We start from the raw sequence: 57671 nt of genomic DNA on the forward strand, positions 1-57671 counted from the left end.
CGGGACCTGCTCGATCCAGTCCAGCTGGTCCGAACGCAGCGCCGAGTAGGCAGACTCCGCGGTCGTGTAGTTCTTGAAGTCGATGCCACCGTTCTTGGCCTTGTTCGGGCCCTGGTAACCGTCGAACTTGCGAACCTTGATGAGCTTGTTGTGGTCCCACGACTCGAACTTGTACGGGCCGTTGCCGACCGGCTTCTGGCCCGCGGCCTTCGGGTCCTTGAAGAAGGACTCCGGCAGCGGTGCGAAGACGTCGTAGCCGAGCTTGTACGCGAAGTACGAGACCGGACCGGTCAGGCTGATCGTGAAGGTGTTCTCGTCGACGACCTTCAGACCCTCCATCTCGGTCTTCTTCGGGTCGCCCTTCTCCGGGTGGACATCGGCGTAGCCCTTGATGTCCGCGAACCAGCTGGAGTTGGTCTGGTTGTTCTTCGTGTTGGCGGACCAGTTCCACGAGTCCACGTAGGACTTCGCAGTGACCGGGGTGCCGTCGTGGAACTTCCAGCCGGCCTTCAGCTTGACGGTCCACACCGACGAGTCGGCGTTGGGAGTGACCGACTCGGCGTTGACGTTCTTCAGCTTGCCCGAGCCGGGCTCGTAGTCGACGAGGCCGGAGAAGATCGTGCGCAGGACGCGGCTGCCCTGGCTCTCCTTGGCGTTCGCCGGCTGCAGCGGGTTCTGCGGCTCGCTCAGCTGAGCGACCAGGATGCCGTTCGGGTCGGCCTTCCCGGCGTCCATGCCGCCGCCGCTCTTGTTGTCGTTGCCACCACAGGCAGTCGCAGCCAGGGCCACGACTATCGCTCCCGCGACCCACTTGGCGCTCTTGGCACCACGCATGGGGTTCCTCCTCATGAGTCCACTTGATCACTGCAAGAGGGGGCACAGGTGCACTCGCCGACACCCCTGACGGCGAGAAGATTCTGGTGCCCCAGTGTGCTCGTGAGTCGGCGCTCCCCACAGCGCGTGACCCATTGACCCGAGCTCAATGGAGCCAACTATTAAGTACGCCCGATCCGTAAACCACACTTAAAGGGTCTCGTTTTGACAACATCACTTACCCCTCTGTGCCCGAAATCCGGACAAACCGAGCACAGACAGACACCCCCGAAACGGACTGTTAACGCAACTTCCGGAGAGTGTTGATCGATATCCGGACACTTGACCCGCGAAAATGCCTTGACCGCCCCGCCCGAACACCCTCCGGTTCGCGCCCCGGACACACCAATGGCCCGGCATCCGAAACCACGGATACCGGGCCATTCGACGGCGCGACAGGGACCGCCCTCAGGGCCGCCCCACAGGGACGCAGGGCGGTGTCAATCTGCCCACCGCCAAAGCGACTAGCGCTTCGCGCGGGACGCGCTGCGTCCGCGCTCCTTCGCGTCCAGGACCACCTTGCGGATGCGCACCGTCTCCGGGGTCACCTCGATGCACTCGTCCTCGCGGCAGAACTCCAGGGACTGCTCCAGGGAGAGCTTGCGGGCCGGGACCACGTTCTCCGTGGTGTCCGCGGAAGCCGCACGCATGTTGGTGAGCTTCTTCTCCTTGGTGATGTTCACGTCCATGTCGTCGGCGCGCGAGTTCTCGCCGATGATCATGCCCTCGTACACCTCGGTGCCGGCCTCGGTGAAGATGACACCGCGCTCCTGCAGGTTGACCATCGCGAACGGCGTGACCGAGCCCGCGCGGTCCGCGACCAGGGAGCCGTTGTGGCGGGTGCGCAGGTCGCCGAACCACGGCTCGTGGCCCTCGAAGATCGAGTGCGCGATGCCGGTGCCGCGGGTCTGGGTCAGGAACTCCGTACGGAAGCCGATGAGGCCGCGGGACGGCACGATCCACTCCATGCGGACCCAGCCCGAACCGTGGTTCGTCATCGTCTCCATGCGGCCCTTGCGGGTCGCCATGAGCTGCGTGATGGCACCGAGGTGCTCCTCGGGGCAGTCCACGGTCATGCGCTCGATGGGCTCGTGCGTCTTGCCGTCGATCTGCTTGGTGACCACCTCGGGCTTGCCGACGGTCAGCTCGAAGCCCTCACGGCGCATCTGCTCGACCAGGATGGCCAGCGCCAGCTCACCGCGGCCCTGCACCTCCCAGGCGTCGGGGCGCTCGGTCTCCAGGACGCGCAGCGAGACGTTACCGACCAGCTCGCGGTCGAGGCGGTCCTTGATCTGGCGCGCGGTGACCTTGTGGCCCTTGCCGCCCTTGCCGACCAGCGGCGAGGTGTTGGCACCGATGGTCATCGAGATCGCGGGCTCGTCGACCGTGATCAGCGGCAGCGCGATCGGGTTCTCCGGGTCGGCCAGGGTCTCGCCGATCATGATGTCCGGGATACCGGCGATGGCGCAGATGTCACCGGGGCCTGCCTTCTCGGCGGGCTTGCGGGTGAGCGCCTCGGTCATCATCAGCTCGGTGATGCGGACGTTGGACATCGTGCCGTCACGCTTGATCCAGGCCACGGTCTGGCCCTTGCGCAGCTCGCCCTGCTCCACGCGGCACAGCGCGATACGGCCGAGGAAGTTGTCGGCGTCGAGGTTGGTGACGTGCGCCTGAAGGGGGGCGGCCTCGTCGTACTCGGGAGCCGGGACGTGCTGGAGGATCGTGGAGAAGAACGGCTCCAGGTTCTCGCTGTCGGCCGGGACGGTGCCGTCCTCCGGCTTGGTCAGCGAGGCGACGCCGTCACGCGCACAGGCGTAGACGATCGGGAACTCGATCTGGTCCTCGTCCGCGTCCAGGTCCAGGAACAGGTCGTACGTCTCGTCGACGACCTCGGCGATCCGGGAGTCGGGACGGTCCGTCTTGTTGATGCACAGGATGACCGGCATCTTCGCGGACAGCGCCTTGCGGAGCACGAAGCGGGTCTGCGGCAGCGGGCCCTCGGACGCGTCGACGAGCAGGACGACCGCGTCGACCATCGACAGGCCGCGCTCGACCTCACCACCGAAGTCGGCGTGGCCGGGGGTGTCGATGATGTTGATGGTGATGACGTCGCCGCCATCCTTCGGGTGGTACTTCACCGCCGTGTTCTTGGCCAGGATCGTGATGCCCTTCTCACGCTCCAGGTCGTTGCTGTCCATCATGCGGTCGTCGAGCGACTCAGCGGCGTGGGCGGCGAACGCACCGGCCTGCTTGAGCATGGCGTCGACCAGGGTGGTCTTGCCGTGGTCGACGTGAGCGACGATGGCGACGTTACGGATGTCGTGGCGCGTGGGCATGGGTGGCTTAACGCTTCTCTCGATCGTGGGATGCGGCGTCTCGTTCCTCGTACGCCCACCGGGCGGACGCGCCACGGCTTACCCCATGGTACGGGGCTGGCGCGGGACGGGCTTCCCGGGCACCGATCGGGAGGGGTTGCTACAGGGGTGGGGTGCTGCGCTCCGGGTCAACGGGTTCCCGGACGACCTTGCCCGCCGGAGACCCGGCGGGCAAGGAAATTGAGCCGAAAATGAGCTGATTCTCAGATCCCGAGATGGCCCCTGACCTGCGGCGGAACCCTTATTTCCCGTTACTTGCGGGCATCCTTGGCGGAATCGGGCTTCTTGAATCCGATGTCCTGGTAGCGGGGCGCGGAGAAGCCGAAGGCACCGACATTGGCCAGTTGGGGCCTGGCGGCGACCAGCTCGGGACGCTGGTAGAGCGGAATGGACCCGGCGGCCGCCCAGATCCGGGCATCGGCCTGCTTCACCAGGTCGTGGGCGCTCTCCTCGTCGAGCTCGGCGGCGGCCCGGTCGAAGAGCTGGTCGATGTGGTCGGTACCGACCCGGGTGTAGTTCTGCTCGACGAGCAGCGAACCGTCCGCCGCGGGCTCGGGCTTGGCGAAGATCGGCCGGCCGTCGGTCGCCGGGTACGCGGTGCCGGGCCAGGAGTAGAGCGCCAGGTCGTAGTCGCCCGAGGCGATGTGGTCCTTGAAGTAGCTCTCGTCCTCGACCTTGGTGATCTCGGTACGTACGCCGATGGTCTGGAGCATCCGCGAGATCTTCTCGCCGACGGTGCGCAGGGCGGCCGAGCCGGGGTCGGCGGGGAGCACGAAGCGCAGGGTCAGCGGCTTGCCCTCCTTGCCGACCACCCGGGGTGCGCGTGCCGCCGCGCCCGCGCCGGCTGCGGTGGCCGCACGGGAGGCCGGTGCGGCGGTGCCGCGCGGGGCGTAGGCGCCGGCCATGCCCCCGTCCTTCTTCTCCTTCGCCTCGGTCTTGGCGTCGGCCTTGCTGTCGGAGTCGTTGTGCAGGGCGCCGAGGCCGATGGCGGGGGCGAGGACGTAGATCCCGGACTCGGTGCGGAACGCGTTGTTGCCGCTGTCCCCCGGCTTGTCCTCCCCGGCCTTGCCCGCCTTGCCCGCCTCGCTCGCCTTGCCCGCCTTGCCCGCGGCGTGACTCCCCTCGCCCGGCTTCTCGGCGGCGGGCTTGTCGTCGTCCGACTTCTTGGCGGCGGGCTTGTCGTCTTCCGACTTCTTGGCGGCCGGCTTGTCGTCTTCCGACTTCTCGGTGGCCGGCTTGTCGTCGCCGACGATGTACATGCCGTCGTCCGACGGCCCCTCGTCCGCGGCCTCCTGCTCCTTCTTCTTCTTCGCCTGCTCGCGCTTCTTCTTCTCCGCCGCGGACTCGCTGCCCGCCGTGCGGCTGCCCGCGCCGCCGGGGGTGAAGCCCGCGTCGGCCAGCAGGGCCTGTGCGGCCTGGGTGTCCTGGCTGCCGAGGGCGTCACTGCCGTCGGCGTACGCCTGCTGCCCGGCGAGGGCGAGGTGGCTGCCGAGCGGCGCGGCCGGCAGGCCGAGCGGGGCGAGGACGGTCTCGGCGAGTTCCTGCCGGTTCAGCGCGCGGGCCACCGCGCGGCGCACCCGCTCGTCGGAGAGCGGCCCCGAGGCGCCGTTGAGGGCGAGTTGGGTGTACGCGGGCTCCAGCGACTTGCGGACGGTGAAGCGGCGCAGGGCGCGCTGTTCGGTGGCGTACTTCGTGGCCGCCTCCTTCGCCTTCCTGCGGGTCTCCTGCTCGGCCTCCGCCTCCTCCTCGTCGGCGGCGGCGCCGTGCGCCCTCGCCCAGGAGCGGAGCGCCTCGGCGGGGGTGACGGTGGAGCCGGGGCCGTGGGCGACGGGTGGCTTGCCCGCGTCCTTGACGGCGTGGGAGATGCGCTCGGCCGTGGTCCTGTCGACCTCCGCGACGTCGACCTTGCCCTCGGCCAGCGCGGAGGCGCGCTCACCGCGCGGCACCGCCCGCAGCACCAGCTTGTCCAGCTTGGCGGGCATCCCCCACCAGCGGGGATTGCGCTCCAGCACGACCGAGCCCGCCGCCCGGTCCACCTTCACCGGGCGGAAGGGCCCGGCCGTGGACTTCAGCTTCGTACGGGCGCCGTCGTTGAAGGCGTCGGGCGTGCCCATCACCTCCTTGGGGTACAGGGGGGTGAACAGCGAGCGCCAGTCGGCGTAGGGCTTGGCGTAAGTGACCTTCACCTCAAGGTCGTTCGCACCCCTCTCGATCTTCTCGATGCGCTCGTAACCGGCGTTGCGGGCGGTCCAGTACGCGGATTCCTTGCCGCGCAGCGCCCGCCACTGGGCGACGAAGTCGGCGGCCCCGATCTGCCTGCCGTCACCCCATACCGCCTGCTGGTTGATCTTGTAGAGGACGACCTGCTTGGGCTCGCGCTCAACGACTGTGGCGTCCTCCAGGAAGTCCGGGTTGCGCTGCGGCTTTCCTGCCGCGTCGAGTACGAAGAGGGCGGGCAGCACGGCGCCCGCGACGCGCGCCGTGGTGGCGTCGGCGTCGGCCTGGAAGGCGTTGAAGGTGGCCGGTACCGAGTCGACGGCCCAGTTCAGCGTGCCGCCGTCCGCGACCCGCTCACGGCTCGCGGGGGCGAGGTCGGCGGCTGCCGCGGGCGCGCCCGCACTCTCGGCGTCCGCGTTCCCGCCACAGGCCGCCAGCGCGGGGAGCGCGAGCACGCCGGAGGTGAGGAGGGCGAGGCCGCGGAGCGGGCGGGCAGGCCGGGGAAACCTCCGGTGGGGGCCGACGTCGGACATGGCTGTACCTCCAGGCTGACCCGGCCCTCCTACCGGAACGGGCCGTTGCATTCACATTTGGGGGCTTATTGCGGTGATCACACTTGTTCCTGCCGACCCACTGAAAGGGACCTCGTACGGGAGGTGGCGCCGACACGTCGGGCATCCGGGGAAGCCCACCCGTGCGGCCCAATCCGTCCCCGTGCGGGGCGCGCGGGGCGCGCGCACTTCGCGTAACACCGCACGCACCCTTCACAACGGGGGATGTGACGCGCGACACTCCAAGGCGCAGACGCGTCCCCTACCGCACCGCGGAAGCGAGGGCAATTCATGTCCCTGCACGAAGAACTGGCAGAACTTCAGGACTGTCTGGACCGGCTGGACCGCGCGGTGCTGCGGTTGTCGGGGCGGCTGGACGAGAGTCACGGGCTGGACGCCCGCCGGGTCCGCACCGACGCGGCGCACCTGCGCGAGAGCGTGGCGATGCTCGGCGCCGCGGCGTCCGGGGCGGTGCACACACCGCCGAGGCCGGAGCTGATCACGATTCCGGACGCGCCGTACGACAGCGCCCTGTGGACGGACTCCGACGACGAGGGCCTGGGCGCCCGCGACCGCCGAGCGCCCTGATCCCCCCCTCGGCCGCTCGGGCAGCGGGGGCGTCCCCGGGGCGGCCCGGGTGGGCAGGGGGACCCGAGGCTGCACGGGCGGGCAGGGGGACGGCCCCCACGCTGAGCGTCCCCGCCCGCCGACCACGACCGCCGACCACGACCACGCCCCGTCCACGGCCGCCGACCACGCCCACGCCCGCCGCCCGCCGCCCGCCGCCCACCGCCCACGACCGCCGTCCACGCCCGACGACCGACGCTCGCCGCTCGCCGCTCGCCGCTCGCCGCCCACCGTCCACGCCCCCCGTCCACGCCCGCCACCCACCGCCCACCGCCCACCGCCCACACCCCCATCCAAGCCCTCCGACCTCCGCCGCAGACCGAGCCCCGCCCTCTCCCCCCGGAGCCCCCGTTGGCCACAGGCACCGACCCCGCCGCCCGCGACACGAGCGCCGCACGTGAGGAGCCGCGCCCGTCCGGCGCGCCTCGCACCGGCGTTCACTCCCCCACCCGGGCCCGGATCCCCGCCCGCCATCTGCGCACCGACCGCTGGTGGCTCGCGCCCGCCCTCACCGCCGCCGGGCTGTTCGCCTTCGTCGTGTACTCGACCTGGCGCGCCTTCTCCAACGGCGACTACTACTCCGCCCCTTACGTCTCGCCGTTCTACTCGCCCTGCCTCGCGGAGAACTGCATCCCCATGAAGGGCGGCCCCAACTGGGAGATCTTCGGCAGCTGGTGGGGCCTCTCCCCCGCCCTGCTGATCCTGATCTTCCCGCTGGGCTTCCGGCTGACCTGTTACTACTACCGCAAGGCCTACTACCGCGGCTTCTGGGCCTCGCCCCCGGCCTGCGCGGTCGCCGAGCCGCACAAGAAGTACTCCGGCGAGACCCGGTTCCCGCTGGTCCTGCAGAACATCCACCGGTACTTCTTCTACGCGGCCGTGCCCGTCGCCGGCATCCTCACGTACGACACCGTGCTGTCCTTCCGCGACGAGCACTACGAGTGGGGCCACATGGGCCTCGGCACGCTCGTCTTCCTCGTCAACATCACGCTGATCTGGGCGTACACCTTCTCCTGCCACTCCTGCCGGCACATCGTGGGCGGCCGGCTGAAGCACTTCTCCAAGCACCCCGTGCGCTACCGGCTGTGGGGCTGGGTCGGCAAGTTGAACGACCGTCACATGCTGCTCGCCTGGGCCTCGTTGATCAGCGTCGCGGTCGCCGACTTCTACGTGTACCTCGTCGCGTCCGGCGCCTTCGACGACCCGCGCTTCTTCTAACAATCGGAGCCCATCGACAATGACTCAGCTGGAGCGGCAGGAATGGGACGTCGTCGTGGTCGGCGCGGGCGGCGCCGGGCTGCGGGCCGCGATCGAGGCGCGTGAGCAGGGCGCCCGTACCGCGGTGATCTGCAAGTCCCTGTTCGGCAAGGCGCACACGGTGATGGCCGAGGGAGGCATCGCCGCGTCCATGGGCAACGTGAACTCCGGGGACAGCTGGCAGGTGCACTTCCGCGACACCATGCGCGGCGGGAAGTTCCTCAACCAGTGGCGGATGGCGGAGCTGCACGCCCGCGAGGCCCCGGACCGGGTGTGGGAGCTGGAGACCTGGGGTGCGCTCTTCGACCGCACCGCCGACGGCCGGATATCCCAGCGCAACTTCGGCGGCCACGAGTACCCCAGGCTGGCCCACGTCGGCGACCGGACCGGGCTCGAACTGATCCGCACCCTCCAGCAGAAGATCGTGGCGCTCCAGCAGGAGGACTTCCGGCAGACCGGCGATTACGAGTCCCGGCTCAAGGTCTTCCAGGAGTGCACGGTCACCCGGGTGCTGACCGAGGACCCGGACGGCTCAGGGGCGGGGCCGGGGAGGGTGGCCGGCACCTTCTGCTACGAGCGCGAGTCCGGCCGCTTCTTCGTACTGGAGGCGCCGAGCGTGATCCTGGCCACCGGCGGCATCGGCAAGTCCTTCAAGGTGACGTCGAACTCGTGGGAGTACACCGGGGACGGCCACGCGCTGGCCCTGCTGGCAGGGGCGCCGCTGCTGAACATGGAGTTCGTGCAGTTCCACCCGACGGGGATGGTCTGGCCGCCGTCCGTGAAGGGGATCCTCGTCACCGAGTCGGTGCGCGGGGACGGCGGTGTGCTGCGCAACTCCGACGGCAAGCGGTTCATGTTCGAGTACGTCCCGGACGTCTTCAAGGAGAAGTACGCGGAGTCCGAGGCGGAGGGCGACCGCTGGTACGAGGACCCGGACAACAACCGGCGCCCGCCCGAACTGCTCCCCCGCGACGAGGTGGCCCGCGCCATCAACTCCGAGGTGAAGGCGGGCCGGGGCACCCCGCACGGCGGCGTCTACCTGGATGTGTCGACGCGGATGCCCGCCGAGACGATCCGGCGCCGACTGCCTTCCATGTACCACCAGTTCAAGGAGCTGGCGGACGTGGACATCACCGCCGAGGCGATGGAGGTCGGACCCACCTGCCACTACGTGATGGGCGGCGTCGCCGTCGACTCCGACACCGCGGCCACCCGCGGGGTGCCGGGCCTGTACGCGGCGGGGGAGGTCGCGGGCGGGATGCACGGCTCGAACCGGCTCGGCGGCAACTCCCTGTCCGACCTGCTGGTCTTCGGCCGCCGGGCCGGCCTGCACGCGGCCCAGCACGCCTTCGAGCACACGGCGGGCGGTCGCCCACGGGTGGACGAGGCGCAGGTGGACGCGGCGGCGGCCGAGGCGCTGCGGCCGTTCTCGGCGGAGGGGCCCGAACCGGGGGCCGCCCCGCACGACCCGGCGGCGCTCGGCCGCCCGCCGGAGAATCCGTACACCCTCCACCAGGAGCTGCAGCAGACCATGAACGACCTGGTCGGCATCATCCGGCGGGAGGCCGAGATGACCCAGGCCCTCGACAAGCTCGCCGAACTGCGGGTGCGGGCGCGGCGCGCCGGGGTGGAGGGGCACCGCCAGTTCAACCCGGGCTGGCACCTGGCCCTTGACCTGCGCAACATGCTGCTGGTCAGCGAGTGCATCGCGCGCGCCGCCCTGGAGCGCACCGAGAGCCGCGGCGGCCACACCCGGGAGGACTTCCCGGCCATGGAGCGCTCCTGGCGGCCGGTGAACCTGCTGTGCCGCCCCGCCGACCCGACGGGCGGGCTGGCGGCGACCGACCCGGTACGCGGCCAGATCGAGCTCGCCCGGACGACGACCGAGCCCATCCGCCCGGACCTGCTCGCCCTCTTCGAGAAGGAGGAGCTGGTCAAGTACCTCGCCGAAGAGGAGCTGTTCGAGTGACGAACACTGCGTCCGAAGAACCGGTGTCTGCCAAGTACGTGGCCAACTTCAAGGTGTGGCGGGGCAGTTCGGAGGGCGGCGGCCTGGAGGACTTCAAGGTCGCCGTGAACGAGGGCGAGGTCGTCCTCGACATCATCCACCGCCTGCAGGCCACCCAGGCCCCCGACCTCGCGGTCCGCTGGAACTGCAAGGCGGGCAAGTGCGGCTCGTGCAGTGCGGAGATCAACGGGCGGCCCCGGCTGCTGTGCATGACCCGGATGTCGACCTTCACGCCGTCCGACACGATCACCGTGACACCGCTGCGCGCCTTTCCGGTGGTACGGGACCTGGTGACGGACGTGTCGTTCAACTACACGAAGGCGCGGGAGGTGCCGGCGTTCGTGCCGCCCGAGGGGGTGGCCCCGGGCGAGTACCGGATGCAGCAGATCGATGTGGAGCGTTCGCAGGAGTTCCGCAAGTGCATCGAGTGCTTCCTGTGCCAGGACACCTGTCACGTGGTGCGCGACCACGAGGAGAACAAGGCCTCCTTCGCCGGACCGCGCTTCCTGATGCGGGTCGCGGAGCTGGACATGCACCCGCTGGACGCGGCCGCCGAGTCCGGTCTCGACCGCAAGCGCACCGCCCAGGAGGAGCACGGACTCGGCTACTGCAACATCACCAAGTGCTGCACCGAGGTGTGCCCCGAGCACATCCGGATCACCGACAACGCGCTGATCCCGTTGAAGGAACGGGCGGTCGACCGCAAGTACGACCCGCTGGTCTGGCTCGGCAACAAGATCCGCAGGCGGACGGAATAGCTCCGGCGGGACGTGCGCTGCACCGGGCATGTGGAACAGCGACTCGTTCGATCTCGACGCCTATCTGACCAAGATCTCCTACGAGGGGGACCGCGCGCCGACCCTGGAGACGCTCCGCGCCCTGCACCGCGGCCATGTGCTGCACCTGCGCTGGAGCACGGTCGACGCGATGCTCCACCACGACGTGCCGCTGGATCTGGAGACCCTCGGGGCCAAGCTGGTGACCGGCGGCCGGGCGGGCTACTGCTTCGAGCACGCCACGTTGTTCGCGGCGGCGCTCGAAGCTCTCGGCTACGACTTCTTCGCCGTGCAGGGCCGGGTGGTCATGGGCGAGACCGACCGGATCCTGCCGACCTCGCACGCCATGCTGGTGGTGGAACTCGACGGCCGGCGCCAGCTGTGCGACGTGGGCTTCGGAGCGAGCCAGCTGGAGCCGATCGAGATGATCAGGGGCGAGGCGGGCAACGAGGTGAGGCAGGACTCGTGGCGGTACTGGCTCCGCGAGGGGGAGGTCTCACCGGGGGCGCACGGCTGGGCACTCCACCAGCCGGCGGCGGGTACGGGGACGGCTACGGCGCGTACGGCTACAGGTACGGGTACGGGTACCGCTGCGGACGGGTCCGGCTGGATGGTGCGGCACACGTTCACGGAGACGCCGCAGTACCCGATCGACTTCCGGGTCTCGAACTACTTCGTCGCCTCGAACCCGCACTCGCCCTTCAGCCGGCGGCTGTATGTGCAGCGCGTGCTGCCGGACCGTCTGCACGTCCTGGACGAACTCACCCTGACGACCAGCTCCCCGGACCCCGACGTCCCCACCGGGACCCGGGTCCTGGAACCTGCGGAGGTCCCGAGAGTCCTGGCCGAACTCTTCGACATCCGGCAGTCGGCGGAGGAGGCGACCCTCCTGACCCAGACGCTGGCCGCGCGCTAGCGAATCCTGCTGGTCCTCTCCACGTCAGCTCCCGGAGCATAGGGGCCACCCTCTACTCCAGCCCCCGTGGCAGCGGCGCGGCCCCCTACGCCAGCCCCCGTGGGCAGCGGGGCCGCCACCTCTTCCCTCCCTACCCCCACCCCCAGCCTCCTTGGGCAGCGGGGCCGCCACCTCTTCCCTCCCTACCCCCACCCCCAGCCTCCTTGGGCAGCGGGGCCGCCACCTCTTCCCTCCCTACCCCCCCCCGCCTCCTTGGGCAGCGGGGCCGCCCCCCGGGGGCGGGACGGGTGGGCAAGGGGGCGGCCCCTCGCGCGGAGCGCCCCCTTCGCGTGCCCCCTTGCCGGTGCGTTTCCTTCGCGCGGGCGCCTCCTGGCTGATCGCGCAGTTCCCCGCGCCCCTGGGAGGTGCCCCCTGCGTGTGCGTGGGGAGTGTGCGGGCGCGTCGTGGCTGATCGCGCAGTTCCCCGCGCCCCTAGGGGGTGCTCCCTGCGGGTGCGGGCGGATTGCGCGGGCGCGTCGTGGCTGATCGCGCAGTTCCCCGCGCCCCTAGGAGGTGCCCCCGGGGCGTGGGTGGGAACGATGCAGGCGCGTCGTGGCCAGGCGCACGGTTCCCCGCGGACGCGTCCGGTCGCGGGTGGACCGAGAGGGACATAGCCTCCGAAATGTGACGTCTCTTGAGAGCCGTGGCCGGACGGCCGCCCGATCGGCCGCGTTGGTGGCCCTGGCCTTCTGCGGCCTCGCCGGTGGCCCCACGTACGCCGCCGGCCACGCCCCGCCTCCCGCCGAGAACCCCGTGCCGCTCTCCACCGACGGCCAGATCACCGACAAGGCCGGGGCCCTCGGCAACCGCCGCGGAGACGTCGCCGACGCCCTCGACCGGCTGTACACCGACCAGCGCGTCCAGCTGTTCGTCGTGTACGTCCGCGACTTCTCCGGCCGGTCCGCACAGAGCTGGGCCGACGCCACCGCCACGCGGGGCGGGCTCGGCCGGGACGACGTCCTCCTCGCGGTCGCCACCCACGACCGCCAGTTCGCGTACTCCGTGGACAACGACTCCCGCCTCACCGACGCCCAGCTCGCCGAGGTCTCCAGCACCGCCGTCAAGCCGGCCCTGCGCGAGAACGACTGGGCCGGCGCAGCGATCGGCGCCGCGAACGGGTACGACGCCGTGCTCGACGGAAAGCCCGTCCCCACCCCCACCCTGACCCCCGGCACCCGGGACCCCGGCTCCGAGTCCAGCAGTCCGGTCGACGTCGTCCTGCCCGTGGTCGCCGTCGGCGGCGCCGGGGCGCTCGCGGCGTACGCGTACACCAGGAGGAAGCGCAAGGCCGGCGGCGCTCGCGGCGGCGGCCCGGCGCGCCAGCCGTCCGCCCCCGCCCCCCTCACCCCGCTCCCCGAGCTCGACGGCCAGGCCAAGCAGGCGCTCGTACGGACCGACGACGCCATCCGTACGAGCGAGGAGGAACTCGGCTTCGCCACCGCCCAGTTCGGCGACGAGGCCGCACGGCCGTTCGCCGACGCGCTCTCGTACGCGAAGGGCGAGCTGACGGCGGCGTTCCGGGTGCGCCAGCAGCTCGACGACGCCATCCCCGAGGACGACCCGACCAAGCGCCGGATGCTCGACGAGATCCTGGCCCGCTGCACCGAGGCCAACCGGCGGCTCGACGCCGAGTCCGACTCCTTCGACCGGCTGCGCGAGCTGGAGCGCAACGCGCCCGCCGCCCTCGAAGCGGCCGAAACCGCCTTCCGCGACCTCACCGGGCGTACGAGTACCGCGGAGGCGACCCTGACCGCGCTGGCCGCCCGTTACTCGGACTCCGCGACCGCCCCCGTCGCCGGCCACGTCGAACAGGCCAAGGACCGGCTGGTGTTCGCCACCACCAGCCTGAACGAGGCCCGCCAGACACTGGCGGCGGGCGACAACAGCAAGGCCGCCGTCTTCGTACGTGCCGCCGAGGGCGCCGTCGACCAGGCGGCGACCCTGGTGGACTCGGTGGAGCGGCGGGCCAACGAACTCGCCCAGGCGGCCGGCCAGTTGGACGGCGCCCTCACCGAGACCGACACCGACCTCGCTGACGCCCGCGGCCTTCTCGACGGTACGACGCCCGGTACGAGCACCGCCGACCTCCAGGGCCGCATCGCCCGCGCGGAGACCGTCCTGCGTGACGTACGGGAGGAGATGCGGGCGGGGCGGTACGACCCGATCGACGCGCTGCGCCGCACCGAGGAGGCCGACGCCGCACTCGACGACGCCCTGACCGGGGCCCGCGAGCGCGAGACCACCGGGCGCCGGGCCCGGGACCTCCTCGGCCAGGCCACCCTGACGGCACGCGCCGCGATCGGCGCCGCCGCCGACTACATCACCACCCACCGGGGCGCCGTCGGCAGCCAGGCCCGCACCCGCCTCGCCGAGGCGCAGCGCCACCTGGAGCAGTCGGGCGCTCTCGACACGTCGGGCGACGCCCCCGGAGCGCTCGCCGAGGCCCAGCAGGCGGACTCACTGGCCCGGCAGGCCCAGAGCCTGGCCGAGCAGGACGTGCGCGGCTACGGCGGTCCGTACGCCGGAGGGGGTTCCGGCGGCGGAGGCGGCCTGGGCGGCGCCGTCCTCGGCGGCATCATCCTCGGCGGCATCCTCAACGGCGGTCGCGGCGGAGGCTTCGGCGGCGGAGGTTTCGGCGGGGGCGGCCTCGGCGGCGGAGGTTTCGGCGGAGGCGGCGGTCCCGGCAGCTTCGGCGGCGGCGGCACCAGGGGCCGCAGGGGCGGCGGAGGCCGCTTCTAGCCACGTTCGACCATGACGGAATTCCTCGATCGAGGACATCTCGCCGCACACCCCACCCGCACACCCCACCCAAGGAGTCACGCATGTCCAAGCAGTCGATCCTCGGCCGGGTCACCCAGCTCGCCAAGGCCAACATCAACGCCCTCCTCGACCAGGCCGAGGACCCGCAGAAGATGCTCGACCAGCTGATCCGCGACTACACCTCCAACATCGCGGAGGCGGAGGAGGCCGTCGCGACCACCATCGGCAATCTGCGGCTCCTGGAGCAGGACCACCGCGAGGACGTGGAGGCAGCCCAGGAGTGGGGCGGCAAGGCACTCGCCGCCAGCAAGAAGGCCGACGAGCTGCGGACGGGCGGCTCGGCGGCGGACGCGGACAAGTTCGACGGCCTCGCCAAGGTCGCCCTGCAGCGCCAGCTCCAGTCGGAGAAGGAGGCGAAGACGGCCGAACCGACGATCGCCGCACAGACCGAGGTGGTCACGGGCCTCACGGACGGGCTCGCCAAGATGAAGGCCAAGCTGGGCGAACTCACCGCCAAGCGCGACGAGCTGGTGGCCCGCGCGAAGTCGGCGCAGGCGCAGAACACGATGATGGACGCGGTGAAGAACATCAACGTCCTGGACCCGACGAGCGAGCTCGGCCGGTTCGAGGACAAGGTGCGGCGCGAGGAGGCGCGGGCGATGGGCAAGCAGGAGCTGGCCGCGTCCTCGCTGGACGCCCAGTTCGAGGAGCTGGACGGCCTGGGCGACGACGCGGAGGTCGAGGCCAGACTGGCCGCCCTCAAGAACCGCTGAGCCCCCGGGGCGGGGCGGCGGCCCACTCACCGCACACCGCGGACGACCGGCAGACCCGCCCCGGGCGAACTCCGCACCGGGCAGACTCCGCACCGTGCCCGGCCACCGCGCCGCCCCGGAATCCCACACCGTTAACGGCCGCCGACCCCGCTACCCGGAAGTCCGCACCGTGCCCCGCTGCCGACCCCGCCACCCGGGACCCCCCACCGTGCCCGGCTGCCGGCTCCGCCGCCTGGAACCCCGTACCGTGCCCCGACCCCCGGCACCCCTCAGTACATGCTCAGCAGCTGGTCCACGCTCAGTTCGGCCGCGGTCTGCGACTCCCCGTCCGGCAGCGCGAGTTCGAACCACACCGTCTTGCCGCGCGGGGTGCGCCGCGCCCCCCACGCCGCGCTCAGCAGCCCGACCAGCTGGAGTCCGCGGCCACCCTCGTCGGTGTCCCTGGCCCGTCGCCGCCTGGGCTGCACGAGACCCGCGTCCCAGACCTCGCACACCAGCGTGCGGTCGAGCAGCAGCCGCAGCCGCACCTCGCCCTCGCCGTAGCGCAGTGCGTTCGTCACCAGTTCGCTGACCAGCAGTTCGGTGGTGTCGACGAGGTCTTCGAGGTCCCAGGACTGGAGCTGCGCGCGCGCCAGTTCCCGGGCCCGGCCCACCGAGCGTGGCTCGCGCGGCAGCCGCCAGTCGCCGACCGACGAAGCCGGGAGGCCCTGGATGCGGGCCATCAGCAGGGCGATGTCGTCCTCGCCGTGCCGGGTGTCGAGGGTGTTCAGGACGTGGTCGCAGACGTCTTCGAGGGGGCGGGCCGCCGCGCTCATGGCGGTGCGGAAGTCGCGCAGGCCCTCGTCCAGCGGGTGGTCACGGGACTCGACCAGGCCGTCCGTGTAGAGGGCGAGCAGCGACCCCTCGGCCAGCTCGACCTCGACCTCCTCGAAGGGTTCGCCGCCGACACCGAGCGGCATTCCCGGCGGTACGTCGAGGAGCAGCGGCTCCTCCCCCGGTTCGACCACCACGGGCGGCAGATGGCCCGCGTTGGCGAACGTACATCGGCGGGTGACCGGGTCGTATACCGCGTACACACAGGTCGCGAGGTACACCTCGGAGAGGTCGGCCTCACGGGACTTGTGGGTGGCCCTGGACGCCTGCTGGGCGCCGCTGGGGGTGCCGAGTCCGCGGGCGATCTCGTCCAGCGCCGAGAGGACCTCGGCCGGTTCGAGGTCGAGCAGGGCCAAGGTCCGCACCGCGGTGCGCAGTTCACCCATGGCGACGGCGGCCCGCAGGCCCCGCCCCATGACGTCGCCCACCACGAGCGCGGTCCGGTGGCCCGGCAGTTCGATGACGTCGAACCAGTCGCCGCCCACCTCGGTCGCGGTGTTGCCCGGCAGGTAGCGGCAGGCGATGTCGAGGCCGGCGGCCTCCGGGTCGCCCGGCGGCAGCAGGCTGCGCTGGAGGATCAGCGCGCGCTCGTGCTCCCTGCGGTAGAGACGGGCGTTGTCCATGCAGACGGCGGCGCGGGAGGCCAGCTCGGTGGCGAGCGCCCGGTCCCGCTCGCCGAAGAGCTCGCTGCCCTTGGTACGGGAGAACTGGACCAGCCCGATGACCGTGTCGTGGGCGACCATCGGGACGGCGAGGGTGGAGTGCACGAGGTCGCCCTCCTCGCCGTGCACCGCCCTGGCCCGCCCGGTGCGCAGCGCCTTGGCGCACGGCGTGCCGAAGGGGTAGCGGTGCACGGAGCCGACGGTGATCTCGGCCGGGTCCTCCCCCGGGCCCACGCAGCCCGGCGCGGCCAGCGGGGCGTCCGAGACGGCGCTGGCGAAGGCGACCCGGCGCAGTTCGGCGCTGCCGTCGGTGACGCCCGGCGGTGCCTCGTCGCCGGTGAGCAGCCCTTGGTAGAGGTCCACGGACGCGAGGTCGCAGAAGCCGGGGACGGCGACGTCGAGGAGCTCGCGGGCGGTGGTCTCCAGGTCGAGCGAATTCCCTATCCGGGCCCCCGCCTCGTTGAGGAGGGCGAGGTTGCGCCGGGCGTCGGCGGCCTCGCGGGCGGCCCGGTGGCGGCGGGTGACGTCGGTGGCCAGGCCCGCGACGCCGACCGGGCGGCCGGAGCCGCTGTGCACCCGGTAGAGGTTGACCGACCAGTGGCGGCGCTCGTCGCCGCCCGGCTCCGTGCCGGTGATCTGGATGTCGGTCATGGAGTCGCCGCTCTCCAGGACCCGCTTCAGGGCGGCGGACATCCGGTTCGCCTCGGGCGGGGCCAGGTAGTCGTGCACCGTACGGCCGCGGTGGTCGTCGGTGGCACCGCCGAAGACCTCCGCGAAACGGCTGTTGGTGCGCTGCACGGTGAGGTCGGTACCGAAGAGCAGGAAGCCGAAGGGAGATTGACCGAAAATGGCCTGTGATGCGGCGAGGTCGGTTTCGATCCGGCGCAGCACGCGGACGTCCACGACGAGGCAGAGTGCGCCGCGCTCCCCGGTCGGCGTCTCGCTGGGCATCACGTAGATCTCCGCGACCCCCTCGGCACCGGACGACGTGCCGGGCATCCGGAACGGGACGAGACCGGTCCACTCCTTGCCGTCGAGGATCTCGGCCACCTCGCGGTGACCGCGCCCACGGTGCCGCTCGGGCACGAAGACCTCGACCGGGTCGCGGCCCACGACGTCGTGTGCGGCCACCCCGAAGAGTTCCTCGGCGCGGCTGCTCCACTGCTCCACGCAGCCGTCGGCGCCCAGTGAGAAGGACGCCACCCTGATGTAGTCGTAGATCGAACCGGGCGGGCTGCTCTGCCACAGCGCGCCTCCGGCGTTCCCGGCGGACCCGTGCCCGGCGCTCCGGACCGGCTCGGCGTCCGCGCCGTCCGTACGTGCGTCAGCGCCGATGCCGGTGCTGCCCGCGCCATCCGTGCGCGCGTCGGCGCCGGCGGCGCTGCCCGCGCCGCCCGTACGTGCGTCAGCGTCTGCGGCAGCACTCGCCCCGGTGCCGCCGGCATCGCCGGACGCACCGGGCACGCCGGACGCATCGGGGGTGCCGGAAGCACCGCCCGTTGCCGCGCCCGGCTGCTGCGCCTTCGCTGGTATCTCGTTCACACGACCGTCCCCTCCAGCTCACCTCACCGGAACCGGCCTTGCCCGCAGTATTCAGTACCACGGCCCCGGTCGGCACGGCGTTCACGATCGCGACGTCCTCCCGGGCTTCCCCCGGCCCTTTTCGGCCGTAGTTCGCCGCCCGCGCGGGGTGCGGTGACACCCTTTCGGGCGCCGTCGTGATCGTTCAAGTCCCTTCACACTTCTAACCGGGCAGAGCCAGCTCGAACCACACCGTCTTGCCGGTCTTTCCACGCCGGGTCCCCCAGCGCCGTGCGGAGCAGGCCACCAGCTGGATTCCGCGCCCTCCCTCGTCGTCCGGGCCCGCGGCGCGTTCGCGGGGCGGATCCGGAAGCGGATCCGAGACCTCCACCCGCAGGACGGCGGGCGGTGTCCGCACGGTTCCGGCACGGGCGTCCGAGGTGTCGAGCCTCACCAGCCGAACCCCGATGGGTCCGGACGCGTGCCGCAGGGCGTTGGTCACCAGCTCACTGACCAGCAGCACGCTCACGTCGCTCACCTCGCCGAGGCCCCAGGTCTCCAGCGTGTGGCGGACGGCGTGCCGGGCGGTGCGTACCGCGTCGGGCTCGGCGGGAAAGATCCACTCGGCGCGAGCGCCTTCGGTGTCGAGCACGCCGACCACATCCCAGTACAGCAGCAGCGGACCCAGAAAGAGGGAGCATCCTTTTTCAGGGGGTTAATCAGCACATACCCGATATCGGGCTTCGGCTATCCCGGCAATGGGCGCACTGTGGCACGAACGGCGTACGAGATCGCCCGTGCGCTGGGTCCCGTTGCCCCGTTCAGCCCCCGGCGGACCTCTGTGAGCGTTACCGGCCTGCGCGCTCCCGCGCGGCCCGGGTACGCCCCGCTCACGCGTGCGCGCGCAGGAGCCGCATCGCCGCCTCCATTGCCGGGCGGTCCTGGTCGAGCCAGTCCACCGTGTCGCTCTCGTCGGGTCCGAGCCAGCGCAGCTCGTCGTGGTCCTCCAGCGGGCGGGGCTCGCCGGACAGCAGTCGGGCGGTCCACACCTGGAAGACGTAGCCGGGCTTCAGCGGCCACTCGCCGGGAATCCGCGCGACGGGTTCGCTCTCCACGCCGAGCTCCTCGCGCAGCTCACGCACGAGTGCCTGTTCGGGCGTCTCACCCGGCTCCAGTTTGCCGCCGGGCAGCTCCCAGCGGCCGGCCAGCTCCGGCGGGGCGCTGCGGCGCGCGGCCAGCAGCCTTCCGTGATGGCAGAGGGCTCCGCCCACGACAATGCGATCCGTCATGGGCGGAGCCTACGGTCGCGGGTCGTCCATCGGGGAACTGATCGGTTTCACCGATGGCCGGGACCGGACCCGTCCCGCACCGCTCACTGCCGGGTGGCGGACACCGGCGCCGCTACCCGGTACCGACCGGCCGTGGCCGGGCGGCGGCCCGTCTCACGGCTGGCGGGTGGCCGCCTGCTCGATGAGATAGAGCTGTTTGTGTCCGCGGTTCTCGAGTTGGTCGGCCTTCTGCTGGGCCTCCGCACGCGTGGCGTACGCGCCCACGCGATAGCGGTTGCCGTTGTCGTCCTGCCGCACCACCAACCACGGGAGCCGTGCACCGGCGTCATTCATCGCGTGCCTCCGTCCGCCGACCCGTAAGCCGCCAGGAATCCCCAGGAAACCTCAGTACGCATATGCCCGACCTTACGCCTGACCTTTACGCACCGGATATGTCTTTTTACAAAGAGGCACCGATCTGGCCAAGAAAGTCCGGGGAGTTGACGAAGGCCCTTGGGTGCGCGTCCGTCCGGACGCGCACCCAAGGGCCTTCAATTCAGCTGATTACGCAGTTCAGTTGGGGTGCTCGATCACTTCACCGGCAGGTGGTACGACACCCGGTACCTGTCCGCGGGCACCACCAGGTCGGCTGTCTCCACCGGCCGCCCCGACGCGAAGTAGGTCCGCTCGATGACCAGCACCACATGACCCGGCACGCCGCCCAACTCGGCCAGCTCGTCCGCGAGTCCGGGCCTGGCGCCGACCTCCTCCGCCACGTTGTCCACGACGATGTCGATGGCTGCCATCCGCTCGACGACCCCGCAACCGCCCAACGGCCCTTCCTCGGGCAGCATCACCGGCGTGCGACCGGTGACCGCGAGGGGCTCCCAGGAGGTGGAGATCATCATCGGCTCCCCCGCGTCCCGGAAGACGTACCGGGTCTGCATCACCCGCTCCCCGGGGCCGATGGCGAGCCGTGCCGCGATCTCCTCCGAGGCCGGCACCTGCTCGCTGCGCGACTCCCAGGTGCCGCGCGTCCCGTCGGCCGCCTGCTCCTGCCGGAAGGGCGTGGAGGACCCCCCGGCCCGGTAGGCGGAACGGGCCACACTGCGCGGCACCGGCCGCTCCCGGACGTACGTCCCCGAACCCGACCTGCCCTCGACCAGCCCCTCCGCCATCAGCACCTTGCGCGCCTCCAGGGCGACGGTGTCCGAGACGCCGTACACCTCGCGAATGCGCGCCTGCGAGGGAAGACGGGTGTGCGGCGGCAGCTTCCCCTCGGCGATCTGCTGCCGGAGATCCTTCGCCACGCGCAGATAGGCCGGCTGCTCACCGAATGTCACTGGCCACTCCCATCAGGTTGACAGACAGCAACAGCCTGGCAACCGACCGTTGTTGAGCACAAGCGAAGGCCAGAGTTTCACTCGATGTGATGATTCGCCCCTGCCCAGGCATGTTCCCCCCGGTAATGGGGTCGCGGCCTGACCTCTCCGCCGGAGCCGCACACCCCCGCCGGGCCTCACACCTCCTGGCCCGCACCTGCCCCGCCGTCCCCGCCGGCCCCGCCGTCCTCACTGCCCCCGGTGGTCCCGCCGCTCTCGCCGCCATCGGTGCCCCCGGTGCCCCCGGTGCTGCCGCCGTCCCCTCCGGTTCCCGTCCCGCGCAGCGAGCCGGTGAGCTTCGCGCCCGACTCGTTGCCGAAGACACAGGTGACGCCCCGGTCGCCGAGCCGCCAGCCGCGTGCGTCCGGCATCAGGTAGTACGAGTCGGCGTCGGCGACGCCCCCGCCGGTGTACTTCTTCTCCGCGGTCGCGCACTTCTGGTCGGCAACCGTGCTGATCCGCTCGTCACCCGGGTAGTCGCGGGACTCGGCCAGGTCGAAGGTCCCGAACACCTCGGCGTCGTGCGGCTTTCCGCAGTCCAGGAGCGACACGTCGTAGGTGGTGCCCTCCAGCGAGCCGTCCGGGGTGTCGAAGCACTGCCCGGTCCGCAGGTCCTCCACGGCGTGCCTGTTCTCGTTCATGCCGTCCTCGAAGCCCTGCCGGAAGTTCGTCAGGGCGCCGGTGACGATGCCGACGAGCACCAGCACGACACTGAGCGACGACAGCACGATGCCCGCCACCGCCATGCCCTTGCCCGCGTCGCCCCGCCTCTTGATCTGCGACAGCGCGACCAGCCCGAGGATCAGGCCGAGGACCGGCACGCAGCAGACGATGCCGGTGACGAGGGAGGCGATGGCCATCCCGTTGGTCCTGGGCGGCGCAGGCGGCGCCCCGTAGGGCTGCGGGCCGCCGTAGCCCGGCTGCGTGCCGTACGGCTGCGCGCCGTAGGCCGACGACGGATAAGGCGTGCCGTAGGCCTGGTGGGCGGGCGGGACCGGCCGCGGAGGGGGCCCGCCGGGCTGCATCGGCTGGGTCCAGGGCTGTTCCGGCGGTGGCGTGGGCCCGCCGGGCTGCTGCGGCTGGTTCCAGGGCTGTTCCGGGGGCGGCGGCGGTATCGCCATCAGTACGGTGCTCCTCGTCGGGGCTGGTCAGGGGGTGCCGCGCGCATCGTACGCGGCAGCCCGCCGATGCAGGGGCCGGAAATTCACCGGCCCCCGCGGCCCATACCTGGTGAACTGCTCCCATGACGACGAATCAGCACGACAAGGCGACCCTCCTGCGCTCCCTGCACACCACCGCGAAGACCCCGCTCCTGCTGCCCAACGCCTGGGACGTGGCGAGCGCGCTGCTGATCGAGGAGGCGGGGGCCACCGCCGTCGCCACGACCAGTGCGGGGGTCGCGTGGAGCCTGGGCTCGCCGGACGGCGACGCGCTCGACCGGGACCGGGCGCTGGACCTGATCTCCCGGGTCGCGGGCGCGGTGAAGGTACCGGTCACCGCGGACATCGAGGGCGGCTTCGCGGACACCGCGGAGGGCGTCGGCGAGACGGTCGCCGCGGTGATCGCGGCGGGCGCGGTCGGCGTGAACCTGGAGGACGGCACGCGCAGCCCGATGGAGATGGCGGGACGGATCGCCGCGGCGAGGGCCGCCGCCGACAAGAGCGGCGTGCCGCTGTTCCTCAACGCCCGCGTCGACACGTACCTCTTCGGCCTCGGCGAGGAGTCCGGCCGCCTGGAGGAGACGATCGGGCGGATGCACGCGTACGTGGGCGCGGGCGCGGACGGCGTCTTCGTGCCCGGCGTCACCGACCCGGAGACGATCGCCGCGCTCGTGGCGGCCGTCGACGCCCCGCTGAACGTCCTGGCCGGCCCCGGCGCCCCCAGCGCCGCCGAGCTGGCGGAGCTGGGGGTGGCGCGGGTCAGCCTCGGCGGGGCGGTCGCGGGAGCCGCGTACGCGGCGGCGCGCCGGGCCACGCGGGAGCTGCTGACCTCGGGCACCTACGAGGCGCTGCGGGACGCGGTGCCGCACAGCGACCTCAACGGTCTGTTCGACCGCTGACGGCGCTGTCCCGTACTGGGCCGTACTGTTCGACCGCTGACGGCCCTGCCCCGCCCTGCTCGGTCCCGCCCTTCCCCGCCCTGCCCCGCCCTTCGCTGTGCGGGGCTCCTGGCGGGGCTACCTGGCGCCGAACACCTGCGTCCAGCGGATGCCGCCCGACGCGTCCTTGATGCCGATGCCGACCTCCTTGAACGAACAGTTGAGGATGTTGGCCCGGTGTCCCGCACTGTTCATCCAGGACTCCATGACGGCGGCGGGGGTTGACTGTCCCGCGGCTATGTTCTCGCCGTACGTGCTCCACCGGTACCCGGTCGCGGTGACCCGCTCGCCGGGGCCGTCGCCGTCCGGGTTGGTGTGGTCGAAGTAGCCGCGCGTGACCATGTCCTCTGAGTGCCGCTGGGCGGCGGTACGCAGCAGGCTGTTGCTGCTCAGCGCCCCGCAACCTGCTTTCGCCCGCTCGGCGTTGAGCAGGTTCACCACCTCCTGCGCGGGCCCGGCGGGAGGCGCGGGCGGGGCGGGCGGCCGCGCGGTCCGGGTGGCAGTGGGCGTCCTGGTCGGCCTGGGCGCGGGCGGCGGCTTAGGCTTCGCGCTGGTCCTGGCCGGGGTGGGAGTCTTGCTGGGCGTCGCCCTGGTGGGGCTCACGGAGACCGTGGGGGTGACCGCGCCGGGCGTGCGGACGGCGCTGCGGCTCGCGCTCGCCCCCGGCAGCACCGGCCGGTCCGGCCGCCCGGCCTCGGCGACCGTCTCGCTCGCTCCGCCGTCCGATCCGCCGGAGAATATCCGGAACACCCCGAAGCCGCCGCCCACAAACACCAACAGGGCTGCCGCGCCCATCACTTGTCGCCTCCTGCGGGTCCGCTGCCGCCGCCGGGCGGTACGGACACCCGCCCCCTCGGCGGGCACGGTGTCCGCGTAGAGGTAGGAGTCCGGGTGCGGGTGCGGGTCCAGGTGTGGGTCCGGGTCCGGGTGCGGGTACGAGGGGTGCTCAGCGGGCATGGCTTGCTCCGGGTAGGTGTCCGACAGGTGGGCTTCCGGCGGGTGCGGAGCCGGTGGCTGTGCTTGTGACTGCGGCTGCGGCTGCGGCTGTGGCTGCGGCTGTGACTGCGGCTGTGGCTGTGGCTGCGGCTGTGTGGAGGAGATCGATCCGGTCGCGCCCATCGACGGTCCCGGCGCGGTGTCCCGTACCGCCCGGCTCACCAGCTCCGCCAGCACGCCCGCAACCGGCACCAGGCCGAACCCGGCCAGCAGACCTTCCGCAGGCACCAGGCCGCTGCGGTGGCCCGAGCAGGGCGCACATTCCTTCGCGTGCCGCGTGATGCGCTTCCGCCACAACGCGGACGGCGCCCCGTCCCAGGGGGCGAGTACCTCCCGCAGCTCCTCGCACGGGGGGACGGCGGCCAGCGCCCGCACGACCACCCGGGCAGCCTCCAGCTGTGCCTTCATGCGCTGTACGCGTACGGCGGTGTGGTCGGGAGAGAGTTCGAGCGCGGTCGCCACCTCGGCCCGGTTCAGCTCGCCCGCGGCCTCCAGCCACCACAGGGACAGCAGCGCGCGGTCGTCGCCGTCCAGCCAGCGGGTCGCCTCGACGGTCTCCCTGCGCTGCCCCGAGAGGCCCATCCGGACGAGGGTGAGGCCGACGAAGTCGGCGCCGGGGTCGGCGAGTTCGGGAACCCGCTCCGCCGGCACGGGTGCGGCAGCCGTCTGCTCGCGCTGCCAGTGGCGCCGTACCTCGTTCATGGCGATGGCCACCAGCCACGACCGGAAGCTCTCCGGGATGCGGAGGGTGCCGAGGCCGTGGAGGGCGCGCAGCATGGTCTCCTGCACGACGTCGTCGACGTCGGCGTGACCGCCCAGCGCCCGCCCGACGATGTTGTAGACGAGCGGCAGGTAAGCGGCGACGAGCTCGTCCTGCGCCTGCGGATCGCCGCCCTGCGCCGCCACGACTCTCGCGACTCCGTGTTCCCTGTTCACGGTTGCCCGCCCCTCTTCGTCCGATTCGTCCGGTCGGCCGCCTGGGCCCGTACGCACACGTTTCCTCGCTCCGACATCTGGGAGACCGCGGGCCGGGCGGCGGATAACAGAAACCGGCCCGCCGATTTCGGGTCTGCCGGATTTCCGGTTCTGCCCCGCCCCCGGTCGGCGCGGCACGATGCTCCCACGGCGGGCCTCGGCCGACCCCGGGGTACCGCTGCGGGCTTCGGGGGGCCGTGGCACTGGGACACTGGGCGGGTGACCCTTCAGGAGATGTTCCGGTGGACCGAGGCCGACGGCACCGCGGCAGAGAACCGTTGGCGGTCGGAGAGCGGTGCGCCGGCCCCCCGACGGGTCGTCGTCGCCGACGACCGTACGACCGCGGACGCCGCGTTCAAGCTCGTCTGCGAGGGCACGGCGCTGCTGTGGCGCGGGGACTTCCACAACGCGCGGCAACTGCTCACCGCGCTGGCCAGGCGGGTCGACCGCAAGCCCGCGAAGCCGGGGCCGACCCCGGCCGACAGCTTCCATCTGCACCGCCAGGCCCAGTCCAGGCGCACCCGGATTCTCGGCATGCTGGTGGTACGGGTGGAGCCCGGTCACCTGGTGCCGCTCCGCCGGGCGCCGGATGTCGCGGCCGCGTGCACGGCCGCGTACGGCCCGGCCGACGAGCCGTACACGGTCTCGCTGCGCGAGCTGCTGGGGGTGGTCGGTGCGTACGAGTGGCGCAAGAACGGGGTGGAGGTGCCCGCCCTCGGTGGCCGCATCCACCCGCACTACGGGGTGTTCTCACCGGCCCGCGGCGAGTACGTCGACCTGGTCGCCGAGGCGCCGCTGCCCTCGCTGACCGCCGCGTTCGACATCGGTACGGGTACCGGGGTGCTGGCCGCGGTGCTGGCCGGGCGAGGGGTGGGCCGGGTGGTCGCCACGGACCAGGACCCGCGGGCGCTGGAGTGCGCGCGGGAGAACCTCGGGCGGTTCGGGTTCGGCGAGGTGGTGGAGGTCGTACGGGCGGACCTGTTCCCACCGGGCCGCGCGCCCCTCGTGGTCTGCAACCCGCCATGGGTGCCGGCCCGCCCGCGCACCCCGGTCGAGTACGCGGTCTACGACCCGGACTCCAGGATGCTCCAGGGCTTCCTGGACGGACTGCCCGACCACCTGGAACCGGGCGGCGAGGGCTGGCTGATCCTCTCGGACCTGGCCGAGCACCTCGGGCTGCGCACCCGGGCGGAACTTCTGGAGCGCTTCGAGAAGGCGGGCCTGCGGGTGCTGGACCGCCTGGACATCGCCCCGCGCCACCCCCGCGCGAAGGACACCACGGACCCGCTGCACGAGGCGCGCCGCGCGGAGGTGACGTCGCTGTGGAGGCTGGTAACGGCCTGAGCGGAGCATGAGTGGGGCGTGAGCGGGGCGGTGGGTCGGCCCGGGGCCGCGCGCGGGGTGCACCTGCCCCCGCAAAAGGGGCGCGGGCTCAGTCCTGCGGGTGCGGGCTCAGTCCTACGGGCGCGGACTCAGTCCTACGGGCGCGGATTCAGTCCTACGGGCGCGGACTCAGTCCTACGGGCGCGGACTCAGTCCTACGGGCGCGGACTCAGTCCTGCCGGTGCGGGCTCAGTCCTGCTCCGCGGGCTCCCCCGGTTCGGCCAGGGCCGCGTTTAGCCGTGCCCTCGCGCCCTCCAGCCAGCGGCGGCACACCTTCGCCAGCTCCTCGCCCCGTTCCCACAGGGCGAGGGACTCCTCCAGCGTCGTGCCGCCCGCTTCGAGGCGGCGTACCACCTCGATCAGCTCGTCCCGCGCCTGCTCGTAGCCGACCTCGGCTCCGGCGCCCGTCGCGGCGGCGTTGGTTGCGGCTTCATCCGTCTTGGCCATGCGTTCCACCCTATGCGTGTCACTCCACGTCTCGCGGCGCGTCCCGCTCCGCGACCCGGACCGCGAACTCCCCCTCCGACACCCGTGCCCGCAGCTCGTCGCCGTCCGACACCTCGCCGGGCGCCCGTACCACCGTTCCGTCGGCGCGCTGCAGCACCGCGTACCCCCGCTCCATGGTTGCCGCGGGGGACAGCGCGACCACCCGCGCCCTGGTGTGCGAGAGCTCGGACTCGGCGCGGTCGAGCAGGTGGCCCAGCGTCCGCCGGCTGCGGGCGACCAGGGCGTCCACCTCCGCCTCCCGTTCCGCGACCATCCGCTGCGGCCGTTCCATCACCGGCCTGGCCAGGGCGGAGGCCAGTCCGCGTTCCTCGCGGTCGAGCAGCCCCCGCACGGTGCGCAGCGCCCGGTCGCGCAGGCCCTGTACGCGGTCGAGCTCCTCGCCGACGTCCGGTACGACCTTCTTCGCTGCGTCCGTCGGCGTGGAGGCCCGGAGGTCGGCGACCAGGTCGAGGAGCGGGGAGTCCGGTTCGTGGCCGATCGCGGACACGACGGGCGTGCGGGCGGCGGCCACGGCCCGGATCAGCTGCTCGTCGGAGAACGGCAGCAGGTCCTCCACGCTGCCGCCGCCGCGCGCCACGATGATCACGTCCACGGCCGGGAGGGCGTCCAGCTCCCGCACCGCCTGGACGACCTGTGGAACGGCGTGCACACCCTGTACGGCAACGTTCCGGACCTCGAAGCGGACGGCGGGCCAGCGGTGCCTGGCGTTCTCCAGTACGTCCCGCTCGGCGGCCGACGCGCGGCCGGTGACCAGCCCGATCAGCTGCGGCAGGAACGGCAGGGGCCGCTTGCGGTCGAGCGTGAAGAGGCCTTCGGCGGCGAGGGACTTCTTCAACTGCTCCAGCCTGGCGAGGAGCTCGCCGATGCCGACCGGCTTTATCTCGCTGGCCCGCAACGACAGCTGGCCGCGCGGCGCGTACCACTCGGGCTTGGCGTGGACGACGACCCGGGCTCCCTCGGAGACGACGTCGGCGACCGCGTCGAAGACCTGCCGGTAGCAGGTCACGGACACGGAGATGTCGTTCGACGGGTCGCGGAGGGTGAGGAAGACGACACCGGCGCCGGGGCGGCGGGAGAGCTGGGTGATCTGCCCCTCGACCCATACGGCACCGAGCCGGTCGATCCAGCCACCGATCAGCCGCGAGACCTGACCGACCGGCAGGGGGGCGTCCGCTGAGGTATTGAGAGCCATGAGCCGAGGCTAACGGGCATCCACCCGCCCCCGCCGCCCCCGCTGCGCGACCAGCACCGCCAGGCCCACCACCAGCCACGCCGCTCCCACCACCTGCGCGGTCCTGCTCGCCTCCACGATGACCGCGACCGCGATCGCCGCGCCGACCACCGGGGCCAGGACGTGGCGCCACCACACCGGCGGCCCCTCCTCCTTGCGTACCGCGAACCAGCTCACCACCGACGCGTGCAGCAGCACGAACGCCGTCAGGGCGCCGATGTCGACCACCGACACCAGGTGGTCCATCCCGTCCCCGCGCCGCGCCGCCCACACCGCCGCGACCAGCGTCACCACGGCCGCGAGCCCCAGCGCCACCCTCGGCACGCCGGACTTGGCGTCCACCCGCGACAGCACCTTGGGCAACCGGCGCTCGCGGGCCATCGCGAACAGGAGCCGGCCGGCCGCCGCCTGTCCCGCCAGCGCGGCGAAGGCCGCCCCGATCGCCTTGCTCACCGCGACCAGGTCGTGCAGCCACGACCCGACCGACCCGTCGACCGCGTCGTAGAAGGCGGTTCCCTGCTTCGCCGGGTCGGCCGCGAGTTCGGCCGCCGTCACGGGGGAAAGGAGCGCCACGAGGTACGTCTGTACGACGAAGAGCACGCCGACCATCACCAGGCACAGCAGTACCGCCTTCGCGACCTTCGCCGAGCCCCCCGTCACCTCCTCAGCGAAGGAGGCGATCGCGTCGAACCCGAGGTACGAGAGCACCGCCACCGAGACGGCGCCCAGCACGGCCGCCAGCGAGAACGATCCCATCGACCCGTCCCCGGCGAGCGGCGACAGCCAGTCCCGCTGTGCACCGTCCTGCACGAGGACCACGACGGCGGCCACCACGAACACCAGCAGTACGACGATCTCCAGCGCGAGCACCGCGAACCCGACCCGGGCCGCGGCGCGAACGCCCCACATGTTGAGCGCGGTGGTCACCACCACGGCGATGGCCGTCCACACCCACTGCGAGACCGACGGCATCAGCGCGTTCAGGGCGATGCCGGAGAAGAGGTACGCCACGGCCGGGATCAGCAGGTAGTCCAGCATCGCCATCCATCCGGCGACGAACCCGGGCCCCTCGCCCAGCGCGGTGCGGGCGTACGCGAAGACGGAGCCGGCCTGTGGAACGACCCGCACCATCTGGGCGTAACTGAAGGCGGTGAACGCCATCGCCACCGTCGCGACGAGGTAGACGAGTGCGACGGCGCCGTGCGACTTGGCGTCGAGGGTGCCGAAGACACCGACCGGGGCCATGGGCGCGATGAACAGCAGCCCGTAGACGACCAGGTCCCGAAAGCCCAGGCTCCGCTTCAGCCCCGAGCTCCTGCCCCCTGCCCCTCCACCCGCACCGGACCCGCCACCCGCACCGCCTGCGCCGCCCACACCACCTGCGCTGCCCGCGCCGCCCACACCACCTGCAATGTCCGCACCACCCGCACCGGACCCGCCACTCACCCCGGAGTCGCTCGCACCACCAGGCCCCGAAGCACCACTAGGCCCCGAAGCACCGCCCGCCCCGGACGCACCCCGCGGCCCCGCCGCACCGGTGGGTCCTGTCGTCCCGTCAGGACTCCCAGCCATCATTCCTCCGTACGTACGTACACGCCGTCGATCACCCGTCCAGTGTTGCCCCGTACGCGATCTTTGGCCTCCCGGGCACGGCCTTACGATGGGGGGCATGACTTCCTCCGCCCGCCCGTCGCCCGCCGCCGCCCCGAGTGGGGACACTGCGCGTCGCAGCGACAAGCGTGTCCTGCTCGCCGCCCCCCGTGGCTACTGCGCGGGCGTGGACCGCGCCGTCATCGCCGTCGAGAAGGCGCTTGAGCAGTACGGTGCGCCGGTCTACGTCCGGCACGAGATCGTCCACAACAAGTACGTCGTGCAGACCCTGGAGAAGAAGGGTGCGATCTTCGTCGAGCAGACGGCGGAGGTGCCCGAGGGCTCCATCGTGATGTTCTCCGCGCACGGCGTCGCGCCGACCGTCCACGCGGAGGCCGCCGAGCGGAACCTCGCGACGATCGACGCGACCTGCCCGCTGGTCACCAAGGTCCACAAGGAGGCCGTCCGGTACGCGAAGGACGACTACGACATCCTCCTGATCGGCCACGAGGGGCACGAGGAGGTCATCGGCACCTCCGGCGAGGCCCCCGACCACATCACGCTGGTCGACGGCCCCGAGGACGTCGCCAACGTGAGCGTCCGCGACGAGTCGAAGGTGGTCTGGCTCTCCCAGACGACGCTCTCCGTGGACGAGACGATGGAGACGGTCGACGCCCTGAAGTCGAAGTTCCCCAACCTCCTCTCGCCGCCCAGCGACGACATCTGCTACGCCACCCAGAACCGTCAGATCGCGGTGAAGAAGCTGGCCGAGGACGCCGAGCTGGTCATCGTCGTCGGTTCCAAGAACTCCTCGAACTCGATCCGGATGGTCGAGGTCGCCCTGGACGCCGGCGCCCCCGCGGCGCACCTGGTGGACTTCGCGGACGAGATCGACGAGGCATGGCTGGAGGGCGTGACGACGGTCGGCCTGACCTCGGGCGCCTCGGTGCCGGACGTCCTCGTCGACGGCGTGCTGGAGTGGCTGTCCGCGCGCGGTTACGGCGACGTCGAGACGGTGAAGACGGCCGACGAGTCGATCACCTTCTCGCTGCCCAAGGAGCTGCGCCGCGACCTGCGCGCCGAGGCAGCGGCCCTCGGCACCAAGTAGGGAAGTAGGGCGCGCGGGGATTGCCCGTACCGCGGCCGGTGGTGCGTCGTACGGTGGTGTCCATGAACGTGTTCGGAGTGGACATCGGCGGTTCGGGCATCAAGGGCGCCCCCGTGGACCTGGAGCGGGGCGACCTTGCCGAGCCGCGGCACAAAGTACTGACCCCGCACCCGGCAACGCCGGAGAGCGTGATCGACGGCGTCAAGGAGGTCGTCGACAACTTCGGCTGGTCGGGCCCGGTCGGCATCACCTTCCCGGGCGTCGTCACGGACGGCATCACCCGCACGGCGGCCAACGTCGACAAGGGCTGGGTGGATCTGAACGCCCAGGACCTGCTCGGCGAGCGGCTCGGCCAGCCGGTCACCGTCCTGAACGACGCGGACGCCGCGGGCGTCGCCGAGATGACCTTCGGCGCGGGCTCGGGCCGCAAGGGCACGGTGTTCCTGCTCACCTTCGGTACGGGCATCGGCAGCGCCCTCTTCCTGGACGGCCAACTGGTGCCCAACACGGAGCTGGGCCACCTGGAGCTGCACGGCCACGACGCGGAGAAGCACGCGTCGACGAAGGCCAAGGAGGACGAGGACCTGAGCTGGGAGCACTGGGCGAAGCGGGTCACCAAGTACCTCGCGCACGTCGAGATGCTCTTCTCGCCGTCGCTCTTCATCATCGGCGGCGGCGTCAGCCGCAAGGCGGACAAGTTCCTGCCGCTGCTCGACGGCATCCGCGCGGAGATCGTCCCGGCCCAGTTGCAGAACAACGCGGGGATCGTGGGCGCGGCGATGGCTGCCGCCAAGCACTGAGGCTGCCGCCGAGCACGGAGGCCGCCGCCAAGCATGGGGCCCGCCCCCAAGCATGGGGCCCGCCGCCAGGCATGGGGGCCCGCCGCCAGGCACTGAGGCCGCGACCAAGCACCGACCGAACGCCGCAGCAGGCCACCCGCCCGCCGGGCCTGCCGCTGTCTCACCACCCATCCGACCACCGAGCGAGTGGGCCGGCCGTCCATTACTCGGCCGGCCCTCTCGCCCCACGGCCGGCCCGCTGTACGGGCGGATCGCAGGGTGCTCACTCACTCCGTGGCCGGCCCGCTGTACGGGCGGATCGCAGGGTGCTCACTCACTCCGTGGCCGGCCCGCCGCACGGGCGGATCGCAGGGTGCTCACTCACTCCGTGGCCGGCCCGCCGCACGGGCGATCACCGGGCGCCCCACTCGCCCCACGGCTGGCCCGCCGCACAACCGAACCGCGAGGCACCCTCTCGCCCCACAGCCGGCCTGGCCCGCCCGCTACTCGCTCCGCGGCCGTTGCCTCCGTACTACGCCGGGCGGCCGACCTGCCCCCCGTACCCCTGGTACTCCTGGTACTCCTGGTACTCCCGTCGCCCCCGGTGCCCCCGGTGCCCCCGGTGCCCCCGCCCGCTGTCGGCTGCCCGCAGATCCCGGCCCGCCGGCGCCGGCCACGCGCGCGACCTGCGCGACCTGAACGACCTGCGGAGCCCGCCCCGCCCCGGCCGCCTGGGCCCTCCGTACCGCCTGCTGCCGCCCCATCTGCCGGACCTTGCGCACGCTGGCGACGAGGCCGGCGATCAGCGTCCCGCCGTACAGCCACCCCGCGTGCACGGCGAGGGCCGTCACGATGGCCATCAGCCGGCTGCCGAACCCGTCCGAGCCGCCCGCGATCGGCACCAGCCCGCAGGCGAAGGCGATCGGCACGCTGATCGGGGCGGTGACCAGGTCGGCGGACCGCACCCACAGCGCGGTGACCAGGCTGACCGGCAGGAACAGCACTCCGTACACGACGGGCGAGCCGCCGAACAGCAGCTTGTCCAGCAGCGCGAGCGCCACCATGGTCAGCGAGGCGAACAGGCCACCGCCGAGCCCGGTCAGCCGCGGGTTGGGCAGCCTGCGCAACGCCAGCAGCACGGGCGCCACGGGCCGCCCCGCACCCCGGTAGACGGTCGTGGTCTCGGCGGTGACCCCCTGCGCGGCGATGTGGTGCGGCCGGCGCTGCGGGGGGCGGGGTCGGGTCCTGGGTTGCTCCACCGAACCAACGTAGGTCGCCGGACTGGCGGATTCCGGACTTGGACACGCCCTTTGGGTGAGCTTGGCGTTGCGTTCGACGCCGTACGGGACGTACGGGGCGGACGGGTCGGGCAGCGTACCGAAGCGGTACCCGGTCCTCTCGTACGACACCCCCGCCCCCCGCCCGTAAACTGGGGGATCGGTCGGCCCGCCCCGGGCCGGTACCAGCTCTCTCTCGCTACGGGAAGTCGCCAACGTGTCGCTCACGATCGGAATCGTCGGCCTGCCGAATGTCGGCAAGTCGACCCTGTTCAACGCCCTGACCAAGAACGACGTGCTGGCGGCCAACTACCCGTTCGCCACCATCGAGCCCAATGTGGGTGTCGTGGGCGTGCCCGACGCCCGCCTGGCCGTCCTCGCCGGGATCTTCAACTCGCAGAAGATCCTTCCCGCCACGGTCGACTTCGTGGACATCGCGGGCATCGTGCGCGGTGCGTCCGAGGGCGAGGGCCTGGGCAACAAGTTCCTCGCGAACATCCGTGAGTCCGACGCGATCTGCCAGGTCATCCGCGCCTTCAAGGACGAGAACGTCGTCCACGTCGACGGCAAGGTGTCCCCCAAGGACGACATCGAGACGATCAACACGGAGCTGATCCTCGCGGACCTCCAGTCCGTGGAGAAGGCGGTGCCGCGCCTCACGAAGGAGTCCCGCCTCCAGAAGGAGAAGGTCGCGGTGCTCGCCGCGGTCGAGAAGGCCCAGAAGATCCTCGAATCGGGTGAGACGCTCTTCTCCGCCGGCATCACCAAGGGCACCGAGCAGGGCGACCTCCTGCACGAGCTGCACCTCCTCACCACCAAGCCGTTCCTGTACGTCTTCAACGTGGACGAGGACGAGCTGGTCGACGAGGACTTCAAGAACGAGCAGCGCGCGCTGGTCGCCCCGGCGGAGGCCATCTTCCTCAACGCCAAGATCGAGTCCGAGCTCATCGAGCTCGACGACGAAGAGGCCCTCGAACTCCTCCAGTCCATGGGCCAGGAGGAGCCCGGCCTCGCCACCCTCGGCCGCGTCGGCTTCGCCACCCTCGGCCTCCAGACCTACCTCACGGCAGGCCCCAAGGAGACCCGCGCCTGGACCATTCCCCAGGGCGCCACGGCCCCCGAGGCGGCCGGTGTCATCCACACCGACTTCCAGAAGGGCTTCATCAAGGCCGAGATCATCTCCTTCGCCGACCTGGTCGAAACCGGCTCCGTCGCCGAAGCCCGCGCCAAGGGCAAGGCCCGCATGGAGGGCAAGGAGTACGTCATGCAGGACGGGGACGTGGTGGAGTTCCGCTTCAACGTATAGAGCACGCGTTAGCGTGGATCGCACGAACTAGTCAAGTTCGCAGGTCAGACGGGGTCGGCCCGAGTGGGGGTCGGCCCCATTCGCGTACCCGTGGCTGGATTTTGGCTGGACGATCTGACGTTTCGTCACCTGTCGTCATTCGTCGTTCTCTGTACGGCGGCTGGAATTTGGCTGGCGGGGCGGCAGTGTGGTGGGGCATTGCCGCGGGAAGTCACAGCGGGGGAGGGCATGCGACCCCCCGCGCACCGAGCGCTCCGGGTGGTCACACACCTGGGGCCAGGCAACGCCGCCGGGCCCCGTGGCCGCCCATACGGGGCCGCTGACGGGGGCGCCGACGGGCTCGACACCGGCCCGACCACAGCTTCGACCCCCAGCCAGGGGCCGCTAACCACGAGGGGTCACGCCCCACCACCGGATGGCACCACCGGCGATTCGCTGGTCGCGAAGGTGCCGACTCACCGGAAATGCCTGGTGCTGGTCGACCCCCGCTGAGCCCGTGAGCGGAATCCGTCATGCCCACCCGGCGCCCCATGCGCCCGCGACACACCGCGTCTGGCGGGCAGGCTCGGAACGGCAGCCGACCATGCGTACGACCTCTAACAATCACCCTTGGGCGGCGCGGTGGGGCCTTCAGGGGGTACGCACAGGGGTTTACGATCCCCTTCAATGCGCCATTGTCGAAATGAACCCTAATAATCGAAATATCCCCCTCTACAGGAGGGGTGATGTCAGTGGCGTAGGGAAGAATCACTTGTGGGGAGGAGAACTAATGACTGAGAGTCGAAACGCCTCTGACCAGCGAATACCTGCTCCAAGCGGGTGCCGGTGGTGTGGCTTGGACGCGCGCGAGCATGCTCAGAGGTGGAAGCCACCCGTGGGGTGGCATAAGTGGGAGCCACCGACGCTTGAGCAGCGAAAGCAGCGCATGCTAGCGCGGCGACGTCAGCGACATGAACAGAGTGGACATGGGACCGCCATGCGCTTACTTAGATCGAGGCTAGCTTTTTGAGCTGCCCGAAGATTTCACGGAGCTGGGAGGGGACCTGCTCACGGCTGGTAAGTGCACTCGCCAGCTCGTACATCATGTCGGGCTTGCCACTTGGACCACGGGAGCTGCCCACCCGAAGCATTTCCTCCACAGCCCTACTGAACTTCTTTGCTGTGCGGTGGGAAGTAAAGTCCTCTGGAGTCCAGGGCTGCTCCTTCGGCCACACCTGATTGGCCACCTCGGCCCACAAGACGTCGGGGAAGAGCTCCTCCAGTTCGTTAAACGCGTCGGGTTCACCAACGAAGCGAACGTAGTCGTCGAAGGAGTTACCGAAGTGCCTCTGGAGGCTGTCAGGCTTGAACATTCCATTGCGGGCACTTCGACTGTCAGCATCCACCACAAGCATTACAGAACGGCCATGCGTGACCAGGTAGCGAGCAAGATGGAGTGCTCCTTCGTTATTGAAGCAGGCCCATAGCGCGATACCGGCTGATTGGAGTGACTGCCCCTCTGCCAACTGGAACAGCACTGGAATCGCCCGCTGCTCCGTTTCCCCTTCGACAGCGAGGAAGCTGCGCTCGTGCAAAAGGACGGAGTTGCGGAGTCCAACTGCAGCGGCGATCCGGCCAAGGTGGATATCGATCTCGTGATGGCTGTTGACGCCAAGCCGATCTATAACGGAACGACTGTCCTCCAACCGAAGGTGGACGACGTCCGCGATGTCGACACCGTCAATCAGGTTCATCGAGTGGGTAGCGACGATCACGTTCACGTGAGGCAGCGCACTCTGGTCACGGATCAGTTGCATGATCTTGCGCTGGTGCCCGTAGTCGAGGTGTGTGTCTGGTTCGTCATAGACCACGATCGTCTGTACGGGCGGCGGGGGCGGCTCCTCATCAGCACCAGACTCAGCGGAGGCTGCAATGCCGCTGAGCTCATCGGTGACGAGGAGCTGGCTGCTCCATTCCCAGATCGCGAGGGCAATGCGCCGGGAACTTCCTTGCCCGGAGCGGCCCAGCCCCACGGACTCACCCGTTGACCGGGCGATACGCAGGGGGGCTCCCCTGAGGCCATGTTGGAAGGAGACCTCGGGCTCGACGGAGACATCGGTGAGGTCGCCGCACCGCGAACGAATGTGCTCGCACATTGACTTGGCGTCGTCGCGGAGACGCTCCTTTACGTCGTCTTCGATCTTCTGGAGGCGCCCCTGGAGGTGGGGGTCCGCCATGTGAGCCTGGAAGCGCCCAGTTAGTGCTGTCCGGACGGCGCTGTCGGGGTTGGCCGACTTGCCGTCGAACGGCAACAGGCGAGGAAGGCGACGTTCCATGGTCTTCGGCGCAGGTACCCAGTCCGACCCGGTGGAATGTGCCCGGCCGTACTTAATCAGGGCTGCTTCAACTTCGGCTCGCTTGATGGTCGCCAACTCGGGCAGCAACTCCTTGCCCAACCCCCTGACCTCGGTTACCGACAGCTGAGACAAGTTTCGGATTCGCTCGTCGTCCGGCAGGGGGGCCAAACACTCCAACACAGGTGTGCAGTCAAAATCCATCCGACGACGTACACGTACGTTCTCGGGGAGGTCGAACTCCTCCTGCTCCCATAGGTCGAGCGTGAAGCCCCCCTCGACCCAGGTAGACGCGCAACGGGACACGCGAGGCAGGCCGTCACTATCGACGTCATCCGTAAGCTCGTACGTACGGTCGTCGTCATGCAACTGGTGGTCGCCGACAAGGAACGCGAGGGCAGCGAGGGCAGCACTCTTCCCACCGTCGTTCGGACCGGCGAGGATCGTCGGTGTGCTGACCGGAATGTTCTCTACATAGTTGAGTGAGCGGAAGCCGCACACGGTGTAGCTGTGGAGGTGCACTATTCTCAGCCGCTCCGCTCTATCGCGCCGAGTGGGCCGCCTCGCCGCAGATCAGAAGTGCCCGGTCGCAGTTGTTGACGCAGGCATCACACTTCCCCGACACACCATCATATAGCGTGCCTCGTGCGGCGGTTGATGACTGTCGACCCACCACCGTGCGTTGCAGCCGAGGGAAGCGGCCTTGGCGGGCACGCTCAACGTCTGCGCGACGCGTAGCCGTTGGCAGCCATCTCGAGGTGCTCTGACTTCTTTTTGCATCCTGCGGCAGACGTCGAGCCAGGTGACGAGTCCAGCACCCTGCGGGTCGGCTCAGAACCCGGTGACGGGTTGCCCCGTGAGACGTTGAGCGACCTGCCAAAGCTGACCCGAGCGCGAAGCCTTCACGATGACCTTGTCGCCGGGGCGGAGGATGGAGTCGAGGTAGGCCGCTGCTGTGTCGTTGTCGGCGACCAGCGCGATGTCGGGGACGCCGGCCGCACCCGCGTACAGGGCGGTTTGTTTGACGAGGTCGCCGCCGACTCCGATGAGCATGTCGATGCCGCACTGGCCTGCCATGCGTCCGACCTCGCGGTGGGCTTCGTCGCCCAGTTCCAGCATTTCGCCGAGTACGGCGATCGTTCGGCCGCCGCTGGGGTCGGTGGCTTCATCTTCAGGCTCGGAGGCGGGGGTTTCCGTTGCCGTCATCAGGATTCTCCGCTGTTCAGGGGCGCGAAGGTGATCGCGCGGCCGGTGTAGGAAGGGGCCAGGCGGCTGAGGGGGATGCAGTCGTGGGTCTGGCCCCAGGCCGATGGGTCTCGGAAGTGGATGACTGGGTCCGGGCCAGCCTCGTAGCCGCGGAGGACGACCAGGTGTCCGCCTCTTCGGCCGTCGTCGGGAAACTGTTCCGTCGCGGACACGATGAGCGGGGCTTCGTTCAGGCGCGCGAGGAGATCTTCGACGGGGACGGGCTCGGCGGTCGCAGGGATGCCGAGGTCCGTCGCCAGGGTGGCGACTCCTGCGTGGAGTGCTCCGCGTGGGGTCAGGACCTCGTGTTTCACGGCGAGCTTCAGTAGCTCGGTGACCGTGGGGGCCGTGCGTCCGTAAGCGATGAGGATCATCCGCAGGGATGCCAGGCCGCACGCCCGGTTGGACCACTCGATCCGGTTTCCCAGCGCCCAACCCCCTTGTAGTTCCCACTCCTTGGGGGTGATGAGTTGTCGGCACATGGGGACTTCGTGGACGTGCGGCACAGTTGGCTGGCTCCTACGGCGAGACGGCAGCCTCCCGGGTCCTGGTCGTGCTGGCGAACGCGGGAGTGGGCAGGGGGACATCGTAGGGCGGGCGAGCGAGCGCCTCGCGGAGCATCGCCAGTACGACATCCGTGTGCGTGAAGCCGAGCAGTGCCGCGCCCACGACGAAGTTGCTGTCGCGCGACATGCCGGGTGTGGAGTTGACCTCCAGGACGTACGGCCGGTTGTCCGGGGTGAGCATGAAGTCGATGCGGGCTGAACCGCGCAGGCCGAGTCCGTCCCACAGGGCTCTGCCGTGCTCCGTGATCCTGGCTACCGTCTCGGGTGCCAGGTCGGCGACCTGTACGGAGACGGCGCCTTGGGATTCCGCGTCGAGTTTGGTGTCGGCGTCGTAGAACTCGGCATCGAGGGCTTCCGTGGCCAGTGGCGGGAAGATGGCGACCGTGTTGCCGGGGAGCTCCAGGAGGCCCACGGTCAGCGGTGTGCCGGTGATGTACTCCTCCATCAGTACGTCCTCCCGGGTTCCGCCGGCAGCGTCGTGCAAGGCACGGGCAAGGTCTGTCTGTTCGCGGACGAGGCTCAAGCCCACGCTGGAGCCTCCGAAGGGTGGCTTGATCATGACGGGCCGTCCTGGCCAGACTGCGGGGCCGCCCGACCAGACCGACCATCCCGGCGTGGGGACTCCGAGGCTCCTCATCACTCGCTTGCAGAGGATCTTGTCGGCGGCCACCGCGGATGCGCTGACACCGCTGCCGCAGTACGGCACGCGGAGGTAGTCGAGCAGGCCCTGCAGACGCCCGTCCTCTCCGTACGGGCCATGGAGGTTGGAGAGGGCTACGTCGTACGTGGACAGCTCCTCGATGAAGGCCGGTCGGCAGGGGTCGAGCACCGACCAGTGAGCGCCGATCTCTTCCAGGGAGGCGGAGAGTGCGGTTACGGAGCGCTGGGCGACGGGGCACTTCGAGTGGTAGAGGCGATCCTCGGCCGAGACCGGGCCGTAGATCAGGGCCACGTTGAGGCCCTGGCGGTTGTGCCCCCACGCGCGCAGATCGTCGGCCGCCTTCCGCGCGGCGGAGTCCGGGCCGGGGCCGAGGAAGAGGGTCATGCGAGGGTCCCTTCGAAGGTGTGGGTGACCGGGCCGCCGACCCACTGGGCGCGACGTGGCCGGTCGCGGTGGGGCCGGACCGTGAGTGGTTTTCCGGCGCGGTTGTGAACGGTGACGGTGCGCGGCGCGACGAGGCCGCGCAGGGTGGCGATGACGACGGCCGCGACGGCTCCGCTGCCGCAGGACAGGGTCTCGGCCTCGACGCCGCGCTCGTAAGTACGGATCTTGAGCGCCTGGCTCCCGGCGGCCTGAACGGAGTTGACGTTCGTTCCGAGAGGGGTGAGGCCGGGGTGGTGGCGGACGAGCCGGCCGACGAGGTCCGTGTCGATGGCTTCCAGGTCGGACACGATGGCGACGACGTGTTCCGTGCCGGTGTGTGCACTGTCGAACCACGTCGGCCTGCCATTGACCATGGCGTGCACGCGTCGCGGATGGACCGCACCGACTTCGGCCGTGACCCAAACGGAGCCCTCCCGCACGACCGCTTCGTGCTCCACCCCGGCCATGCGGAGGGTCATCTCGCGGAAGCCGTGATCGTGGCGTGCCGCCCAGGCGGCGCACCGTAAGGCGTTCCCGCACATGGTGGCGGTGGAGCCGTCCGCGTTGAAGCAGGCGACGTCAAGGACGGCGGGGGCACCGGAGAGCAGGCGACTGACGACGAGCCCGTCGGCGCCGATACCGGTCTGGCGGGCGCAGAGGCGCTCCGCCTCCTTCGGCCAGTCCTTCTCGCTGCCGGAGTCGGGAGCGGAGAGCAGGATGAAGTCGTTGCCTGCCCCGTGAATCTTGCGGAAGCGCATGGCGAAGCTCCTCACGCGGTGAGTGGCTGATGAGAAGTGGAAGCCGCTGGCGGAGAGCCGGGGTCAGCGGTAGTCGGGCATCCGGTACGTGGTGGTCGCTTTGCGCATGACCCACGGCTGGTGGTCGGAGAAGATCAGTACGCGGTGACCCGCTATGCCGAGAGCGCGCATGTCCTGCACCTGCAGGTACGTGCCGTCCAGGCGTATGTAATCGCCGACGCGGACTTCGCCGGGCTGGCGGAGGGAGGCGACCATGCCCGGTGGTGGACGGGGCATGGGGGCCGGGTCCGTGGCCCTGTGCTCGTACATTCAGCCCCTCCAGATGCCGAACACCAGGGCGGCGCAGCGCGCCACAATGCAGGCGACGTAGGCCAGCTGCTGTTGGGCCGGACTCATGAGGCACGGGCCGGGGAACCGTGAATCTCTGCGGCGGTCCGCCAGATCGCTGTTGAGTCGCGTGGGGTGGTCACGGTGTACTCACCCCGTTCTGCTCGGCGTAGACCCACAGCAGTCGCCGCGCGATGAGGGCGGTGTCCCGGAGATAGAGGAAGACCCCGAAGGTAGGGGTCTCCGTGGTGGGGCGCTTCCCGTGCTCGATCAGGCGGATGCCGTCGCGCATCAGCGCCTGCACGCCCGGGTCCTTGTTCTGTCCCAGATCCACGTCCAAGAGGCGGTTCAGGTGCGCAACGACCGCGGGCAGCGATCGCTCCATGTCCTCGCGGGTGGTGGTGCTCAGCTGCATTCCGAGAACAAGCTCGGTCCGTGCGGAAACGCCCTCGATATCGATCGTTTCGGGGTCTTCCGCAGGGCTGCCGGATTCCTCAATTGCCTTGCCAGTACTTGCCACAATCATTGCTGCCTCCGTCCCTCCGGAGCGCGGGATCAGATTCGGTCGTGCTCCATAAACTACGGAGGGCGGGAGAGGGGCTCCACGAATGTGCCGGAACTTGCCCGGCATTCACCCTAGGGATTCGATGGCAGAGGTGATGATCTCGCGTGCTGCCGATCCGTAGACGGCAAGTTCCGCTAGTTCGCTGAACGTTTGGGCATACATGGCAAGTTCGTGTCTCTGTATGACGGTGAGGTGCGCTGAGACGAGTTCGGCATTCACGGTCTCGTCGTCGTACAGGAAGAATCCCTCGACCGGCCAGAGGGTCGACCGGTCGGCGTTCTGGGGGATGATGCCGATGCTCACCGCAGGCAGTGCCATCGCGCTGAGGAGGTAGCCAAGCTGGCCTGCCATCACGTCAGTTCCTCCGATGCGATATCGGAGGGCGCTCTCCTCCAGGAGGATGGCGAACGTGTGGTTGCCGTAGACGATCTTCTGCTTGTCCACCCGTACCTGGACGGCCGTCGGCACGTCGTCGATGAGGAGACCGCGCCGGTCGCGGAGGGAGGTCAGCAGTGCGGAGATGTACGAGGCCGTCTGCACGGGGCCGGGGATGAGCCACGGTGAGTAGATGCGGAAGCGCTGGGTGCGTTCCCAGAGCGGGAGAACGGATTCCTGAGCCCATTTGAGCCCGTGGCGTTCCATCTTGCGCCACTCGACATACATGCCCTCGATTCCGCGGGCGGTCGAGATGAGATCTTCTATTTCTCCTTCCGCGCCGCAAGCCGAACACCACATGCGAAGGTCGCGCTCCGAGGGGGCACGGGTGCCGCTCTCGAAGCGCGAAGCCTTCGATTCATGCCAGCCGAGGATGCTGGCCAGTGCGCGTTTGGTGAGTCCGGCGCCGAGCCTGATTTCGGCCATGCGCTTTCCCAGTGCCTTGCGCGCTTCTTGAACGCTCGATGAGGGCGATGTCATTTCGTTCCGACGGGGAAGTTCAAGCCGTCAGTCCAACTGGAACTCTGCGCGTGGAGTAGCCCTTTTCCACACAGCTTCGAATGCCGACTCACAGAGCTTCGCCATTTCAGCGTCTTCCGTGAGTTCGATCTCCATGTTTTCGCCCTCGCCATCGAAGTGATTTACAAGGACGAGGCTGGAGTCGAAAAGCCAGAAGTCGTTTCCCGGCAGCGCAAGGTCGGTGGCGCTGCGCCGCGAGAGCCAGCGCACCGCTTCACCAGCAGCTATGTTCAGCCCGTCCGTCACGTCGTGCTCGAAGCGGATGTACTCGCTGACGGGCGTCGAGACGACGCGTGCGCGGCGGACCTCGACGCCGCGAGAGGTGGCCTCCGTGACGAGGCTGTGCCAGTTGCCCCAGCGCTCGGCCGGGTCGAGGACCTTGCCGGCCTTCCAGTCGATGAAGGCGGGGTCCGACTTCATGTAGGCGTCCCGCATCTCCAGATGGACGGCTGCCCTCCGGCAGTCGCGGAACAGCTCCTCAAACGTCGGGGGCCTCGTCATCCTTCTTCACCTCCAGGAAGAACTGCACCATGCGCCGGGGGATCTCCACCACCGTCTCGTGACCGGGGATGTCCATCGCCGCCAGGTGCTCCGGGTCGTCCACCTTCCACCCCTGCACGAGGTAGGTGTCCTTCTCCTCGTCGAGGTAGACGGTGGGCGAACCGCCACTGGGGCTTTCCGGGTCCTTGCCGAGCTTGCGCAGGGCCATGATCTCCTCCTGGGATGCCGGTCGCGATCTCTATGCCAGAGCTTGCCCGTGACTGGTGGGCGGGACGAGGAACTTGCCAGAACTTGCCGGGGATTCGAGAGGGATCTTGTGGTGCCGGAATTGACGCGATGAGCCCGATCGTGACGTAGTCCTCTCGATTTACAAGACTGTTGGCGGTTGTCGACGAGGACTCCGCCCCGACGCATGTCGGCGCCGAAGAACTTCAAAAGACCTGATGAGAACGGGCTTCCGCTCTTCGCGGAGGCGAGGTGTGGTGGTCGCGTTCCTCATCGCGATCATCGGGAGGTTCTTGCCGTGGCACCCATTCTGTTCATCGCCGCTCTCTTGCTCCCGTACCTGAAGGCGGTCGGCCCGTTCGCCCTGACGGAGGCGCGTGGCTGCGTACGCCCCGGGCGCGGACGGCACCGCCGCATCGTCCGGGGCCGCCACGCGGCGCACGGGGGGCGGCGATGACGTACACGCCCCGTTCTCAGATCGGCACCACGGTGGTGTTGTTCCGCTGGACCGCCCGCACCCCCAACTCGGTCTCCCAGGCGCGTACCGTTCTGCGGCGGGTGCTGGCTCAACTTGGCTGCGACGGCGCGGCGATCAGCGACGCGGTGCTCGCCGCATCCGAGCTGGTCGCCAACGCGACCGAGCACGCGGTGGGCCCGTACGAGCTGCGACTGCGCCGCACCGCCGCCGAGCTGCTCTGCGAAGTCCAGGACGGCGACCCGCAGATCCCGGAGATTCCCTCGTTCCCGGCCGCGGCACCCTTCGAGCCGGACCCGGAAGCGCGTGGCGGCGGGCTGGATGCCTTGCTGGAGTTGCTGGCCGAGCGCGGTCGTGGGATGCGGATCGTCGATCAACTCACCAAGGGAGCCTGGGGGTTCAGGTGTGATGGGGGCGGGGCGGCGGTGAAGGTGGCCTGGATGGTTGTGCCTGGTGGGGCGTGACAGGAATGCCGATCTCGCGCGGCGTCTGACACTCGTTGAGACGGCAGACGCCGTTCCCTCTGGGGTACGAGTCATCACACCTGGCCCCGCCCCGCAGACTCTCCTCTGTACCCGAACCCGCACCTGAACCGCAGGTCAGCGCCCTGCGAGCCACCAGAGAAGCCGAGGGAAACACGCGGGAATGCCCGTTGGCGTTTTACCCCCCGTATCCGGGGCCGATCCCGGGTCCGTATCGGGGGCCGCTCTTGGATGCGACACCCCCGAGCCACCCGTCACCGCAGGCCACCGGTGCTACGAGCCAGCAGCGGGCGAGGGTGACTGTATATCGGTGCAGACAAGCATCCCGATCTACTGACCGACGGCCCGGCCGGACCAGCCCGGCCCCCGTCCTGCACTCCCGGTCCTCGCCGGCTGCTCTGCTCACGACCCTTCGTGTTCCTTGCCTGGCCCGACCGCGTGTACTCCGTGTGGCGGCCGTCGGTGTAACGCCGGGAAGCGGCCGGCACCGCCGACCCGCGTAAGGAGACCGCGCCGGTCGCAGGGAGCGGAGACTGCGGCGAAGACCGTACGGATGACCTTCGCTCCACCACCGAAGGACGGGGCAGCAAGGCTCGCGTCCGTGGCGTATGGCCCGATGTCCCACCCGGGGCCCTATCTGGGGTCCAACCACGGGCGTCGAATCGGGGGTCCCGCTTGGACTGGAGCACCCCTGGAACCCTGTTTCCGCAGTTCATGGCCCGATCTGCCACCGCAGATCTGGCCAGCCTGCATATCGGTATGTGCAGTTGTCCCGATCTGCATTCGCGTACCGGGCCGACCCGCAGACCTGTAACCGCCATTCCGCCGACCGCTCCCTCTCCGCCCTTCGTAGCAATCCGCTGCCCAGCCTCGTGTCGGCCCCGCTCCCGCCCGTACCGCCCGCAAGGAGCCGTACCTGCCCGCACGGCGCGTACGGCTGTGCCCGGGGTTCGGGCGCGGTCGGTCCGGTGCCCCAGATCCGGTCGGCCCCGTGCGGTGCACGCACCACCCGAACCGGCCCGCCGAAAGCCGTGCCGCTCGCCCACGTCGGCGTCTGCCCGCGCCCCGGCGGCATTCAGCCCGACCCGGCGGGCGCGCGATGCGGGGCGCACCGTGGGCCCGCGACGCCCCCGCACGGCGCCCGCTCTCGGAACGGGCCCGGCCGACCCAGATCCGGTCGCCGCCGATCGGCGACCGACTCGCCGACTGCTCGCCGACTGCTCGCCGACGATCCCGTACCCCTCGTGGCAGATCGGGCAACAGCCAGCACCTTTGCACCCGGAGCCGCGCCATGCGCCGTGGTGGTGAAGAGGGAGCACTCTCGATATCTGAAATGTCATGTCCACGCAGAACTCGGCATTGCGGAGGATTGGCAACTGGCACGATCGGCCCGAATTTTCTCCATAGGAGGTGAAGCGACTTCCCCGGTCCGCTCCCTCGGAGGTGCATCCGCTATGCCCCACTCCTCTTCCTCACCTGGCCAGAGCGCCCGCTCCGCCCGCAACGGCCGGAAACGGCCGACCGCGCAGGCTTCCGAAGTTCTCGCCGAGCAAGGCGGGTTCGGGCTTGAAGTCGCTACCGAGGCGATGCGTCCATGGTCGACGCCCGGGACGACATCCGAGCCACCGCCGAGCCACACCCGACCACCCGTACCCCCGAACCACCACGCCGGCAATCCATCCGTGGCCCGGGGGCGCGGGCGGCCGGCGCGGCACAGCGGGGAACGGCTGCTGACCGTGGAAGAGGTCGCGGCGTGGCTCCGGGTCAGCGAGAGCTCCGTCAGGAACAAGTACCGCGCCTGGGGCATCAAGCCGCAGAAGGTCGGACGCCTCCTGCGGTTCCGCGAACGCGACATCGCCCACTACCTCGACGAGCACTACGGCTGACCCCCGGAGTGCATGCCCCTGCCCGAAGGAGAACCGGTGGCCACCGTCTACCAGCGCTGCAAGAGCGACAAACGCAACGCCAACTACCCCTGCAACACGCCCCGCTGCGGTCACCCATGGACCGTCCGCTACCGCGAACCCGGCGGAACCCGGGCCGAACGCCAGCCGACCTTCGAGAAGAAGACCCAGGCCGGCGCCTTCGCCGCCCGCCTGGAACGCGACAAGTACGAGGGCTACTTCCTCGACCCCAAACGCGGAGACATCCCCCTACACGCCTACGCCCCCGACTGGCTGGAACGCCAGGTCATCTCCGACGGCACCTACCGCAACTACGAAAGCTTCCTACGCATCCACTTCATGCCCGCCCTCGGCACCAAAACGCTCATCGCCATCCAGACCAAGGACATCGAAGCCTTCGTCTCCGCCGTCAGCCGCAAGCTCTCCCCCAGCACCGTCCGCGACCGCATGAAAATGGTCTCCAGCATCTTCAAAACCGCGTTCAAGGAGAAGCGGCGGGCCGACAACCCCACCGACGGCATCAAACTTCCCCGCACCAGCACCCACGCGGTCGACGACGACGAAATCCTCACCCTCCACGAGGTCGACCTCATCGCCAAACAGATCTCCCCGCAGTACCGGCTCACCATCTACCTACAAGCCGGACTCGGCCTCCGCATCAGCGAGACCCTCGCCTTCTCCGCCGACTGCCACCGCGACGGCTTCGTACGAGTCCGCCGCCAGGTCAGTACCAAAGCGCACCGCAAGGACTGCACCACCCGGTTCATCCCGCTCAAGCACCGGGCCGAAGGCGAGTACCGCGACATCCCCACCCCCGCCTTCCTCACCGAAGAGATCGACGCCCACCTCCGCGACTGGGGCACCACAACGGTCGGCGACATCGAGGTCCTCTTCGCCCCGCGGGAGCGGGGCAAGGGAATCATGCCCACCGCCAACACCTACAGCTACCACTTCCGCAAAGCCCTCAAAGACGCAGGCATCACCAAACCCGACGGCAGCCCCAAGTACACCCCCCACGGTCTACGCCACTTCTTCACCTCCACCGCCCTCGCCCACGGCATCCCCCTCCACGAGGTCTCCCGCTGGCTCGGCCACCGCCCCATCAAGACCACCGTCGACGTATACGGACACCTCGTCCCCGCCTCCTGGGACCGCTGCCGAACCATCATGCACAACGCCCTACGACCCGAGAGCCCACAACCTGACACGACAACCAGTGCCGAGGTCAGCCCTGGTGCCCCGGCTACGGAATTGGCTCCACCCGCCCGCCTCCCGGGTGCCGCCGTGGAACCGGACAAGGAATTGGGGCAGGCGCGGGGTCATCGTGACCACGGCGGTCCGGGCGGGGTGAACGGCCTTATCGGCGCCCTGACGGGCCGGGGTGATGGGGAGTCGTAGTGATGCCTGGGGTACTTGGCCGCAGGTTCGAGTTCTGGCAGGAGACCGATGCCCGTGAAGGCGCCGACTCATCTGGCAGAGACTTGGGCCAGCTGACGTGCCCGGTGGTGATTCGTCACCACCGGGCACGTCAGAGTCGTCGGCACGGGAGATGTGGTGGGCCGTCAGCTGCCGTCGTAGGCAACCTGCACTCGTACGGTCCCCTTGGCCGTGTGCAGGAAGGCGTCGCCCTGTCCGGCCAGAGCTTCGGCTCCGGTCTCGTCCAGGATGATGCGGCTGTCGGTCGCGGTCTTAACTCGCAGAGCGAGCTGGGCGGGGAAGTTGGAGCGGATGGTCGTAGAGATTACGTCCGCGCTCGGACGCTGAGTGGCTGCGATGACGTGGATGCCCGCAGCACGAGCCTTCTGGGTCAGGCGCTTGAGTAGCGCTTCGATTTCTTTCTTCTCTTCGGGGTCGCTGGTGAGGTCGGCGTATTCGTCCAGGACGATGACAATCCAAGGCTTTCGGTCTGCTTTGTCAACTTTTGCGTTGTACTCGACGAGCTTGCGTGTCCGGATCGCCTTCATGTCCTTGTAGCGCACGGCCATCTCTTCGACGGTCTGCTCAAGAATCTCGATGGCGTCAGCGGCGTCCATACCGATCACGCCATCAAGGTGAGGGTCATCTTCGAAGTCGACAAGCTCGGTGCCTTTGGGATCGACAAGGCGGAGTCGCAGGGTGCTCTTGTCATACCGGATCAAACCCTTGAGGAGCGTATCCAGGGCAACAGACTTTCCTGACCCTGTAGTACCGGCCACCAGCAAGTGCGGCGAGTCCGCAGAGGACAGATCAATGGTCACTGGGTTGCCTTCGATGTCGGCGCCCAGCGGAGCGATGAGACTCTCGGGATCGGCCGGGCAATGTTGCCACAGCACCTTGGCATCGACCCCGTACTTCTCTTCGTCGATCTTGGGGATCTCGAAGAGCACGGAACCGCGGTCGCTACGAGTGCGAATACTGAACCCAGAGGGAAGCGCAAGGGCCAGGAAGATCTCGTCGCGACGGTTAGTTAGCTTGTCTACAGTTACTCCAGGTTTGGGGATGAACCGGAAGACATAAAAGCCGGGCCCGTCCTGCCACTTGCCGATCTCCGGGGCGGTCACTGCGACCTTGTGGCGGTCGAAGACATCAAGGACCTCGTTATACCGACGCTTCAGCTCCTCATCGTCGAGCCCGCCACTGTGGGATTTCAGAGTGACAGGATCGATCTCTGTGGCAGGGGGATGCGCACCTACCGGCAGGCTCGTTACGGGTGTCGGAGTAATCGTTCCGATGTCACCGACAACAGGTGGCGCCGGTTCTTCCGGAGGCAGTTCAACGGTGATGCCTGTTGAGAAGGGCCTGACGACGGCGTCCGGGAGCTTCAGAGTCGCACCTAGGTCGCCTGGGACAATAAGGGAGTCGGCGTTGGCGGGGTCCTGGTTGGCGCGCAATGCGCCGATGAGGTTCAGCAGTTCGTGCTTGTTCAGCCTCACCAGAGTGTGCTCGCCGAGGGTTCCGACTGTGGGGGCCGGCTGGTCGTCCTCAGCTGAGATGGCCACGGCTACGCCGGTGATTTGGCCGAGTTGGACGTCCTCGGAGCGCAGGGCATCAAGAACCTTCGCCTCAATCTGACGGTGGTCGTCGTTGCCGATTATGGTGCGAGCTGGCAGTTCTGCGGCCGGTAGGGCATTTCCACTGGTCTGAGCGATCGCAGCGGCCAGCTCGTCCAGCCAGAAAGGGCGGTCGTGGCGGGCTTCGCCGCCCGAGCGGAAGGCATCTTCGCACAGGTCGGTGGTGCGATTGAGCTGTTCCTCGGCCGAGCCGACATCAAACGTCTGGCGGAACTTGGACTCAGCGACCAGAACATCCAGGTGAACCGTACCGTCGTCCCGGACAGACAGTACGAACCTGCCCAGGTCGGCCCGGGTTTTGTGTCCGCGGCCGAACCACCGGTGGTGCTCATCGAAGCTGATCCAGGTGACTAGGCTCGTGCCCTGCTGCGGTACGGGAAACTGCTGGTCGATAACAAACCGCGTGGCGACCAGGCCGACGAGTTCGTTGACCGTAGTGCCGATACCTAGGGAGCGCAGCACGGCGCCAGGGGCTACGTTTCGGCCGACCTCGTAAATCCGCTTCGCGGTGCCTTCGGAGTTCTGCGGGGTGACGACGCGGATCTGCTCCAGGCGGCGCCGCAACCGCTTGACGACGAACTGCTGGCCGGTCTGCGAGCTGACGATGAGGGTGTAGGACTCATTCTTGCCGATACCAGGCTTGACGAGGATGACATCTGGGCGGTTGCGCAGAGCATCGATCTGTTCACGGCCGATGAAGCTGTCAAGGGTGACGACCCAGTGAGCCACGCGGTGCAGAGTGGCGAACAAGTCTTGGTGCTGGTCGAACTGAACCTGCATTTCGAAGTAGTCGATACCGTCGACACTCTCCCGGGAGACCGGGGATCGGCGGTCGTACCGCACGCACAAGGTGGACCAGGACTCAAGAGTCTCGTCGGCGGTCTCCGGCAACAGTGCTCTTACGACGTTCTCGCTGGTCTGAGCCAAGTTATGTGAAGCAGGGTGTTTCCAAGGACTGAAGGAGCCCGACAGGGATTCCTTCTTGGTGCTCTCCTTGATGCTGGTCTGGGTGCCGAAAAGTGCCGGAGCCAGGGCGAGATCGATGGTGTCTTCCAGCCGTGACAAGTCTGCTTCCTGGTCGGGCTCCCATGCCTGCAGGATGAGTTGGACGTCAGGCAGGAAGCTGTCCTCGGACATCTCCGCGCCGGAAAACTCCAGGTCGAAACCCTGGATGATCTCATGATGGGTGGCCTGGGGAGCCAGCACGACCAGGTCAATCTTGAGACGAGGGTTTTTGGCCCGTACCTGCTTGGCCACGCGCTTCGGCAGGACAGGGTCGCCATTGCGGTCCAGAAGCAGTACGCGTAGGCCGTCAAGTTTGTGAGGATAGGTCGTCAGGTAATCAGTGATGACGCGGACCATCTCGTCAATCGCCGTTTCGTCGACGCTTGATAGCCATTCTTTGGACTCGTTGCCGCCGTGGCGGACCGGAGCATATTCCTCGTGACCGGCCGATTCCCGCATTGGAATAGCGATTGTGCCGCCGGGTCCGACTAGGACCGCCGGCGTGCCATGCGGGGAGATCCGGTCGATGGCGTCGAAGAAGAGGTCTTCGTTCTCTTGGTTGAGGCTCAGACCTCCCTCCCTGTTCAGGGCGGTCTTGATACTGCCAGCGGTCTCCGCATAGTTTTTTGCCAGCCAACGCAGCTTCAACGGGTGGGTGGCCAGCATCATCATGCGGTGATCGGCCAGCCCGACGACATCGGTCAGGACGACGGCCTCAAGGTCTGGGTTCGGAGCATTGTCGGGAACCAGGGCGGTGCGAGCCTCGCGAAGTATGCCCTCCCATTCGCGTACGTAATCATTGATGTTCTCGGAGTCAAGCCCATCGGAGAACCGCTCGAAGTGCTCCAGCTTGAGGCGTTCCAGCTGGCCAGCGAAATGTGATGAGGGGGCGGGCTCAGGCTCGTCGACCTGCCAATGCCGGGGATCATTAAACTTCTCAAGGAAGGTGTCGAAGGTCAGGTTACTGGCAAGGCCAGGGGGAGTTCGCCAACCGTGGATGAGGGCTGCCAGGGCGATCTGCCCAGGGATGTTCGGTGGGTCCCAGCGAAAACGACGCTGAGCTGCACCGTCCATCTCGACCAAGATGCGCAGCGGTGCCCAGGTGTTCGGATCGAACGGCTCGTCATCCTCGGGTAGGGGTGGCCTGGACAGGTCCAGCAGGTAGTCCTTGACTTCCAGGGTCAGACGAAGACCGGTGGAGCCCTGGATGTCACGCAGGGTCCGTGCGTACAGAAAAGCGAACAACCAGCGGCTCCACCGGCCGGCATCCTGGTTGCCTTCAAGCCCTACGACGACCGAGCCTTCCTCTTCGTCTGAGAAGTAGGTCAGCTCGCGTAGCAGGGCACGCAGTGGGTCCTGGACGAACTGAGAGTCTGGGAAGGCGAGCTTCTCAACCTTGCGACGCGACCGCTTGGACAGCAGGTCGGCCAACGGTTCGGCTCCATTAGCCGGGGCGTCGTCAAGGAAGTGTTGTGCGGCTTCCTGGTCTCCGCGGTCAAGCGCGTCTTCGATCACGAGAGCATCGAATTCGTCGACCCGCTCTGGGGCGGTCCTTTCAATCTCTTGGCGGACCTGCTGGCCCAGGCCGATCTTCTTTGACTTCTGCTCGAATACCTCAAGCCAGAGGGGCAGGTCCTGCTCGCGACGCAGCTGACGAGGATCCTGCGGGGTGGGCCCACTGCGATTGAGATTGAGCACGAGGCTACGCATGCGCGATTTGGCAGACTCGGAGTCCATACCGATGTGGCCCAGGGACTCCTCGCTGAACTCGGTTGTGGCGATTCGGTCTATCAGCTCGTCCTCGGTGATCTCCTTACCGGTGGGCTGCTTGAATGCGCTGACCCAGACGTTCTTCTTGACCCGGGCTAGCAGCGCTGCGGGCTTGATCGAGAGTTCTCGGTCAGGGAAGAGGTCGAGAGCGGGCAGGGCTGAAGAGATCTCGGGGTAGACCACGTCAGGGGTGTAGACCTGGGTCGCAGCGACCTTTTGCGTGGCCTCAACCAAAAAGGCTGCCCAGCGGCGCAGGGACCGGGGCTCCTCCTCGGTGATGGCACGCCAGATCGTCGGCAGAGAAGTGGCCATTATGGCCGGAAGGGTGTTGCTGCCACTTGCCTCCCGCCACGCTTCGGCCATGAACCTGTCGAATCCGCGCTCGCCGGAGGCGTCATGGTAATCGCCCAGGATTGTGGCGTCGTTAAGGACGTTCATGGCCGCCAACCCCTGCGCGTCCGGAGACTCCCCCCAGTCGAAGAGCAATACCGCCTTACCTTGTCCTGAATTCCGCCACTTAGTTAGCTGGTCCTGCGGAGCCAACAGGTAATTAGCAGGTACCCCTTCGATTGGCTCTGGGGTGCCGACCTTGACGACAACCTGAGGGTCAGGTGACTCCGATAGCCTCTGGGCCGTGCGACGGAGAGCCTCGGCGACGGTCGCTTGGTCGAAGCCGCTGACTCGCAGGACGGCACGAGTTCCGCTGATCTCAGTGACCTTGCGGAGTGCTTCATCCGCAACGAACCGACCGAGCGCTCGAATACTGCTGTCGATCACCGGGGCTCCCCTTGAACCATGCTGGTTGCATCTGAGTATTGAGTGAGTAGACCGATAGCGGCCAGCTTCTCTCGGAATGCCTTGCCGTTGTGGTCAAGGAAAGACTGGTCGACCTCGGAAGCCAACGGGCTCCTAGCCGCTACCTTGTTCTCCACCACGAGCCCGTACTTCTCGTAAATCAGCGCGCAGAACTGGTCGAACTCCAACTCCGTGCCCTGCGGGACGGTGGCAGATACCAGGCTCTCAAGCATTGGGGGCTTCATGGTGAAGTGTCGTCGCCCGACAGGTGCGTTCAGGGCTCCGACCGCGGCGAGAGTCTCGCTGAAGAAGCCTCGAGGGGATTGAACCGCTGTGCCGACTTCCTTCGTGAATCTTTCGTAGCGCTGCCTTCTGGACTCGTCGCCTTCAGCTTCTTTGATCATTTCCCGAGCTTGGGCATTGATCGCGTTGACGATGTCATTGCGGAAGCCCGCCAGGTTCTTCTGCGACTCTCTGCGCAATGGGGTTGCCTCGTTACCGAAGTCCAACAGGATCGACTCGCGATCGATAGCACCGAGCTTCTGGCGTGCGAGTTGTAGCTGATGGCGTGCCAAGCAGTAGGGAACCCAATGCATAAGGCTCTCGGTGCGCTTAGCCCTAGGGACCGCCGCAGTCCGAGCGACGATGTTGCGAGCACCATCTCTCAGCAGTTCAGGCCACGGGCTGAGATCCTCGTGCAACTTGATCTCTGAGTCTGAGCTCTCCACAGGTTCTTCGTCGTAGTCGAAGTCGTGCATGCTGAGGGCCTTGGCGAGATTGCCCAGCGGGGTGCCGCTGTCCTGTACCAGGTCGCGCAGGCCCTGCCTGGTTGTTTCCTTGCGATCAGGATCAAAGTCGCTGCGAAGGACCTTGTACGCCCAGCTGCCACCATCGCGGAAGAGGTAGCGCTCGATACTCGGAGCGTTAATGCCAGCAGCGACCTTGCCGGCCTGCTTGCGCTTCTTTGCGCTCTTCTTGGGAGAAGCATCGCTTTGCTTGATTCGTCGCTCGACTGCGTCGTAGTGGATGAGCTCGCCGACGAATGGATAGATGTGCGCGCCGAACCAACTGGGCTGGGTACGACGCCCTGGGATCTCGACCAGCAGGGATGAGAACAAGGCGTGGAGCGTTTCTATCGTTTCGGGAGAGTCCAACTCAACAGCTTTGCCGAGTTCCTCGTCGCCCTCAACGATGCGAGCCTTGGTCGCGATCCGCCGAGCCAGGTCGTGCGAGGTCCTCTTGTAGGATGCGTCAGCTCTGTTGTCCAGGAGGTCTGCGACCGTCTCGGGATCTTCCGCATGTGCCAGGTAAACGCCGCGGGCGATCGCGAGCATCTCAAGCGATACGTAGAAACCGCGGCCCTGCTGTTCGAGATTCACCCCGAAGAGGCGAAGGACGACCTCAGCCTTGGAACGGTCAGCCATCACGCACGCACCGACCTGATCTTGTCGCCAACGTCAATCATGAGCTTCCTCATGACGTTGCCCACCAACACTTGGATCTCGTCGTCCTTGCTTGAGGAGTCAGCCAGCTCTGCCAAGGATCCACTCAGGCCACGGATCTCTGCCTCGTGCTGAACCTCGCTGCGCAGACCCGCGGCCCACCGCGTCAGCAACTCAAAGCGCAGCAGGTCTGCCTCCACCGAGATTGTGCCCTCGCCAGGCCCGACAGTCGGGATACGGATGTAGATGGCTCGGTTAAGCCATTCGACGGCGTTCCGCATCTCAAGGAGCACGCCCGTGCGGCCTTCCTTTTGCCACTGGGTGACCTGGTCTACAACCTCAACGCCCTTGCTGGCCACTCGTCGGGAGATCACGGCAGCACGGGCACGGTGCGTGAAGAAGGCAGGGTCAAGTACGAGGAAGTCAGGGTTGCTTCCCGCCCGGTGGATGCCCTGGACGGCCTCCAGACCTTTGAGGAAGCTATCTCGCACCCGGGTGTCGGCCAAGTCCCGGTTCCTGTCCTGGGCGCTGACGAAGTCGTCGCCAGCATGCATGCCCATACGGGCGAACCGGTCCTTGTTGTCGTCGCTGTTGAAGAAGTCAGCTCGTCGCAGGAATGTGTACAAGCCTCGCAACTGTTCGGCCTGCTTCTGGGCATCCCGATTCGTACGGACTTTCTGCAGGTAGCTGCTGGCATCCGTGGGAGGGAAGTCGCCGACCGTATCCGGGTCCAGCTGGTCGTCCACCTGGCGACGGGAGACCCTGCCCGGGTCCAACTTGCGTAGCGCGAAGAAGGCAGGAACTTGATGACGCTGTTGCTGGGACAGGCGATCGCCGAAGAGCGCCTGATGGTACAAGTGGGGAGCCTGCCACGATCTGCTCGAGCGCGACCACTGGTACCTGGTATGCACGTTCTCGCAAGACAAGCCGCCAGTGATCATGTAGCTGGTAACTGAAAATGCTTGGCGGGTCGTGACCACGGCCCCCGTGCGCTCGGCTGCGGCGAACACGTCCCGGATCGCGGCCCGGCGCTGAGGCCCGCGGGTGGGATCGTTTAGCTCGTTGCGGTTGGCAAGGATCGGGCAGACCTTCTGCGCATCACAGGTCTCACAGGGCTTCCACCGCCCCCATTGCGTCGTCGTCCACTGCTTAAGAACCCAGGAGATGAGCCCGCCGTTGGGGTTGTCGGCCGCTACGGACTGGTAGTTCAGGTTGATGACAGCGACGGTGCCATCGGGGTCGCTGACCTGCCCGCGGACGATCCCTGCCGTAAGGGTCTCCACTAGAATTTTGGCGCGCCCGGTACCACCACCCTTATCAAGGTTGTCGTCTTCGGCAACGCACTTCCGTAGCTGGCCCTCATTTGCGCAGATGATCGCGAGGCCCTCGTCCGGAGGGTCAAGTAGCTCCACAAGCTTCTGGGCACCTGCCTGAGGGCTGAGTTCGCTGAGGTCTCTGAGGACGTAGAGAGGGCGTCCGTTACGGGTCCGGCCGATAGGGCGGTTGGCGTCGCCGCCAGCCGCTGAAAGCTCGCGGAAAACTGCCCTCCGGTCAACATCTTGTGGGGTCGTCTCGTCACCGTCCTTGACCCGCAGCATGGCCAGTAGGCTGGCACACAGGCTCGTCTTGCCATGCCCGGCGTCCCCGGTGAGGACGAGAGTCTTCAAAGTCGGTTGCTCAATGGCAGCTAGCAGGTAGTCCAGCGTCACTACGCGGAACTGTGGCTGCGTACCGTCCCCCTGCAGTTCGTAGACCATTTCAGAGGTGCCGACGTCGAACGGCTGGTAACCACGTATCTGTTGGACGTGCTTGTTGACCTCTAGCGGCATGCTGCTGTCCTTCGTCGACCGAGCCGGGAGCGCTGCAGAAGTCTAGCCCTGGATTACGTAGACGGAGAGTCACTCTCGGTGACCATTCTTGCTTGCGCTCGGCGACGAATGTGCGCCGCACGGGCCACGCCGCAAGTGGCAAATCGCGGGGACTCTTACTGGTCGCACGGAGTCTCCTGCCGCGCCCACTATGACAAACCACCCAAAAGGCGTATTTCGCCTAGAATGGAAGGTAGGGCTCGCACCCATCCTTGATCGAGTATCATGACGGCTCGTTCAGCCAGTTCGATGAGGAAGCGCAGATAGGGGTCACACGTGGGCGAGCGTTACCCTCTGCGTGCCAAGCGGCGACCGAAGTTCGAAGAGGGCAAAGGCTCCCTGAGGGTCGTGGACCTCTTCGCTGGCTGTGGTGGCCTCACCCTCGGCATTGCCCAGGCGGCCCACAAGCGTGGCGTCGCGCTTGATGTTCGTCTCGCGGTCGACTTCGAGGCTGCTCCCACCAAAGTCTTCAAGGTCAACTTCCCCAAGGCCAATGTTCAAGAGGGGACCGTCGAGTCCTACTTCGACGGCCCCCTGGGGGCCTCGCTGACGCTGCAGGAGACCGAGACCGTCTCAATGGTGGGTGAGGTGGGACTCCTCATCGGAGGGCCGCCATGTCAGGGGCACAGCAACCTCAACAACCACACCCGCCGCGACGACCCCAAGAACCGCTTGTATCTGCGCATGGCTCGTGCTGCAGAGGTCCTGGCCCCCCGTGCAGTGGTCATCGAGAATGTGCTGGCCGTTGTCAATGACAAGCAGCAGGTGGTCTCCCGCACTATCGCTCACCTTAAGAAGCTTGGATACGATGTCGCTACCAGTCGTATCGACCTACTCAAGCTCGGGGTCGCCCAGACGCGTAAGCGCCATATACTGCTCGCTGTCCGCGAAGATGCGCTGCCTTTTGGGTACTCGGCCGCTGATCTGCTGCGGGTCGAAAACCATGGTGCCGAACCCCATGATCTAAATTGGGCGATCGGCGACCTGCTCGACATTCAGGCAAAGTCCTTCTTCGACGAAGCTTCCGTGCCTAATCCGGATAACCAGCGACGTATGAAGTATCTCTTCGAAAATGATGTGCACAATCTGCCGAACGAAGAGCGTCCTGAGTGTCATCGGGGCGAGCACAACTACACCTCGATGTATGGTCGCTTGTGGTGGGACCGCCCATCTCAGACCATCACCAGTGGGTTTGCAACGATGGGTCGTGGACGTTTTGTCCACCCCGGGGCCCCTCGATGTCTGACCGCCCACGAGGCCGCGCGCATCCAAGGCTTCCCGGATTATTTTCGCTTCGTCGATGAGAGGGTCAAGCCTCGCTACGATCTGACTCGCACCGAGGTTCAGGTCATCATTGGCAATGCCGTACCTCCGCCTCTGGCTGAGGCGCTGACCTCTAGGCTCTTCGACGCTGAGATTCTTCCTGTGAAGGACGACGTTTCCCAGCTACTTGAGGACGACTTCGCAAGTGGCCTGGTAGAGCCTTTGCCAGGCTGGCGCGGTTCCTCCCGTTATCCATTTGGTGAGCGTCCCTTGGTCGCTCCCTGTGTTGCACTCAATAATCAGGTTGAATCCGCGATGTCCGGCTGATCGTTTAGGTGGACAGGAGTCAAGCCGGTGGCGGCCAGCCAGCTGGAACGCGGAGCATGTTGCGTCAGTCGGCCGTCCCCGGCTCCACGACCCACTGGCAGCGCTGCCCGGTGATGCCGGCGATCATGTCGTAGTCGGCGTCGTGGTGGAGGACGATTGCGCCGCTCAGCTCGGCAGTCGCGGCGACGAGCAGGTCCGGGAGGGACAGCGCGCGGTGGAAGCCACGCTCAACAGCGGCACGCTGAACCTCCAGGGCGCGATCGAAGACCTGGTCGTCGCCGTAGAGGTAGTCGAAGCCCCGGAGCCACGCTGCGACGCCGGGGGCCTCGCTCTTTCCGCGAATGCTGTACATGAGCTCGTACTCGACGGCAGGGCAGATCGCCAGCAGTCCTCGTTCGTGGAGCGGATCGAGGACGGCGGCGACCAGCGGCAGGTGCCAGCGGGCGAGGGCTGACTTGTCGACCAGGAACGGAGCGCTCACTCAGACTGCCCTCGTGTCCCGGTCGGGGTCCGGCACCTTCGTGTTCTCGACGATCTCGCCGAAGTCGAGCTCCCCCGACTTGACGGCGTCGATGAACTGCTGGCGGAGACGGCGCTTCACGGC

45 protein-coding genes (2 of these 45 running past the window's edge) are annotated in these 57671 nt (G+C 68.6%); 16 read left to right on the forward strand and 29 right to left on the reverse strand.

Annotation, left to right across the window (positions count from 1 at the left end):
- The 3 genes from ACIQM4_RS06610 to ACIQM4_RS06620 all read right to left on the reverse strand — a co-directional run.
- On the reverse strand, window positions 1-834 hold the 5' portion of the coding sequence (locus ACIQM4_RS06610) for an ABC transporter substrate-binding protein (protein WP_401586925.1). Its footprint begins 810 nt before the window's first position; the window shows 834 of its 1644 coding nt (coding positions 1-834); the start codon lies at window positions 832-834; its stop codon lies beyond the left edge, outside the window.
- 503 nt (window positions 835-1337) lie between these two features.
- Window positions 1338-3209, reverse strand: coding sequence for a translational GTPase TypA (gene typA, locus ACIQM4_RS06615; protein WP_401586928.1), 1872 nt, complete (start codon window positions 3207-3209; stop codon window positions 1338-1340).
- A 290-nt stretch (window positions 3210-3499) separates the two neighbouring features.
- Entirely contained in the window at window positions 3500-5998 is a 2499-nt protein-coding gene (locus ACIQM4_RS06620) for an ABC transporter family substrate-binding protein (protein WP_401586930.1), read from the reverse strand.
- Window positions 5999-6307: 309 nt separating this feature from the next.
- Between ACIQM4_RS06620 and ACIQM4_RS06625 the strand changes: the two genes are divergently transcribed.
- The 7 genes from ACIQM4_RS06625 (at window position 6308) to ACIQM4_RS06655 (ending at window position 15172) form a co-directional block, all read left to right on the forward strand.
- Window positions 6308-6604, forward strand: coding sequence for a hypothetical protein (locus ACIQM4_RS06625; protein WP_401586933.1), 297 nt, complete (start codon window positions 6308-6310; stop codon window positions 6602-6604).
- A 390-nt stretch (window positions 6605-6994) separates the two neighbouring features.
- Window positions 6995-7861: a hypothetical protein gene (locus ACIQM4_RS06630; RefSeq protein ID WP_401586936.1), complete on the forward strand. Its 867-nt coding sequence runs from the start codon at window positions 6995-6997 to the stop codon at window positions 7859-7861.
- Between the two features lie 19 nt (window positions 7862-7880).
- A complete protein-coding gene (locus tag ACIQM4_RS06635; protein WP_401586938.1) occupies window positions 7881-9869 on the forward strand; it encodes a fumarate reductase/succinate dehydrogenase flavoprotein subunit in 1989 nt (662 codons plus the stop codon).
- Entirely contained in the window at window positions 9866-10666 is an 801-nt protein-coding gene (locus ACIQM4_RS06640; RefSeq protein ID WP_401586941.1) for a succinate dehydrogenase/fumarate reductase iron-sulfur subunit, read from the forward strand. The genes ACIQM4_RS06635 and ACIQM4_RS06640 overlap by 4 nt, the downstream gene beginning before the upstream one ends.
- A gap of 28 nt (window positions 10667-10694) precedes the next feature.
- A complete protein-coding gene (locus ACIQM4_RS06645) occupies window positions 10695-11600 on the forward strand; it encodes an arylamine N-acetyltransferase (protein ID WP_401586943.1) in 906 nt (301 codons plus the stop codon).
- A gap of 663 nt (window positions 11601-12263) precedes the next feature.
- On the forward strand, window positions 12264-14378 hold the full coding sequence (locus ACIQM4_RS06650; RefSeq protein ID WP_401586945.1) for a TPM domain-containing protein: 2115 nt from the start codon (window positions 12264-12266) through the stop codon (window positions 14376-14378).
- 83 nt (window positions 14379-14461) lie between these two features.
- Window positions 14462-15172: a PspA/IM30 family protein gene (locus ACIQM4_RS06655; RefSeq protein ID WP_401586947.1), complete on the forward strand. Its 711-nt coding sequence runs from the start codon at window positions 14462-14464 to the stop codon at window positions 15170-15172.
- Window positions 15173-15441: 269 nt separating this feature from the next.
- Here the strand turns inward: ACIQM4_RS06655 and ACIQM4_RS06660 are convergent, their stop codons facing one another.
- The 6 genes from ACIQM4_RS06660 to ACIQM4_RS06685 all read right to left on the reverse strand — a co-directional run bounded on the left by ACIQM4_RS06660 (window position 15442) and on the right by ACIQM4_RS06685 (window position 21999).
- On the reverse strand, window positions 15442-17955 hold the full coding sequence (locus ACIQM4_RS06660; RefSeq protein ID WP_401588148.1) for a SpoIIE family protein phosphatase: 2514 nt from the start codon (window positions 17953-17955) through the stop codon (window positions 15442-15444).
- A gap of 496 nt (window positions 17956-18451) precedes the next feature.
- A complete protein-coding gene (locus tag ACIQM4_RS06665) occupies window positions 18452-18889 on the reverse strand; it encodes an ATP-binding protein (RefSeq protein WP_401586950.1) in 438 nt (145 codons plus the stop codon).
- Window positions 18890-19118: 229 nt separating this feature from the next.
- On the reverse strand, window positions 19119-19517 hold the full coding sequence (locus tag ACIQM4_RS06670; RefSeq protein WP_401586953.1) for a (deoxy)nucleoside triphosphate pyrophosphohydrolase: 399 nt from the start codon (window positions 19515-19517) through the stop codon (window positions 19119-19121).
- A gap of 153 nt (window positions 19518-19670) precedes the next feature.
- Window positions 19671-19850, reverse strand: coding sequence for an SPOR domain-containing protein (locus tag ACIQM4_RS06675; protein ID WP_401586955.1), 180 nt, complete (start codon window positions 19848-19850; stop codon window positions 19671-19673).
- Between the two features lie 236 nt (window positions 19851-20086).
- Complete coding sequence (locus ACIQM4_RS06680) at window positions 20087-20839, reverse strand: GntR family transcriptional regulator (RefSeq protein ID WP_401586958.1); 753 nt, start codon at window positions 20837-20839, stop codon at window positions 20087-20089.
- 176 nt (window positions 20840-21015) lie between these two features.
- Window positions 21016-21999 carry a DUF4190 domain-containing protein gene (locus tag ACIQM4_RS06685; RefSeq protein ID WP_401586961.1) on the reverse strand — a complete coding sequence of 328 codons (984 nt, stop codon included), beginning with the start codon at window positions 21997-21999 and terminating at the stop codon, window positions 21016-21018.
- Window positions 22000-22121: 122 nt separating this feature from the next.
- Here ACIQM4_RS06685 and ACIQM4_RS06690 point away from each other — a divergent pair, with 122 nt between their 5' ends.
- The gene (locus tag ACIQM4_RS06690; protein WP_401586964.1) at window positions 22122-22937 is read left to right on the forward strand and encodes an isocitrate lyase/phosphoenolpyruvate mutase family protein; all 816 of its coding nucleotides are present in this window, start codon (window positions 22122-22124) and stop codon (window positions 22935-22937) included.
- 117 nt (window positions 22938-23054) lie between these two features.
- On the opposite strand, the gene ACIQM4_RS06695 is transcribed toward ACIQM4_RS06690, so the two are convergent.
- Window positions 23055-24908 carry a sigma-70 family RNA polymerase sigma factor gene (locus ACIQM4_RS06695; RefSeq protein WP_401586966.1) on the reverse strand — a complete coding sequence of 618 codons (1854 nt, stop codon included), beginning with the start codon at window positions 24906-24908 and terminating at the stop codon, window positions 23055-23057.
- A 273-nt stretch (window positions 24909-25181) separates the two neighbouring features.
- Between ACIQM4_RS06695 and ACIQM4_RS06700 the strand changes: the two genes are divergently transcribed.
- Complete coding sequence (locus tag ACIQM4_RS06700) at window positions 25182-26291, forward strand: methyltransferase (protein WP_401588151.1); 1110 nt, start codon at window positions 25182-25184, stop codon at window positions 26289-26291.
- A gap of 228 nt (window positions 26292-26519) precedes the next feature.
- Here ACIQM4_RS06700 and ACIQM4_RS06705 read toward each other — a convergent pair whose 3' ends face one another.
- Genes ACIQM4_RS06705 through ACIQM4_RS06715 form a run of 3 tightly spaced genes read right to left on the reverse strand, consistent with a single transcriptional unit; the run spans window position 26520 to window position 29640 of the window.
- Complete coding sequence (locus ACIQM4_RS06705) at window positions 26520-26777, reverse strand: exodeoxyribonuclease VII small subunit (RefSeq protein ID WP_401586969.1); 258 nt, start codon at window positions 26775-26777, stop codon at window positions 26520-26522.
- A 19-nt stretch (window positions 26778-26796) separates the two neighbouring features.
- Window positions 26797-28029: an exodeoxyribonuclease VII large subunit gene (xseA, locus tag ACIQM4_RS06710; RefSeq protein ID WP_401586971.1), complete on the reverse strand. Its 1233-nt coding sequence runs from the start codon at window positions 28027-28029 to the stop codon at window positions 26797-26799.
- A gap of 9 nt (window positions 28030-28038) precedes the next feature.
- On the reverse strand, window positions 28039-29640 hold the full coding sequence (locus tag ACIQM4_RS06715) for an APC family permease (protein ID WP_401586974.1): 1602 nt from the start codon (window positions 29638-29640) through the stop codon (window positions 28039-28041).
- Between the two features lie 97 nt (window positions 29641-29737).
- On the opposite strand from ACIQM4_RS06715, the gene ACIQM4_RS06720 reads away from it, so the two are divergent.
- Together ACIQM4_RS06720 and ppgK are read left to right on the forward strand one after the other, a co-directional pair.
- On the forward strand, window positions 29738-30766 hold the full coding sequence (locus tag ACIQM4_RS06720; protein WP_401586977.1) for a 4-hydroxy-3-methylbut-2-enyl diphosphate reductase: 1029 nt from the start codon (window positions 29738-29740) through the stop codon (window positions 30764-30766).
- A gap of 62 nt (window positions 30767-30828) precedes the next feature.
- A complete protein-coding gene (ppgK, locus tag ACIQM4_RS06725; RefSeq protein WP_401586980.1) occupies window positions 30829-31566 on the forward strand; it encodes a polyphosphate--glucose phosphotransferase in 738 nt (245 codons plus the stop codon).
- Window positions 31567-32048: 482 nt separating this feature from the next.
- On the opposite strand, the gene ACIQM4_RS06730 is transcribed toward ppgK, so the two are convergent.
- On the reverse strand, window positions 32049-32804 hold the full coding sequence (locus ACIQM4_RS06730; protein ID WP_401586982.1) for a DUF6542 domain-containing protein: 756 nt from the start codon (window positions 32802-32804) through the stop codon (window positions 32049-32051).
- A gap of 235 nt (window positions 32805-33039) precedes the next feature.
- Between ACIQM4_RS06730 and ychF the strand changes: the two genes are divergently transcribed.
- A complete protein-coding gene (gene ychF / locus ACIQM4_RS06735; RefSeq protein WP_401586984.1) occupies window positions 33040-34128 on the forward strand; it encodes a redox-regulated ATPase YchF in 1089 nt (362 codons plus the stop codon).
- A 986-nt stretch (window positions 34129-35114) separates the two neighbouring features.
- Here ychF and ACIQM4_RS06740 read toward each other — a convergent pair.
- The 10 genes from ACIQM4_RS06740 to ACIQM4_RS06785 form a co-directional block, all read right to left on the reverse strand.
- The gene (locus tag ACIQM4_RS06740; protein WP_401586986.1) at window positions 35115-36983 is read right to left on the reverse strand and encodes an ATP-dependent nuclease; all 1869 of its coding nucleotides are present in this window, start codon (window positions 36981-36983) and stop codon (window positions 35115-35117) included.
- Between the two features lie 309 nt (window positions 36984-37292).
- A complete protein-coding gene (locus tag ACIQM4_RS06745) occupies window positions 37293-37667 on the reverse strand; it encodes a glutamate ligase domain-containing protein (protein ID WP_401586988.1) in 375 nt (124 codons plus the stop codon).
- The gene (locus ACIQM4_RS06750; protein WP_401586991.1) at window positions 37667-38188 is read right to left on the reverse strand and encodes a C39 family peptidase; all 522 of its coding nucleotides are present in this window, start codon (window positions 38186-38188) and stop codon (window positions 37667-37669) included. The genes ACIQM4_RS06745 and ACIQM4_RS06750 overlap by 1 nt, the downstream gene beginning before the upstream one ends.
- 37 nt (window positions 38189-38225) lie before the next feature.
- Window positions 38226-39317: an ATP-grasp domain-containing protein gene (locus ACIQM4_RS06755; RefSeq protein ID WP_401586993.1), complete on the reverse strand. Its 1092-nt coding sequence runs from the start codon at window positions 39315-39317 to the stop codon at window positions 38226-38228.
- On the reverse strand, window positions 39314-40114 hold the full coding sequence (gene dapF, locus ACIQM4_RS06760) for a diaminopimelate epimerase (RefSeq protein ID WP_401586996.1): 801 nt from the start codon (window positions 40112-40114) through the stop codon (window positions 39314-39316). Before dapF ends, ACIQM4_RS06755 begins: the two co-directional genes overlap by 4 nt.
- Before the next feature lie 63 nt (window positions 40115-40177).
- On the reverse strand, window positions 40178-40423 hold the full coding sequence (locus tag ACIQM4_RS06765; protein WP_401586999.1) for a hypothetical protein: 246 nt from the start codon (window positions 40421-40423) through the stop codon (window positions 40178-40180).
- Window positions 40424-40580: 157 nt separating this feature from the next.
- Window positions 40581-40967 carry a hypothetical protein gene (locus ACIQM4_RS06770; protein ID WP_401587002.1) on the reverse strand — a complete coding sequence of 129 codons (387 nt, stop codon included), beginning with the start codon at window positions 40965-40967 and terminating at the stop codon, window positions 40581-40583.
- 105 nt (window positions 40968-41072) lie between these two features.
- Window positions 41073-41921, reverse strand: coding sequence for a helix-turn-helix domain-containing protein (locus ACIQM4_RS06775; RefSeq protein ID WP_401587005.1), 849 nt, complete (start codon window positions 41919-41921; stop codon window positions 41073-41075).
- A gap of 27 nt (window positions 41922-41948) precedes the next feature.
- On the reverse strand, window positions 41949-42461 hold the full coding sequence (locus ACIQM4_RS06780; protein WP_401587007.1) for a DUF6879 family protein: 513 nt from the start codon (window positions 42459-42461) through the stop codon (window positions 41949-41951).
- Window positions 42439-42669: a hypothetical protein gene (locus tag ACIQM4_RS06785; protein WP_401587010.1), complete on the reverse strand. Its 231-nt coding sequence runs from the start codon at window positions 42667-42669 to the stop codon at window positions 42439-42441. Before ACIQM4_RS06785 ends, ACIQM4_RS06780 begins: the two co-directional genes overlap by 23 nt.
- Window positions 42670-43139: 470 nt before the next feature.
- Between ACIQM4_RS06785 and ACIQM4_RS06790 the strand changes: the two genes are divergently transcribed.
- The 3 genes from ACIQM4_RS06790 (at window position 43140) to ACIQM4_RS06800 (ending at window position 46945) form a co-directional block, all read left to right on the forward strand.
- Window positions 43140-43625, forward strand: coding sequence for an ATP-binding protein (locus ACIQM4_RS06790; RefSeq protein ID WP_401587013.1), 486 nt, complete (start codon window positions 43140-43142; stop codon window positions 43623-43625).
- A 1700-nt stretch (window positions 43626-45325) separates the two neighbouring features.
- Window positions 45326-45529, forward strand: coding sequence for a helix-turn-helix domain-containing protein (locus ACIQM4_RS06795; RefSeq protein WP_401587016.1), 204 nt, complete (start codon window positions 45326-45328; stop codon window positions 45527-45529).
- Between the two features lie 36 nt (window positions 45530-45565).
- On the forward strand, window positions 45566-46945 hold the full coding sequence (locus ACIQM4_RS06800) for a tyrosine-type recombinase/integrase (protein ID WP_401587019.1): 1380 nt from the start codon (window positions 45566-45568) through the stop codon (window positions 46943-46945).
- Window positions 46946-47109: 164 nt separating this feature from the next.
- Here the strand turns inward: ACIQM4_RS06800 and ACIQM4_RS06805 are convergent, their stop codons facing one another.
- Genes ACIQM4_RS06805 through ACIQM4_RS06815 form a run of 3 tightly spaced genes read right to left on the reverse strand, consistent with a single transcriptional unit; the run spans window position 47110 to window position 55438 of the window.
- On the reverse strand, window positions 47110-52149 hold the full coding sequence (locus ACIQM4_RS06805; RefSeq protein ID WP_401587022.1) for an FtsK/SpoIIIE domain-containing protein: 5040 nt from the start codon (window positions 52147-52149) through the stop codon (window positions 47110-47112).
- Window positions 52146-53591, reverse strand: a complete 1446-nt coding sequence (locus ACIQM4_RS06810; RefSeq protein WP_401587024.1) for a hypothetical protein — start codon at window positions 53589-53591, stop codon at window positions 52146-52148. Before ACIQM4_RS06810 ends, ACIQM4_RS06805 begins: the two co-directional genes overlap by 4 nt.
- Window positions 53591-55438, reverse strand: coding sequence for a hypothetical protein (locus ACIQM4_RS06815; RefSeq protein ID WP_401587027.1), 1848 nt, complete (start codon window positions 55436-55438; stop codon window positions 53591-53593). Before ACIQM4_RS06815 ends, ACIQM4_RS06810 begins: the two co-directional genes overlap by 1 nt.
- Before the next feature lie 387 nt (window positions 55439-55825).
- On the opposite strand from ACIQM4_RS06815, the gene ACIQM4_RS06820 reads away from it, so the two are divergent.
- A complete protein-coding gene (locus tag ACIQM4_RS06820; RefSeq protein ID WP_401587030.1) occupies window positions 55826-57067 on the forward strand; it encodes a DNA cytosine methyltransferase in 1242 nt (413 codons plus the stop codon).
- Window positions 57068-57131: 64 nt separating this feature from the next.
- On the opposite strand, the gene ACIQM4_RS06825 is transcribed toward ACIQM4_RS06820, so the two are convergent.
- On the reverse strand, window positions 57132-57548 hold the full coding sequence (locus tag ACIQM4_RS06825) for a PIN domain nuclease (protein WP_401587033.1): 417 nt from the start codon (window positions 57546-57548) through the stop codon (window positions 57132-57134).
- Window positions 57549-57671, reverse strand: the 3' portion of a protein-coding gene (locus tag ACIQM4_RS06830; protein WP_401587036.1) for a type II toxin-antitoxin system VapB family antitoxin. Its footprint extends 105 nt past the window's final position; 123 of the gene's 228 nt are visible here — the last part of the coding sequence; its start codon lies off the right edge, out of view; the stop codon is at window positions 57549-57551.

It is taken from the genome of Streptomyces sp. NPDC091272 (assembly GCF_044757485.1).
GTDB lineage: Bacteria > Actinomycetota > Actinomycetes > Streptomycetales > Streptomycetaceae > Streptomyces.

Excerpts from the sequence above, each read along its gene's own strand:
- typA (WP_401586928.1), bottom strand. The coding sequence starts at position 3,209 with ATGCCCACGCGCCACGACATCCGTAACGTCGCCATCGTCGCTCACGTC.
- ACIQM4_RS06620 (WP_401586930.1), bottom strand. The coding sequence starts at position 5,998 with ATGTCCGACGTCGGCCCCCACCGGAGGTTTCCCCGGCCTGCCCGCCCG.
- ACIQM4_RS06625 (WP_401586933.1), top strand. The coding sequence starts at position 6,308 with ATGTCCCTGCACGAAGAACTGGCAGAACTTCAGGACTGTCTGGACCGG.
- ACIQM4_RS06635 (WP_401586938.1), top strand. The coding sequence starts at position 7,881 with ATGACTCAGCTGGAGCGGCAGGAATGGGACGTCGTCGTGGTCGGCGCG.
- ACIQM4_RS06645 (WP_401586943.1), top strand. The coding sequence starts at position 10,695 with ATGTGGAACAGCGACTCGTTCGATCTCGACGCCTATCTGACCAAGATC.
- ACIQM4_RS06655 (WP_401586947.1), top strand. The coding sequence starts at position 14,462 with ATGTCCAAGCAGTCGATCCTCGGCCGGGTCACCCAGCTCGCCAAGGCC.
- ACIQM4_RS06670 (WP_401586953.1), bottom strand. The coding sequence starts at position 19,517 with ATGACGGATCGCATTGTCGTGGGCGGAGCCCTCTGCCATCACGGAAGG.
- ACIQM4_RS06675 (WP_401586955.1), bottom strand. The coding sequence starts at position 19,850 with ATGAATGACGCCGGTGCACGGCTCCCGTGGTTGGTGGTGCGGCAGGAC.
- ACIQM4_RS06685 (WP_401586961.1), bottom strand. The coding sequence starts at position 21,999 with ATGGCGATACCGCCGCCGCCCCCGGAACAGCCCTGGAACCAGCCGCAG.
- ACIQM4_RS06690 (WP_401586964.1), top strand. The coding sequence starts at position 22,122 with ATGACGACGAATCAGCACGACAAGGCGACCCTCCTGCGCTCCCTGCAC.
- ACIQM4_RS06700 (WP_401588151.1), top strand. The coding sequence starts at position 25,182 with ATGTTCCGGTGGACCGAGGCCGACGGCACCGCGGCAGAGAACCGTTGG.
- ACIQM4_RS06705 (WP_401586969.1), bottom strand. The coding sequence starts at position 26,777 with ATGGCCAAGACGGATGAAGCCGCAACCAACGCCGCCGCGACGGGCGCC.
- xseA (WP_401586971.1), bottom strand. The coding sequence starts at position 28,029 with ATGGCTCTCAATACCTCAGCGGACGCCCCCCTGCCGGTCGGTCAGGTC.
- ACIQM4_RS06715 (WP_401586974.1), bottom strand. The coding sequence starts at position 29,640 with ATGGCTGGGAGTCCTGACGGGACGACAGGACCCACCGGTGCGGCGGGG.
- ACIQM4_RS06720 (WP_401586977.1), top strand. The coding sequence starts at position 29,738 with ATGACTTCCTCCGCCCGCCCGTCGCCCGCCGCCGCCCCGAGTGGGGAC.
- ppgK (WP_401586980.1), top strand. The coding sequence starts at position 30,829 with ATGAACGTGTTCGGAGTGGACATCGGCGGTTCGGGCATCAAGGGCGCC.
- ACIQM4_RS06745 (WP_401586988.1), bottom strand. The coding sequence starts at position 37,667 with ATGACGGCAACGGAAACCCCCGCCTCCGAGCCTGAAGATGAAGCCACC.
- ACIQM4_RS06750 (WP_401586991.1), bottom strand. The coding sequence starts at position 38,188 with ATGTGCCGACAACTCATCACCCCCAAGGAGTGGGAACTACAAGGGGGT.
- ACIQM4_RS06755 (WP_401586993.1), bottom strand. The coding sequence starts at position 39,317 with ATGACCCTCTTCCTCGGCCCCGGCCCGGACTCCGCCGCGCGGAAGGCG.
- dapF (WP_401586996.1), bottom strand. The coding sequence starts at position 40,114 with ATGCGCTTCCGCAAGATTCACGGGGCAGGCAACGACTTCATCCTGCTC.
- ACIQM4_RS06765 (WP_401586999.1), bottom strand. The coding sequence starts at position 40,423 with ATGTACGAGCACAGGGCCACGGACCCGGCCCCCATGCCCCGTCCACCA.
- ACIQM4_RS06770 (WP_401587002.1), bottom strand. The coding sequence starts at position 40,967 with ATGATTGTGGCAAGTACTGGCAAGGCAATTGAGGAATCCGGCAGCCCT.
- ACIQM4_RS06775 (WP_401587005.1), bottom strand. The coding sequence starts at position 41,921 with ATGACATCGCCCTCATCGAGCGTTCAAGAAGCGCGCAAGGCACTGGGA.
- ACIQM4_RS06780 (WP_401587007.1), bottom strand. The coding sequence starts at position 42,461 with ATGACGAGGCCCCCGACGTTTGAGGAGCTGTTCCGCGACTGCCGGAGG.
- ACIQM4_RS06785 (WP_401587010.1), bottom strand. The coding sequence starts at position 42,669 with ATGGCCCTGCGCAAGCTCGGCAAGGACCCGGAAAGCCCCAGTGGCGGT.
- ACIQM4_RS06790 (WP_401587013.1), top strand. The coding sequence starts at position 43,140 with ATGACGTACACGCCCCGTTCTCAGATCGGCACCACGGTGGTGTTGTTC.
- ACIQM4_RS06810 (WP_401587024.1), bottom strand. The coding sequence starts at position 53,591 with ATGGCTGACCGTTCCAAGGCTGAGGTCGTCCTTCGCCTCTTCGGGGTG.
- ACIQM4_RS06815 (WP_401587027.1), bottom strand. The coding sequence starts at position 55,438 with ATGCCGCTAGAGGTCAACAAGCACGTCCAACAGATACGTGGTTACCAG.